This window comes from Dyadobacter sp. SRI_021, from assembly GCF_057586235.1.
Genome location: NZ_JBYCZM010000001.1, coordinates 921,297 through 978,967 on the forward strand (window position 1 = coordinate 921,297; position 57,671 = coordinate 978,967).

The window sequence follows — 57,671 nt, forward strand, 5'->3', positions numbered from 1 at the left end:
GAAAATGTTAAATTATCTTAAAAGTTACGCGGAACACCGGTTCGCGTCCCATGCCCGTTCTTTCTGATCACTTGCAGAATAGCGGCGGACACAATCACCGAAGCCGCAATAAGCGTCAACGGCATCGATTTTGCCTCCTCAATATTGATCTCTACTAAACCCACATTATGTAAGTACATCATTACCAGCACAAAACCATTATTAACGAAATGCGCCAGGACAGCCACCCACAAATTGCTGGTCCAATAATACAGATAGCCGAACAATGCACCAAGCATCATACGCGGCAGAAAGCCATAAAATTGAAAGTGAATAGCACTAAAAATAGCCGCCGACACCCAGATCGCGACGTGAATATTGCGCAATTCCTGAGAAAGCTTCGTCTGGATCACTCCTCTGAAAAGGGTTTCCTCACCCACCGCCGGGAGCACGGTTACCACGAACAATGCGATCAGCAGCTGACCAAAACTGGTATAACTCGTAAGAAACTCGGTCATCACCGAAAGTTGGTCTTCCTTGTCGCGCATCCATTTTTCGAGCCCCGATAATGCATCCGGCAAATCCATTGCCTGGTTCCATTCTATAAACTTGCTATTGGCCGGGATAAATGCCAGTACCAGCACAAATGCCAATATCCAGATGTACGGTGCAGGTTTTTTGTCTGCACTCAGGTCGCCGATGCTGCGGCGTTCGATATAGAACCAATAAATGAGCGTAGGAAGCAAATAGGAAAAGAAATGGACCACTCCCTGCATGATCATCAGCGCATTCCATCCATTTGGTATTTTTTCGGGTTCGGCGAATAGCTGGGTAAGCAGGGCTGTAACGCTTTCAGTGTCCGCACCGAGGTAAACCGCAAGCACCATTACAGCCAGTACATTGCCTACGGCCATGCCGATAAGCATGAAGCCGACCAGTACCAACAAACTGCCCCAGGTGCCGGGTACGCGCGAAACAACCAGATTCGGGTTACTATTTTGCATAATTGGTGTAAATTTACAGTTTATTATCATATTACTGCGAAGTGGTATTGAAGGATTATGGTTAAGATTGGAAATATAGAACTGAGTGATTTTCCGTTGCTGCTCGCGCCGATGGAGGACGTAAGCGACCCGCCGTTCCGTGCGGTGTGCAAGGAAAACGGCGCCGATTTGATGTACACCGAATTTGTGTCGTCGGAAGGGCTTATTCGCGATGCTGCCAAAAGCGTTCAGAAACTGGATATTTTTGAGTACGAAAGACCGGTGGGTATCCAGCTTTTCGGTAGCGACGTAGAAACCATGGGCTCATGCGCAGAGATTGCCTCACGCGTGAATCCCGACCTGATCGATATCAACTATGGCTGCCCCGTAAAGAATGTCGCTTGCCGCGGGGCGGGCGCTGCATTGTTGCAGGACATTCCCAAAATGGTGAAGATGACGGAATCGGTTATCAAATCGACGCATTTGCCCGTGACGGTCAAAACACGTCTGGGTTGGGATGAGAACACCAAGAATGTTGAGGAAGTCGCCGAACGTTTGCAGGATATCGGCATCAAAGCATTGTCCGTGCATGGCCGCACGCGCGTGCAGATGTATAAAGGCTCCGCCGACTGGTCGCTCATCGCCAAAATCAAAGAAAACCCACGCATTACCATCCCTATTTTTGGCAATGGCGATATCGATACGCCCGAGAAGGCATTGGAATACAAAAATACCTACGGCGTGGACGGTATTATGATCGGCCGTGCCACCATAGGTAATCCCTGGATCTTCAATGAGATCAAGCATTACCTCAAAACCGGTGAAAAACTGCCGCCGCCCACCATGGAGCAGCGCGTGGATGTTTGCCGCAGGCACCTCGAATTCTCTATCCGCTGGAAAGGCCCGGTAGCGGGTGTTTTTGAAATGAGAAGGCATTATACCAACTATTTCAAAGGGCTGGAACACTTCAAACCTTACAGAATGCGCCTCGTGGAAGCGCCTACATTTGACGAACTCGACAGCATACTCAAAGAAATCTCGAACGATTACAGTGAAATGGTATGCTGAAAGTAAATGTGGGCAACAAGCCGCAGGCCGAGCAGCCTGAAAACGGTCATGCATTTGAAATAGATCAACGGAAAGAAGGCTGGTTCATTAATGGGAATATTTTCGACGGCGACATTGCGTCGCTCGGCGGCGACCGTTTCCACGTAATCTGGCAAAACAAATCCTACAATATCGAGGTAATCGACCGTAACCCGGCTGAGAAAACGACGCATTTGCTCATCAACGGCCAGCATTACCACACCACAGCAAAGGACGACCTGGACCTTTTGCTCGAAAAAATGGGGATGCAGAACGGCTCCGCTCAAAAAATCAACAATGTAAAGGCTCCCATGCCGGGCCTGATCCAGTCCATCGCCGTAGCCGAAGGCGACAGTATTGCCAAGGGCGACAACCTGCTCGTGCTCGTGGCGATGAAAATGGAAAATGTGATCAAATCGTCGGGCAGCGGGGTCATTAAAACGCTGAAAGTGACGCCAGGACAGATTGTGGAAAAAAACCAGGTATTATTGGAGTTTCACTAAATTACTTGTGATTCTGAACTTCGTCCGCTTATTTTTACGGATCAAAACACCACTCACAACCATGCCGGAACCAAAATATAAACGTTTATTACTGAAACTCAGCGGAGAAGCACTCAACGGGGGCGACAAAGCCCAGGTCATCGACTTTAACATTCTCGACAATTATGCCAAGGAAATCAAAAGGATTACCGAGGTCGGCGTACAGGTTGCAATCGTAATTGGTGGTGGAAACATATTCCGCGGGGCTTCTGTGGAAAAATCAGGGATCGACCGCGTGCAGGGCGATCATATGGGCATGCTCGCGACTGTGATCAACGGGATGGCCATCCAGAGTTCGCTGGAAAAACATGGAATGAACACACGCCTGATGTCGGCGATCAAAATGGAGCAAGTTTGCGAGCCATTGATCCGCCGCCGCGCAGTGCGCCACCTCGAAAAAGGACGTGTGGTGATTTTCGGAGCAGGAACCGGCAACCCTTATTTTACAACCGACACAACCGCAGGCCTTCGCGCCATCGAGTCGGAATCGGAAGTGGTTTTGAAGGGTACGCGTGTAGACGGCGTTTATACGGCCGATCCGGAGAAAGACCCATCTGCAACGAAGTATGACCAGCTTTCATTCGACGAAGCCCTGGCTAAAAATCTCAAGATCATGGATCTCACCGCATTCACGTTGTGTAAGGAAAATGATCTGCCGATCATCGTATTCGACATGAACAAGCCTGGTAACCTGTACGACCTCGTAATGGGCGGCAATGTCGGAACCCTGATCTCGAATCAATAGAAAAATACAGCTTACTATAAAACAATGGAAGAAATAGAATTATATCTGGACGACGCCAAGGATACAATGGAAGGCGCAATCAAACACCTTATTATTGAATTGGGTAAAATCCGCGCCGGAAAAGCATCCCCACAAATGCTGGAAGGTCTTCAGATCGAATACTATGGTTCAATGACGCCGATCCAGAACGTGGCGACGATCAACACGCCCGATGCACGGACGCTCGCTATCAAACCTTTCGAGAAGAAGATTATCAACGATATCGAAAAGGCGATCCGCAATAGTAACCTGGGCTTCTCCCCTTCGAACGATGGCGAGCTGATCCGGATTTCTGTTCCCCCATTGAATGAAGAGCGCCGCCGCGAGCTTGTAAAACGCGCGAAAAACGAGATTGAAACCGCGAAGATCAACGTTCGTAACATTCGTCAGGACGCGAACAACTCGCTGAGAAAACTGACTAAGGAAGGTGTTTCCGAGGATTTGGTAAAATCTAGCGAGGAACGCGTTCAGAAACTGACCGACAGCTTTGTGGCCAAAATCGAACAGATATTCTCCGTGAAGGAAAAGGAGATCATGGAAGTATAAGACGACTGATTCTAACCTTGACCAACTTCGGCTGTCGGCTATCGGCAGTCGATTTTTTTTGAAAAACTTCGGCTTTCGGCAATCAGCTGTCGGCTTTTTTAAAAGAACTTCGGCCGTCGGCTATCGCCTATCAGACTTTAAAAAAGCCGATTGCCGACAGCCGACAGCCGAGGTAAACCAACTACCGAAGTAAAACTTACTTTTTCGCGCTGAAACCTTCGAACCCCCTGTGGTTCGACTCTTCGTACAGGCGCTCTTTCGGCAGGCTGCGGAAATAATCGTATGTGATGCGAAGACCTTCTTCGCGGGACACTTTTGGCTCCCAGCCCAGGATTTCCTTCGCTTTCGAGATATCCGGCTGGCGTTGCTTAGGATCGTCTTGCGGAAGCGGCTTGTACACCACTTTCTGGTCAGTACCGGTCAGCTTGATGATCTCTTCTGCAAACTGCCCGATGGTGATCTCCTTAGGGTTACCGATGTTGACAGGCAGCGAGTAGTCGCTCATGAGCAAGCGATAGATACCTTCCACCAAATCATCCACATAGCAGAATGAGCGGGTTTGGGTACCATCACCGAACACGGTAATATCCTCGCCGCGCAATGCCTGGCCCATGAATGCCGGCAACACACGTCCGTCGTTGAGGCGCATTCTAGGTCCGTAAGTATTGAAAATACGTACAATGCGTGTTTCCAGGCCGTGGTAACGGTGGTAAGCCATCGTGATCGCCTCCTGGTAACGTTTCGCCTCGTCGTAGCAGCCACGCGGCCCGATCGGGTTCACGTGGCCCCAGTAATCTTCTGTTTGCGGGTGCACGAGCGGGTCTCCGTATACCTCCGAAGTAGAGGCAATAATGAAACGTGATTTTTTGGCACGGGCCAATCCCAACAGGTTATGCGTTCCCATTGCCCCTACTTTGAGCGTCTGGATAGGGATTTTCAGATAGTCGATCGGACTGGCGGGAGATGCGAAGTGCATAATGTAGTCGAGCTCGCCCGGTACGTGCACGTATTTCGTCACATCATGATGGTAAAACTCGAAATTCGGGTTGGGCATCAGGTGTTCGATATTGCGCATATCGCCGGTAATCAGGTTGTCCATCCCGATCACGTACATTCCCTCCTTTAAAAAACGCTCGCAGAGGTGCGAACCCAGGAAACCTGCTGCTCCCGTAATTAAAACACGTTTCATTAAGATGAGTAAGTTAGAGTATTTACTAGTTTATGATCAGGCCGGCACTACCTTCTCACGACCGATGCTGTAATAGGTATACCCCATTTCGCGCATCTGATCGAGTTCGTACAGGTTCCTGCCGTCGAAAATCACTTTGTTTTTCAGCAGTTTACCCATTTTCTCAAATTCCGGCGTGCGGAACTGAGGCCATTCTGTAAAGATCATTAGCGCATCGGCATCATCAAGTGCCGCGTAAGGTGTGTGGCAGAACGTCACTTTATCGCCCAGAACTCCCTTTACATTTGGCATCGCCTCAGGGTCGTAGGCAGTCACTTTTGCGCCGGCTGCGAGCAATGCTTCGATATTTTCCAACGCTGGCGCTTCGCGGATATCGTCGGTATAAGGTTTGAATGCCAATCCCCAAACCGCGATCGTTTTGCCTTTCAATCCATCCGGAAAGTACCCTTCTACCATCGGAAGCAGTTTCTTCTTTTGGTCGTAGTTCACATCCATTACGGATTTCAGAATGCGGAAATCATAATTGTAATCCAGGGAAGTTTTGGCCAATGCCTGGACGTCTTTCGGGAAACAGCTACCACCGTATCCGATACCCGCGAAAAGGAAACGTTTGCCGATACGGCTGTCCGTTCCGATACCACGACGAATATCATCTACATTGGCACCTACTTTCTCACAAAGGTTTGCGATTTCGTTCATGAACGTGATCTTCATCGCCAGGAACGAGTTTGCCGCGTATTTGGTCATTTCCGCCGAACGCTCATCCATGAAGATCACCGGGTTACCCTGGCGTACCAAGGGAGCATACAACTTCTCCATTACCTTTTTGGCTTTTTCCGAGGTCGTACCCACCACTACACGATCGGGCTTCATAAAATCTTCCACGGCCACGCCTTCCCGAAGGAACTCGGGATTCGATACCACGTCAAATTCTACTTTGGCGTTTTTTGCGATTGCTGCACGTACTTTTTCAGCCGTTCCAACCGGTACCGTGCTTTTGTCGATGATCACTGCATATTGATCCAGGATCGGTCCGAGATCATCGGCAACTTTGAGAATATATTTTAAGTCGGCCGAGCCGTCCTCACCCGGAGGGGTTGGTAATGCAAGGAATATCACCTGCGCATCCTTCACACCTTCCGCCAGACTAGTCGTAAACAACAAGCGCCCCTCGGCCACATTGCGGTCGAATAACACGTCGAGGCCCGGCTCGTAAATGGGTATTTCTCCTTTTTGAAGGCGTTCAACCTTTCTGACGTCGATGTCGACGCAAGTAACCTGGTTGCCGGTCTCGGCAAAGCAGGTACCTGTCACCAAACCCACGTATCCTGTTCCTACTACTGCAATTTTCATAAACGGTTAATTATTATATAGCTGTTTTGGCACTTGTTTAATAAAATCCGGGAATTGTACTTAACTAAGTCCAGTGCGTAAGGACGGATGCAAAAGTAATTTTTTTAAGTGAATGTTCACCTCCGCGATTTGGATTTGTTCGTTACTGGCTAGCGATTTTGTCGCATTCTCACTATCATTGGGTAATCACACAAATATAATCATCAACACCCATGGACACACGAGAAAAGGACCTGACTAATAACCCCTCCGGCGAAATATGTAACCTCATCCAACAAACCGTCAGGGATTTCGCAGCGCTGCATATCAAGCCGCATATCCGTACCTGGGACGAGCAACAGCACTTTCCGAAGGAAGTTTTCAGAGCCATGGGCGAGCTGGGCCTCATGGGCATGCTCATTCCCGAAAGCCTCGGCGGCGCAGGCCTCGGCTACCGCGAATATGTGACGGCGATCGTCGAACTGGCGAAAGTTGACCCGTCGGTAGCCTTGTCGATGGCGGCGCACAATTCGCTTTGTACCAATCATATATACATGTTCGGCACCGATGAGCAGAAGCAAAAATACCTCCCCGGCCTCGCCTCGGGCACGCTTGTGGGTGCGTGGGGCCTTACCGAACCCAATACCGGTTCCGACGCTGGCAATATGCGCACGGTGGCCGTGCGGGACGGCAATGACTGGGTGATCAATGGTTCCAAAAACTTCATTACCAACGGCAAAAGCGCCGATGTACTGGTAGTGATGACCCGTACCGGTGAGCCCGGCGACAAGCATGGTGCTACCGCATTCGTACTCGACACCACAACCCCGGGCTTCACCGCAGGCCGTAAGGAGGATAAGTTAGGCATGCGTGCCTCCGAAACCGTCGAGTTGCTATTTCAGGATTGCCGCATTCCCGACGGCCAGCGGCTGGGCGAAATCGGTGACGGGTTTATCCAGTCGCTTAAAGTGCTCGACGGGGGCCGCATTTCCATTGCAGCGTTGGGTGTAGGCACGGCCTGGGGTGCATACGAGGCCGCATTGGCTTATTCCAAAGAACGCAAGCAGTTCGGTAAAGCGATCTGCGATTTCCAGGCCATCGCATTCAAACTCGCTGATATGTACACCGACGTCCAGGCGTCGTCTCTACTCACCTTCCACGCGGCAGCATTGAAAGACGCCGGTGAAAAAGTGACACTGGCGAGCTCAGTGGCCAAATACCACTCCTCTGAGACCGCCGTGCGCGTAGCTAATGACGCAGTGCAAATATTTGGTGGATATGGCTTTGTGAAGGATTATCCCGTCGAGAAATTCTACCGCGACAGCAAGCTCTGTACCATCGGAGAGGGCACGAGTGAGATACAGAAGATAGTTATATCAAAAGAAATATTGAAATAATCATATTTTATTTCAAACCGCCTATCCTATGGCACAACCGATAAGCAAGTTTCCATGTATGTTGGTCCCGGAACAATAGGAAGCAAGTCAGGTTATGGCTATTTTCGCCATAGACCTTAAACCGACTTGTTATGACCCCTTTCATTGTTCTGCTCGTCCTGGTGGTGCTCACCATTCTGATGACCGTCAAGGTTGTCCCTCAGCAAAGCGCTTACATTCTGGAACGTCTGGGAAAGTTTTATGCCGTCCTGCAACCGGGCGTCAATTTCATCATTCCCTTTTTCGACCGGATCGCCTACAAGTACACGCTCAAAGAAGCGGCTGTGGATATTCCCGAGCAGATCTGTATCACCCGCGATAACGTGCAGGTACGCATGGACGGGGTCATTTTCATCCAAGTAATAGATCCGCGAAAAGCCGCTTACGGTATTTCTGACTATACATTTGCAGTAATTCAATTAGCACAGACCACCATGCGGAGCGAGATCGGTAAGCTGGACCTTGACAAGACTTTCGAGGAACGTATGACGATCAACCGTGCTGTGGTTGAATCCATCGACGAGGCGGCCACGGGCTGGGGTGTGAAAGTGCTCCGCTACGAAATCAAGAACATTACCCCGCCGCAAAGCGTGTTGAATGCGATGGAGAAACAAATGCAGGCGGAGCGGGAACGCCGTGCGGTGATCCTGCAATCGGATGGTGAAAAGCAGGCTGCGATCAACGTGGCCGAGGGACAAAAGCAGAAGGTGGTACTGGAGTCGGAAGGTATCCGTCTACGACAAATCAACGAGGCTGAAGGTGAGGCTTCGGCCTTGAAATCGGTGGCAGAAGCTACGGCCGAAAGTATCCGGTTGGTAGCACAGGCCATCCGCGAGGAAGGCGGTGCCGAGGCAGTGCAATTGAAAGTGGCTGAAAACTACGTGGAGCAGTTTGGTAAAATAGCCAAGGCCGGCAATACGCTCATCCTCCCTGCCAACCTGGCCGACATGGGCTCGCTCATCGCGACGGCTTTAACCGTAGTCAAATCGTCGGAACACAAGCAATAGTATCATGGATTTGACCTTACCGCAGATTTGGCTCATCGTAGGGCTGGTAATGCTTTTGGCAGAACTGGTCAGCGTCCTGCTCGTGTTCGTTTTCTTCGCGGCCGGCGCATTGCTCACATCCCTCCTTACGTCTATCGGGCTACTGCCAAGCACCGAAAGCCAGATACTGGCATTTTCGGCGATATCATTGATTTCACTGCTCGTACTTCGAAAACATGCCCGCAGGTTGCTCGAACGCCGTTCCGCGGCAGAGTACAGTGAATTTGCCGGCGAAACCGCCATGGTGATCCGCGACATTCCCGGTAACGGCGAAGGCCGAATTTATTACCGCGGCGCCGAATGGAAAGCCATTTCAGAAAATCATCAGAATATTCCGGCCGGCAGCAAAGTGGTGATTAAAAAAACAGAAGGCATTGTCCTGATCGTGGAAGAATCCTGATTTTCAATATTAATCCAAACAAAAAGCCGTGAGCATGATCGATTCGTACTCACGGCTTTTTGCTTATCCTAAAAAATTCACTTTTTCAACGCTTCCTCCACCGGATGCCCGATATTACCACTGGCTGGCAAAATGTGCAGCAAAGAAGCAATGGTAGGCGCGATGTCGCAAACGGAAGTCCTTTTTACAGTCTCACCTTTGTTGATGCCCCAGCCAAACATCACGAACGGAACCTGGGTGTCGTAATTGTAAGGTGTACCGTGGGATGTTCCCGTGGAAGTTCCGTAGAACCAGCCCGGCTGCGATATTACCTGCAAATCCCCGCTGCGTTTCGCGTTCACATTGTTTTTATACAGTTCCAGCTGATAAGTATTCAGTGGAGCCTTGCCCATGTCGGTCAGGTCGATCACGTCGGCAATGCCCGGCACAGTCAATGCTGCATCGCGTACCACGCTGTGTGCGGCTGCAATAGTGATATTCTTTTTTCTCAAAAGGCTGTGATCCAAATAGAGCTGATTATTGTCCGTAGCTATCACATACTTATCTTGTCCAAAAGCCTCATTCAGCGCATCGGTAACGGAATTGGTCAACAACTTACGATCCACCAGGCCTGCTGGCAGCTTGTGCTCTTTCGCGAAGCCGGGAACATCCACAACCCCGTGGTCGGCGGTCAGGAACACGGTGTATTGCCCTTTTCCTACCCAGCTATCGAGGAAGTTGAACAAATCGGCAAACTCGCGGTCCAGGCGCAGGAAATCATCCTGCTGCTCCACGGAGTTCGGGCCTACACGGTGGCCAATTTTATCGGTCGATGAAAAGCTGATCGCCAGGAAATCGGTATCCGTTCCTTTTCCAAGCTGCTCGCCTTTGATCGCCTCAATAGCCATTTCCTTCGTGATGGTGTTACCCCACGGCGTGTCGGTCACAATCCCAAATGCATCGCCCGCCATTCCAACGAGTTCATAAGGGAATACCGGCTTTTTCGCTCCGGGCAGCTTGCCTTCCCAGGGCACATCGTCGGGAGAGCTCTGGGTGTACGCGTCCGCTGTCAGCAGGAGGTCCCAGCCCTTTTGCGCATAAACGGCCGGCATTTTCTTTGCATTGTAATCTTTGGCCCATTGCGGTAAATCGTCCATATAATAGGTACTACTCACCCAGTTACCGGTTTTGGAATCAAACCAGTAGGCAGCGTTCGCGGCATGGCCTGCGGGCAGGATCGAGCCGCGGTCCTTAATAGCTACGCCAATGGTTTTAGAACGGAAGTTGGTCGCAATGCGAAGTTGATCGGTCACCGTGCTCACGAGCAGATTTCGCGGTGACATTTTACCGACCGCCACATTGCTGCTTCCTACGGTTTTTACGGTACTGTCTTCCACGCAATACACGTCCTGTTTCGCAATGGGATCATACCATTCGTTACCAACAATCCCGTTGATCGCCGGTACCGAGCCCGTGTACGCCGATGCGTGACCCGCGGCCGTTACCGTGAGCGCGTAGCTGTAATGATTGTTGCGGCAGTTGAAGCCCTCGTTCATCATTCTTTTGAAACCGCCCTCGGTATACTGGTCGTAATAGCGGTACAGGTAATCGTAACGCATCTGATCTACTACAATGCCTACCACCAGTTTGGGTCGGGCAAGCGCAGTTGACTTTGTGCCCTCAGCCTTCGGGGCTGCGGCCTTCTTGGGGGTTTGCGCGGAAACGGCCGTTGTAGCCATTGCAGCAAACACCCAGCAAGCTAGTTTTTTCACAGTTAAGGGATTTAGATAAAACAAAAAAACTGCGGAGCCCGGTACCGTCTGAACCCGGTATGGCCCGCAGCAAATACACTTTTCAGTTTACTTTTTCAATGCTTCCTGCACTGGATTACCTACGTTGCCGCTTGGGGGCAGAATGTGCAGCAATGCTGAAATGGTAGGAGCAATGTCAGCAATAGAGGTACGACGAAGCGTTTCCCCCTTGTTGATACCCCAGCCATACAGCAGGAAAGGCACGTGTGTATCGTAATTGTAAGGCGTGCCGTGGTCGGTACCGGTGCTCATGGTCGAAGCAAACCAGCCCGGTTGCAGCAACACCTGCAAATCGCCGCTGCGCTTGGCATTGATGTTGTTCTTAAACAGCTCCAATTGATAGGTATTCAATGGTGCTTTACCCATGTCGCGCAGGTTAATCACGTCGGCTACGCCATCCACAGCCAGCAATGCATCCCGCAATGTCTGGTACACATCAGCCACGGTGATCTTCTTCTCTTTCAGGATCGCTTTGTTGAGGTAAAGCTGGTAGTTTTCAAATGCAGAAACATATTCCGCCTCGCCGTAGGCATCGTTCAGCGTTTTCACGATGGTGCGTGTCAGGGTGGTGGCACTTAGCAGGCCCGCAGGCAGCTTATGCTCCTGCCAGAATGCGGGCACATCCATGGCCCCGTGGTCGGCGGTGAGGAATACGGTGTAATTGCCCTTGCCTGCCCAGCTATCGAGGAAGTTGAAGAAATCAGCGAACTCGCGATCCAGTTTCAGGTAGTCGTCCTCCTGCTCTACCGAGTTCGGCCCAAACATATGGCCGATACGATCGGGCGAAGAAAAGCTAACGGCGAGGAAGTCAGTGTCGGCACCTTTGCCTAGGTTTTCGCCCTTGATTGCGGCGATAGCCATTTCTTTGGTAATCGTGTTGCCCCATGGCGAAGTTGTCATCGGGCCGTATGCATCGCCTGCATTGCCTGTTAGGTCATGCGGGAATACCGGCTTGGTAGCCGTCGAGAGTTTCCCTTCCCAGGGCACATCGTCCGGTGAGCTTTGGGTATATTCTCCAATAGGCAACAATGTATTCCAGCCTTTGCCCATGTACTCGGCAGGCTTTTTCAGGCCGTTATAATCGGCAACCCATTGTGGCAATTTGTCCATGTAATAAGTACTTGTCACGAAATTCCCGGTTTTGGAATCAAACCAGTAGGCACCTGATGCCGCGTGACCGGCCGGCAGAATGGAGGCGCGGTCTTTGATCGCTACGCCAATGGTTTTCGAACGAAAGTTGGTGGCGATACGAAGCTGATCGGTAACGGTTGTAACGAGCAGGTTCCGCGGTGACATTTTGCCTACCGTCACATTACTGCTGCCTACCGTTGCTACTGTGTTGTCATCTGTACAATATACGTTTTTAGCTTGCGCAACGTCATACCAGTCATTACCCACAATGCCATTCATAGCCGGCATCGAGCCCGTATACACAGCCGAATGCCCTGCCGCTGTTACGGTCAATGCGTAATGGTAATGGTTGTTACGGCAGTTGAAACCCTCATTGATGAGCCTTTTCAAACCGCCTTCTTTATATTTGTCGTAATAGCGGTACAGGTAATCGTAACGCATCTGGTCGACGACCATGCCGACTACCAGCTTGGGCCTTTCCAGCCTGGTTGCAGCCGGGGAAGCCGCCCCGCCCGTTTTACTTTTGGTTTGGGCCAAAACAGGTTGAATAATGACGAGTCCCGCGAACAAAACTCGGAGAAGCGGATGATGGATCAATTTCATTGTGATGCTATTGACAGCGTGAGGTTCCGTGTAAATATTACTCGGCAAAGATAAAGATGTACTACGTTTAAAAGCAGAAAACCGGCGTGCTTTTCACGACCGGCTCTCTGAATCTTAATTTTATTTTAATCTTATTTTTTATCGCTTCCACCAAGTTGCGCAGGGGCTCCCCCCGTTTGAACGCCTTTTTTGGCCTTCTCAAAATCACCGGCTTTGATGATCACGAGCTTGTTGTAGTCAATATGCTTGTTAAATGCAGCTTTGATCTGTTCCGGTGTCAATGCGTCTATTTTCTTCTCAAAATCGGCATCCCATTGCATGGTACGGTTTAGATAAAGGTTGCTGCTAAGCGTGGTGGTGAGGGACGCATCCTGCGAGCGCGCCACCTGCCGCGACTGCAGATATCCCGATTTGGCAGCCTTCAACTCATCCGCTGTAAACCCTTCCTTCATGACCTTTTCGATTTCCTCTTTGAACGCCGCTTCCAGTTTCTCCGCATTTTGAGGAGCATAAATGGCATACGACATGAATGTCCCGTTCTTATCCAGCGGGCTGGCCGAGAATTGCGAGCCCACGCCGTAGCTCAACCCCTCCTTCTGACGAATGCGGGTAGCGAGGCGCGAGTTCAGGAAGCCTCCGCCGAGCATATAATTACCCATAATCAATGCCGGGTAATCAGGATCGGTGTCCTGCAAGGGCATATTCAATCCGGCGACAAACATCGCATTGGCCTTGTCCGGCGTTTCGATCGCCTTGTTTTCGGCTTTTACAGGCTGATAAGGCGAGCTTATGCGGGTGAATGGCTTGGCGCTTTTCCAGTTTCCGAATTCGTCGTTCAGGATTTTCTGGATCACATCCTTATCGAAATCGCCCACCACGGTCGCCGAAGCATTATTAGCTCCATAAAACTCCTTGTGAAACTGCCGGATCTGATCGATGGTCGTGGCCTTAATACTCTCGACGTCCTCATCGAATGTACCGACGTAGCGCACATCGCTTTTCGGATAGGGCGAGGTAATGCGGCGGTATTGATTAAACGCGATGGCCTGTGGTTCACTGCGTTGCGATTCGATGCCCGCGAGCTCCTCCTGTTTCAGTTTTTCAAACTCGTTTTCGTCGAATGCAGGGGTTTTCAATACTTCTGCTACCAGTTTCATCACGGCAGGCAGGTTCTCTTTGGTGGTTTCGATACTCGCCCCCGCCTGGTTTGTATTACCGAAGAAGCTGACACGTGCTTTCAGGCGGTCAAATTCATCTTTCACTTGCTGGCGCGTTTTGGTTTTGGTGCCCTTGTCAAGCATCGAGCCGGTCAGGTCGGAGATTGTGGCCTTGTTTTGCAGGCTCTTCTCGTCACCGAAGCGGAGGAAAATGCGCGCCGCTACTACATTCCCGCGGGTCTTTTTAGGAAGCAATGCAGTTTCAATGGTGTTTGGCTTCTCTACCCGCGTTGTACGGCTTTCTACATTCGCTGGCGAAGGATCGAATGCCTCACCTTCCGCTACCACGGCCTCGCCTTTGTAATCTTTTACGAGGTCGGCTACTTTCGGCGCTTCGGGAATTTCGGCCCGCACCGGATTAGCTTCCGGCATGAACGTTCCCAGTGTGCGGTTGGATGGTTTGAAATAATATTGTGCAACCCGGGCTACGTCCTCAGGTGTTACTTTGCGGATATTGTCACGGAAAAGGAATGCCAGCCGCCAGTCGCCGGTGGCGATGGACTCGCTGATACTCAACCCTACCCTTTCCGAGTTCCGGAATTCGAGGTCCCAGTTTTTGAGAATCGTTGTTTTGGCCCGTTCTACATCTTCTTTCGACGGTTTGAAAGTGGCGGTAGAATCCAGCGTAGCAATAAATGCCTTTTTCGCTTCGTCAAGAGATTTCTCTTTCAGGATCTCAGCCCCGAACAACACGAAACCGGGATCGTATAGCTGGAATGTGTATCCAAATTGCGACGAAGCTTTCTTCGTGTCCACGAGGTTTTTATACAATCTGCCGTTCGGCTCGGTGGTAAGTACTTCGGTGAGTACCTCCATTGCCGGGTAGTCGGCGTGCGAGCCGGGCATGATATGGTACATCGCCATCAGCATTTGCACATCGCCGGTTCTCTTCAGCTCTACAAAGCGCTCGCCGTCCTGGGTAGGCTCGACGGTGTAGGACTGCGGGAGAACGCGAGTCGGTTTGGGTATTTTGCCAAAATAATCGTTGATCAACGCCAGTGTTTTAGGCTCGTCGATCTTTCCGGCGACGGTCAGCACTGCATTATCGGGCTGGTAATATCTTTTGTAGAACGCTTGCAGATTTTCAATGGGTACACGCTCGATGTCGGAGCGATTACCGATCGTCGATTTGCCATAATTGTGCCACAGGTAGCCGCCCGAAATAACCCGCTGCATTAGCACGCGGAACGGACTGTTTTCGCCCGATTCGAACTCATTGCGCACTACGCTGAATTCACTATCAAGGTCCTTTTTAGCGATAAATGAGTTTACCATCCGGTCGGATTCGAGGTCGAGCGCCCATTTGAGGTTCTCGTCGGAAGCCGCGAAGGTTTCAAAATAATTGGTACGGTCGTACCACGTGGTGCCATTCGGTCGTGCACCATGCTCGGTGAGCTCCTGTGGAATGTTAATATGCCTCGGAGAGCCCTTGAACACCAGGTGTTCGAGCAAGTGCGCCATCCCTGTTTCTCCATAACCCTCATGGCGCGAGCCTACCAGGTAGGTAACATTCACCGTGATGGTCGGCTTTGACGGATCGGGGAACATCAGTACTTTCAGGCCGTTCTCGAGATTGTATTCTGTAATCCCTTCGACCGACGTCACTTTTGTAACGCCTTTGGGCAGCTGCTGTGCCTCGGAAGGCATTGCCAGCATTACGGCGAGCATCATTCCGACCAGCGAGCCGTGCCTGAACAAATTTGTTCTTTTAGATTTCATGACCATATTAAAAACCATTAGTTTAGATTTATAATCCTTGAAAATAGTGCAGAATATCACATTTACCAATGGATTGGTGACAAATGGCAAAATATATACGTTGCAACATAATGTCGTATGAGGCGTGTATGGGTTGCATATGAATTTTCAAACATGTCCCTCATTTCAAAATAATGAATACGAGTAAAAGTGCCCCGTACCTGTGTTCCTTCTTTGCGGCAATAATGCTTTCGGCCTGCGCAGGAAATGGAATACCTATTTCATCCAATACCAAGTATCCGATCGAGGTCCTGTACGATAACCAGCCGCTGGAACGCCCCTATTCCGAACTGGCGGTGGTGGAAATCAGCAGCGAGGATTCCCTCACGGCCGACCAAACCAAGGACAAAAGAATGATGTTCCGCGGAAACGATGCGAAGACGAAAGAGCTCCTGACCGCGCGACTGGTAATGAAGGCCCAGAAAATCGGCGCCGATGCGATTATCAACGTCAAATACAAATACTACACGAGCGTGAACAAGGAAGGCTATATACTGAGCGGGCTGGCCGTGCGGTACCGCGGAGAATGACACTTCTAACAAGAAAAATTAAAAACCATGCTGTTTACCGCCAAACTATCCGACATGCCCGTCGAAGCGGAATCGAGGGTGATCATCCGTTTTCAGGATTGCGACCCGCTGATGCATCTGAACAATTCCAAATACTTCGATTACTTCTTCAATGCACGGGAAGATCAGGTTTCCAAACTGTATGGTTTCAGTTTCGAGGCAATGTTCCGTGAGCTACGCACGAGCTGGGTCGTGTACCAGCACCAGATCGCGTACGTAAGGCCTGCGCGTATCAGCGAGTGGGTGCGCATTACCTCGCGCGTGATCTACTATAATGAAGATACGATGGTAACGGAGTATTTCATGACAAACGACCTCCGTAACGAGCTCAAAACAGTGCTTTGGACCACTTCCAAGCATATCAGCATTGCCTCCGGGCAACGCGTACCGCATCCGAAGGAGGTAATGGATTACCTGGGCGCCACCTGCGTACCCGGCCTCGATTTTCCCGGTCTGCATTTCAACGACCGCATTCATGCGATCAAGCAGGAACTGGCGGCTGGTGCTAGCGTGTAGTGTCTTTTTCTGAAATCAGTTTTCTTGTTGTATCCTGCTTGGCATCCTGCGGGGCATCCTGCGGGGCATTCTGGCGAACAGAGTCCGCAGGCAGAAAAGGTATCTGCACGCCAGGCTTCGGCGAACGGGTAAAGCGGTTGAAGCTATGGGTAAACTGCATACTCACACCGCCGGTTGTAAAGGTGCCGCTGTTGAACACCAGGTTGTTCTGTATGTTACGGTTATAGGCTTTCACCCGCACCGTACCTTTAGCATTCAGCCAGTATTCTAATGTCCATTCGCCAAGCAGACTCGCCGCATCGTATTGCGAGGCGCCCGTCTGCGATTGCGTCCCGGAGGTAAAGCGGCCATCGCGCGTGACACGAAAGCGGTCGTTCAGGAACCGGTATGAGAAGCGTAACTGCAAATTATTCAATGCATTCTGATCCAGTGAAAGGCCCGAAACACCTACTTCCAGATTTTCGTTAATGCCCGAGGCCCAGCGGCTGATCTGGTTCGATACGAGTTCACTGATACTGCTTCCGAGGAAGTTCTGACTGCCTACTGTGGCCAGGCTGCTTTCAGGCAAAAGCTGGTTCACTACCAGCAAGCTACTTACCTGCCGGCTCAGCTCCTGTTCGTCGGATTTCAGCTTGTTTTGAAATGCTTCCAGCTGACCACGGTAAGCGCTTAAAGAGGGATTATCCAGGATTTTGAGGTCATACCGGATCGTGGGCGACATCAACCGCTCGGACAGCCCGATCGTCACTTCTACGGGATACCTTCTCGACAATGCATCCCCGCTGTTGTTACCCAGATTCCCGGTGTTAGGCAACACGCCTGCCAGCGAAACCATTTGGGTATAGCCTGCTTTTACATCGAGCTGCGCGCCGTAGGGATCGCCCGCCCAGACGATCCTGCTGCCCGGTTTGATATTGAATTTCTTGTTGATAACATTCTGCAACGTAAAATTATACTCGCCCTTTTCGATCTCGTACGTCCCCGCCATCGTGAAATCGCCCTGGGTATCAATATTCAGGTTGAGACGCCCGCTTCCGTTTCCGCGCAGCACGTCGCCGGTTTGCCGGTCGAAGATAATCTCACAGGTCGCGTCGGGGGTAAGGTTGAAATTGAAATCCATTTTGATCCCGCCGGCAATCTGGCTCCTGGCGATGGAGTCGGCTGCGGGCGCGCCTGCCGTACTGTCGGAGGGCACCATTTTACTCACAAACTGAATATAATCCTGCGTCGCCACCTCGGTAGCCCCATCCAGCGGTATGTGAATGCGCGTACCCTTGTTACTGGTCACATTGGCTTCGATATTCAGCTTGTCGATCGGGCCGTACACTGCCACCGGGCCGGTTACGTAGGCCGTTCCGTAGAACATGTCGTTGTCCTTCGCTGTGGTATTCAAAATTTTGAAATTGCGAAGATCCGCATTGAAGCCGAGGGAGAAGTATTTGAAACCGTCATGAAAGACCCCGCCGCGCAATGTCGCCGTATTGCCGTCGGAATCGGTGACGAGAATATTGTTGCCCGTGATCTCACTTTCTGAAAAATTGATTTTATCGCTGAATGTAAAGACCGATTGCAGGTAATCGAACTTCATCCGGCCCTTGTCCACGGTAAGCGAGCCTTCCAAAATGGGGGCATCCACCACGCCCCTGATCGATACCACTCCCTGCGCCGTTCCACTGATGTCGGATACGAGCCCCTCGGCGAAAGGTTCAAGCGCTTTGAAATCGGCCTGATTGAAAATGGCTTTCAAGTTCAGCGTATTTGCTTCGAGTTTCGGACGGTATGATCCCACCAGGCTGAAAACCCGCCGCGCGTTTTTGCTCAGTTGGGCGTCGATCTGCAACTCGCTCGTGGTTTGGTCCCAATCGCCGGTGCCAAGCAGGTTCCCGAACTCGTACTGACCGTACCCAAGGCCTTCGATCGCAAAATTAGCATCCAGAATGACGCTGTTATAAATGTCTTTCACCTTCGCCGAGCCATCCATGATCCCCGATAATTTGGTATTGAACACGGGGTTCAAACTGGCCAGTTTGAAGTTTTTAATATCCAGCAAAAGGCTCTTTTCCGGATCTTCGGACGCAGTTCCGCTAAGGAAAATGCGCTGCTTACCACTCACCAGGCCAAGGTTCGACATCGTAATATCGTCGCCCACAATCGAGATCAGGCTTTCCGAAGGCACGTTCCATTCTTCATCCAGCAGATTGAGTTTTGAATTTTTGAAACCAATATCCAAACCCGCCGGCAGGAACCGTATTTCCCCCGCCAGATTGGCCCGGTTGGTACTTTTGACCTGATGAACTGCACCATTGAAGTCGATGTGGTCCACATCCCAGGTGCCTTCGAGCTCCATTTTCTCAGTAGGCACCATTTTGCTGATCTGCTGCTTGCCGGAAATCACGAGAATGGACGCGAGCACCTCAGCACTGTTGACAAATTTTGAGGTAGTAACATCCACTTCTGCATTCATGAAATGGTTTTTACCATAACTCACCGTATCCGACACTGCATTGAATGTCAGCACCGCCGTATTATCCATCTTAAAGATACCTTCCGCTTTTGCCCCACGTGAAATGTAAATGTCCGGACTCAGGAAGGCCAGGAATTTCGAGAGGTTGTGCGTCTGGACCGAGTAGTCGATATCGTACCTCCGCGACAGCATCTTCAACGGCTTCCGGGCGTAGTATTCGTTCCGGCTGGCCTCGTTTTCAAAGAAATACAATTTATACTCTTCCAAAACCTGGCTCACATCCTTCCAGGCCTGAGTGGGTAGGAAATTTCCTTCCACCTTCGCTGTCAGAAACTCGCTGTCAAGCTGCAAGCGGCGCTTGCCGAGGTGATTCCTGGAAGACAACACGAGCGTATCCACGACGAGGTTACGCTCCTTATTGGTCATCACGAGGTAGGTATTCAGCAATTTGGCATTACCTACGAGCTCATCTACTGTATTACCCGTCACATTCACATTCAATTGCGTGCGGAGGGTAATCGGATCTTCGCTGAGACCCAGTTCCTTCAAATTGGCCCTTTCAATGAGGCCTCTTACGTCGAACAAGTTCTGTTGTTTCGAAAGGTCGAATTCCCCATCGAGGTTTACGATCAAGTTACTGTCTCGGGCACTTACCAATCCATTGAAATACTGATTTTGCAGATTGCCCCTCAGCCGGATGTTCTTATAATCATAATTCCGGAAACCCACCCGGTGCACCAGCGCGTTCATATCAGCGGAAGCCACCGATAGCTCAAGTCCCTTCCCGTAAACCTTTCCTTCAAAATCCAGCTCCTGCCAGTTATCTTCGTCTTCCAGCAAAGTACCCAGATTGAAAGCCGCTGTTTTCACTTCACCCGAATAGGTGGTCGTTCTGGCATCTGCAATATGGAACACCAGGTCGCCGGACAACTCGCCCAGCTCCGACGAAGCCGAAGCATTCACCGCAAAGTCTTCCAGTGTTCCTTTGAATGTTCCATCCAGCAGCGTGTAACCAAATTTTTGCAGCTCGGGGTGCATGTCCCAATCCGGGTAATATTGAACCAGGTCGACGGGGTCGATTTTGGAGACCGACAGCCGGATGTCCATCAGCACGCCTTCAATTGTAGGAAGTCCTTTGAAACCGATATCACCGATGAGCCTGCTGTTTTTGCCAAAATGCAGGTCGGTGTTGGAGAGCACAAAATCATCGACCTTTCCATTGAAATCGCCCGATATCAGCCAGGTTTCGTTCAAGCCATCGATATAGCTCGAAAATAGCCCGAGATCCCGCGAATCCACCCGGCTGCCTACCAGGTGCCCTTTCATGTGGATCTTGTGATTGAAATCGCCCAACTCACCCGAGCGGTTATAATAGAATATCACCTCGTCTTTCAAATGCGAATTGCCGATGTGTGCGTCGAGCTCCTTCAACTCCATTTTCTTCTGGCAGAAAAGGAATTTCGTATCAAGGTCGTGCATTTCCAGGCCGGTCTGCTTATCGACGGTTTTCAGGTTTTTGGCACGAAAAGCAATGGTATCTCCCTGAACAAGGAAATCGCTGAGTTCTCCGTAAAGGTGTTTGAGGCTGAAATGCGAGTAGTCAAATACCCGTGAACCCCGATCGCGGGGCTGGCGGGGGTCGTCATAACCAAACGTACCGTCGATCACCTTGGCTTTGCCGATGATAAAAGGCGTGTTGTTCTCAGGCGCGTTCGGTGGCCGGGGCACCGCCGGGGCGGTGAGCTCATTAATGCGTGCAATGAACCCGTCGATATTGAGATCGCCCGATTTCGGCACGATTACCAGGTGTACGTTAGGGCGGTATACATTGACTTCGTCGAGAAATATCTCCTTCGACGAGTCGCGGATAATGTTGTTGACATTCAGATTGACATCCAGCCGGCCGACATCGATCATGTCTGCGCCCGAAGAATCCTTCACGGAAACTCCCTCGAGCGAAACCACGTCGAACCATTTGATATTGACCCTTTCAATGGAAATGGGATACCCGAGCTTGCCGGAGACCTCGGCCGTTATGTGCCGCACCGCCCAGGTTTGCACGGAAGGAAGCTGTAATGCGGTAGTAGCAATCCCAAGCGCCAGCAGCACGAAGATGATAACCACGATCAGACCATTACCAAGCGCCTTCAGGAATTTTAACATATATAGCTTCGCAGCGGCATACTGCTTATCTTATTGTTAATGCTTAATTTTGCGAATATTTTCCACAGTATGAATATCCTCGCCATTGAATCGTCTTGTGACGAAACCTCCGCAGCTGTTATAACAAACGGGAATATCCGCTCCAATGTTGTTGCTACACAACTCATCCATACCCAGTACGGCGGCGTCGTCCCGGAGCTGGCTTCGAGAGCGCATCAGCAACACATTCTACCGGTAGTGGACAAAGCATTGAATGATGCAAAAATAGCAAAAAAAGACCTGGATGCCATTGCTTTTACCAAGGGGCCGGGTTTACTGGGGGCTTTGCTGGTAGGGACTTCGTTCGCCAAGTCGATGGCGCTCGGATTGGATATTCCGTTGATCGAGATCAATCACATGCAGGCGCACGTGCTGGCGCACTTCATCGACGAGCCCAAACCCGCATTCCCGTTCCTGTGCCTTACTGTGAGCGGCGGGCATACGCAGATCGTGAAAGTTACCGGCCCGCTCGACATGGAAATCATTGGTGAAACGCGTGATGACGCCGTGGGAGAGGCTTTTGATAAAACGGCCAAGCTGCTCGACCTGCCCTATCCGGGCGGTCCGCTGATCGACAAATATGCCGCGCAGGGAAATCCGCAAGCCTTTCCATTCCCGCTTCCGGAAATGCCCGGGCTGGATTTTTCATTCAGCGGAATCAAAACTTCGTTTCTGTATTTCCTCCAAAAACAGGTCCGCCAGAACCCTGATTTCATCCAGGAAAATATCGCCGACATTTGCGCGAGCATTCAGTTTACATTGATTGATATTCTCCTCAAAAAATTAAAAAAAGCATCCCGCGAAACGGGGATTAAGGAGATTGCGATTGCCGGCGGCGTGTCCGCTAACTCAGGTTTGCGCAAATCGCTGCGGGAACTCGGCGACCAGTTAGGCTGGAATGTGTATATTCCTGCTTTCGAATATTGTACCGATAATGCAGCCATGATCGCGATCGCGGCGCATTACAAATTTGAAGCAGGCGATTTCAGTGATCAGACGGTTAGCCCGCTTGCGAGGATGGAGTTTTAGAAACACCGGTGACGAAAACGATTGTATGAGACACTTTTGCCCGGGCATTCTTTTTCCCGCAATCCTGTTGGTGGACAAAGACGGAAATCTTTTTGTTACAGATTCAGCAAATCAACGTAATCGTAAGCCGACCATCGAATACTCATGGCCATGACATTGTCAGAAATCTGGGTCTATCCCGTCAAATCCCTCGGCGGGATCAGGCTCACCAAAGCATTAACCGAAGAAAGAGGGCTGCAGTACGATCGCCGCTGGATGATCATTGATGAAGGAAATGTGTTCATTACACAGCGCGCCCATTCAAAAATGGCGTTAATAGACGTCGCATTGGAAGATAAGGGATTGAAAATATACCTTCGGACGGATCCGGCGGATTCTGTACTCGTGCCCTACGAACCGGCAACGGCATTTCCCGTCACCGTGCAAGTATGGGACGATACTGCGGAAGCACTCACTGTTTCTGACGAAGCCGACGCCTGGCTCAGCCGGCAACTTGGCATGAAACTCCGGCTGGTAACAATGCCTGATTCGACCGAAAGAAAGGCGGATCCACGCTATGCACGGCACAACGAGAATGTAAGCTTTGCCGACGGCTTTCCCTACCTGGTCATTTCACAAGCTTCCCTCGATGATTTGAACAGCCGCCTCGCGGAGCCGATCGAAATGCGGCGTTTCCGCCCTAATTTCGTGATCAGCGGCACCGAGCCATTTGCCGAAGACCAATGGAAGCACATTACCATCGGCGGCCTGCGTTTCGAAGTGGTTAAGCCTTGCGCGCGCTGCGTACTCACGACCATTAATCCGGAAACGGCAGAAAAAGGCGCAGAACCGCTCAAAACCCTCGCAACTTACCGGCGCAATGGCAACAAGATATTGTTTGGACAGAATGTGACGGTGCAGGATTTTGGAGAACTGAAGATAGGCGACCGGCTCACGGTCATTGAATAGCAAAAAAGCTCCAAATGGAGCTCTTTTGCATTATAAATTAATTGAGTCAAAACCACCAGCCATGCCCGGCTTACAGCCCATTGCTTATACTTAAAGCCTATTGCCCCAGGAAACCTCCATCAAGACTGAGCTTCCGTTTCGCTTGCTCCGGTTGTCTGGAACGGGCTTTTCATAATACCCCTTTCCGAATTGCGGATAAAATTGATGATTTCGTCGCGTTCGTCCGAAGGCGCCATTTCCAGTTCGATCTTTTGAAGCGCTTCCGCGTTGTTGAGGCCCTTCATGTACACGAAGCGATAAATATTCTGAATATCGATGATCTGCTCGTTGGTAAATCCTCTTCTGCGTAAGCCGACGGAGTTGATACCCACGTAGGAAATAGGCTCGCGTGCGGCTTTGGTAAACGGAGGCACGTCTTTACGCACCAGCGAAGCACCCGATACAAATGCGTGGATACCGATTTTAACAAATTGATGCACAGCACTCAATGCACTCACAATAGCCCAGTCTCCCACATGGACGTGCCCGGCCATTTGCACATTATTACCGATGATGACATTGTTACCAACCCGGCAGTCGTGCGCTACGTGCGCATAAGCCATGATCAGGCAGTCGGAACCTACCACCGTTTTCCAGTGCTCCTCGGTACCACGACTGATCGTCGCATACTCGCGAATCGTCGTATTATCGCCAATCACCGTCAGAGTGTATTCATTGTTGTATTTCAAATCCTGCGGCGTTGCCGAAACAACGGCACCAGGATATATCTTACAGTTTTTACCAATACGCGCACCGGAGTTGATTACAGCGTGTGATCCTATCCAAGATCCTTCCCCGATCTCAACATCGGCGTGAATCATTGCAAAAGGTTCAATCTCTACATTCTGAGCAATCTTAGCGTCAGGATGGATATATGCTAATGATTGAGTCATTTTTTCTTTACCAGGCTTGCTATCATATCCGCTTCACACACCAGCTGTCCGGCTACGTATCCCCGGCCACTCATTTTGACTATTCCCCGCTTCATCGGGGAAGTGAATTCGCATTTAAAAATAACTGTATCCCCCGGGAAAACATTGCGGCGGAAGCGGCATGCGTCGATTCCGATGAGGTATGGCCAGTAGTTGTCCGGATCAGGAACGCTGGAAAGCACGAGGATTCCTCCTGTTTGCGCCATGGCTTCCAACTGCAAGACACCGGGCATTACCGGATTACCCGGAAAGTGCCCCAGAAAAAACTGTTCGTTGATTGTCACGTTTTTCACCCCTACGACGCTGTTTTCGTCGAGAGCGATGATCTTATCGATCATCTGAAACGGATAGCGGTGCGCCAGCAACTGGCCTATCTGGTTGATATCGAATATGGGAGCCTTGTTCGGATCGTATTGCGGGATGTCGCCTTTTCCGGATTTGATCAGTTTTTTGATCTTTTTAGCCAAAGCCACATTCGCCGCGTGGCCAGGACGTGCAGCGAGGATCTGCGCCTTGATCGGCCGGCCTACCAGCGCCAAGTCACCAATGAGATCGAGCAACTTGTGGCGCGCCATTTCATTGGAATAATGCAGATCCACATTGTTGAGGATCCCCTTGGACTTGTCGACACTCACTTTCGGCTTATTCAAAAGTTGCGACAGGTGGTCCAGTTCACCATCTTTCACCTCACGGTCCACGATCACGATCGCATTCGTCAGGTCCCCGCCTTTGATCAGGTTCTGCTTGTACAATGCTTCCAGCTCGTGCAGGAACACGAATGTACGGCACGATGCGATATCGTCTTTAAACAGTGTGATATCATTCAGTGAAGCGTGCTGGCTGCTGATGACTGTGGAATTATAATCCACCATCACCGTAAGGCGATAGTCCGAAAGCGGCAGTGCCACCAGTTCGGTATCCTTATCCTTGTTCTTATAATGAACGTATTCCGGAACTTCGAAATAATTGCGGTAGGCATTTTGCTCTTCGATACCCGCGTCCAGCAATGCATCCACGAATTTGATGGAGCTGCCGTCCATGATCGGCGGCTCAGGGCCATCGAGTTGGATCAGCACGTTATCGATCTGCAAACCTACCAGCGCGGCAAGTGTGTGTTCAACCGTGTGGATTCTCGCGCCGTTCTGTTCGATGGTAGTGCCACGGGAAAGATCCACTACATTATCGACATCTGCATCAACAATGGGCTGGTCGGGTAAGTCAACACGTTGAAACTTGTACCCGTGGTTGGCTGGTGCCGGCACGAATGTCATCGTAGCGACAACACCGGTATGTAAACCCACTCCAGTTACGGATACAGACTTAGAAATGGTTTGTTGTTTTTCGTTCATTATATCTATTTCCTTTTCTAAATAAGGTGCGTACGGGTGCTGTGACTACTGAAAATCAGACGTTTCCTGCTTCCGTTCCAGGTCTTTCAGTCGTTCCTCCAGCTCAGGCAGCCTCCGCACCAACGCCATGGACCGCAAATGTTCGTTCAGCTCCCTGGCGGGGGAGCCCGATAGCGACAGGCCTTCCTTTTTAATGGATTTGCCAAGCCCGCTCTGAGCCCCGATCTTAGTATTGTTTGCTACCGTAATATGTCCAACCAAACCAACCTGACCGGCAATCACACATTGATCACCCACAGTGGTAGAACCGGACACACCCGACTGGGCCGCAATTACGGTATTTTTTCCAATCTCTACATTATGTGCAATCTGAACCAGGTTATCTATTTTCGCTCCCTGGCGGATAATGGTCGAGCCCATCGTCGCACAGTCGATTGTCGCATTCGCGCCGATGCTTACATTATCCTCTATCACCACATTTCCGAGCTGCGGGATTGTCTTATAGCTGCCATCAGCCTGCGGCGCGAAACCGAAGCCGTCGCTACCGATCACCGTATTAGCAAAAATCGTCACATTCTTGCCGATCACCGTGTTGTCATAAATTTTCACGCCAGGATGGATCACCGAATAATCGCCTACCTCGACTCCGTCACCCAACCAGGCCTGCGGGTAAATCTTCACCTCTTTTCCAATCACGCAATTTTTCCCGATATAGGAAAATGCCCCGCGGTAGCAGTTATCCCCTGTCTGGCTGTTCTCTCCAATGAAACTAGGCTGCTCTACCCCGGACTTGACGCCGGCGAGGCGTTTCTGATATTCTTCCAGCAGGATTGTGAAGGCGGTATAGGCATTTTCGACGTAGATCAACGTCGCTGCAACATCTTTTTTGGGAGTAAAATCTTTATTGACAATTACTGCCGAAGACTGTGTGGAGTAGATATAATGCTCATATTTGCTATTGGCCAGAAAAGAAATACAACCCGGCAGGCCCTCTTCAATTTTTGCAGCCGAACTAATTGTAATCTGATCATTTCCAACAACAGTTCCATTCAGCATCTGAGCAATCTCGCTGACAGTAAATTTCATATTTTATCGGCTAATTTCGGGTAATGGTATTCGAGTACGTTGTAAAAATTATTAATTCCACCTTCTTTTTAGGGTCCTGATTAACCACGCAAAGATACATTTTTACCCCAACATACATAGTACTTGCGTACAATCTTAGTGAGGGCTTCGATGGTCGGAATGTCGGATGCATCGGCGATATCCAGCAAATTCCCCTTTTTCATTTTAACGCGAATCGGGTCCTGCTCTTTTGCATAGGCCCAATTGGTGGTTTCACCGCTGATCAGGAAATATTTCATATCCGTTTCGGAAATTCCCCGGGCTATCAGACGTGCACGAAGCGGCCCAAGTACCTCCTCGCCCGGCGGCTCATTGAAAAAGCTGATTTTGAACAGATTCCTATCCAGAAGCATTTGACACAGCGTCGATAAAACGGAATCTGGGTGCGTTTTCCAGCCTTTTACAGATGCCCATACGTCGTTATCGTCCAATCCGTTGAATGCCGCCAGCAAATCGGGCTCATTATCGAAATCAGCGAGGGTAAAACGGTTATAAAGAAAGCGTGCAAAATCGGGCGTCGCGAATAGCTGCTCTCCTGCCGCCGCCAGTTCACGGGCGCGGTGCATGATCTGCGTGAGCATCGCCTGCGCGCTCAGGAGCGTCTTGTGCAGGTACACCTGCCAGTACATGAGCCTGCGGGCATGCAGGAAGTTTTCGATACTCAAGAGCCCCTTCTCTTCGACAACCAGCTGATCATGACTGATATCCAGCATCTTAATCAGGCGATCGGCACCAATGGACCCTTCGATGACTCCTGTGTAGAAGCTATCCCGGTTCAGGTAATCCATCCGGTCCATATCCAGCTGACTGGAAATCATCTGGTGGTAAAATTTGCGCGGGTACTTCCCTTCGAACATCTGGATCGCGATGTCGAGCCGACCATTCAACTGACGATTGAGATCCTTCATCATCACCAGCGTAATCGCCTCATGCGGGACACCAGGGAGCACCACACTTTCCAGCACATGGGAAAACGGCCCGTGCCCAAGGTCATGCAGCAGGATCGCCGCCTGCGCCCCTTCCGATTCAGGCTCCCAGATCATATGACCTTTTTCCTGTAAAGTCCGTAATGCCTGGCTCATGAGGTGCATAGCGCCGAGGGCGTGATGAAAACGTGTGTGCAGTGCGCCGGGATAAACGATATCGGCCAGGCCGAGCTGCCTTATCCTCCTAAGCCGCTGAAAATAAGGATGATCTACCAGATCATAGAGCAGATCCGATGCGATGGAGATAAACCCGTAGACCGGATCGTTAATGATTTTCCTCTTATTCAAAATCGATTTTTTGGCAAAAGTAATAAACAACCAACGGACAAAAGAAGCTAATCTTGTCGTATTCATTTGGAGAATTGAACCGATTCGCTAATTTTGCACTCCAAACGAAGGTTTAAAAAAGGGCCTATAGCTCATTCGGTTAGAGCAACTGACTCATAATCAGTAGGTGCCTGGTTCGATCCCAGGTGGGCCCACGTTGAAAGTCAAGGACTTAGCGCAGAAAGCTAAGTCTTTTTTGTTTCTTTTCACGGTGAATGTTTACTTAATTATTGTTTCAAGGAGGAATATATTGGAAACACATGGCCTTGTAAATGACCTAACTAAACCCCTTATGCCAAATTCTATGGATTTTGTGTTCGCCCCTGCGTACGAGTGAAGGGATGATCGACTACTTTGTGTTACTGCCGAATAGAAATTGAAGCACCTTTGGGTAGGCCAACTCGAATCGGGCTGTTTTATAGTTCATTTGGATTATGTCCATATAATCGTTACCCTGATTTTCGATCGCTAACTTCATATTGTTCATAAAATTTTCAAATTTCTCTCCTACCAGTTCATGCACAATTTGATGCATGCTACTTACAACGTAGGCCTCATCTATCCAAAAACCCAAAGAGTTAATTTTGGTGGTCAAGCGGGAGCAATAGTTGACAATCCTATATGCAGGGCATGGATGGGCGCCGGTAAGTTCGTAGACTTCAAAATCGCCACCCGACAACTCATTATGAACCAAAAAGATACCGACCATTGCACAAGCTACAAGATCATTTAAAACCGAAATTTGCCGGCATTCTACTGGAAATGACTGGTAGGTAAAGAGGATAAAGTTCACATTGAGCGCAGATGAAAAGTTGTCGGCATCCCATTCCATCACATGAGATTCAATTTTTTCTTCGTCGGATAGTTCACGCTGATCAACGTCATCTTCATCGTCTATAAAATCTCTAACCTGACTTGGAAATTGCGTCGCATGTCCAATCTCATGGAAAATGATTGAAGACATTCCAAACAAAAAGGCATAAGAATCTGGAGAAAGTACCGTCTTATTGTTTACACAGAGTGGTAAATCTGGCAGAAGTCGATACATATAAGCAGTTAGGTCAGAAACCTTCAAGATTTTTTCACAAAAGCCAGTGCTCATTCGAATGAAACAGTAGTCTGGCCAGCCTTTATACCTTGCGCGTAAACGGGGCGTTTTGACGTAATAGAAAAAAGTCGGACGAAGGCCGAGCGGCCCTTCTAAGTCATTTAAGACTTCATCAATGAATTCGTAAAGAATATGGTAGATCCATTTGTTCCCTTCCTCCTTATGCCAATATTCGTAGATATCACGATGGTCTTTCTGACGTTCAAGCCTCTTTTTCATTAATGCATAGTTTGAAGCATCAATACTATCCTGAATTTCATCAAGAGGGGTCTTTTCGTCTTCATCCATGGGCAGCGGAGCAGTAAATGGGTTGCTAGTTCTTTTCCGTCGTGAAAGCAATCGTCACGTTATCAAGTATTGGTTTCATTGTTTCGCGAGCTTGTACATGAGCTAAATGCGACGACAGGAACAGCGAAATCCTTGCCTTTTCCGTAATAGGGCTTAAAACAGTGTCCGTACTTCTAGAATCTCCTCGGATTATGACTTGCCCGTCAATCGCTGTGATATTCAGTGAAATTCAAAATCGAAGTTGTCTCGCAGGTCCCATTCGATAAGTATGTTTAAAAAATCGGCGTTTGCATTTCGAATTTTGTCCCCATTTTTCAATAGCACTACTCTCCGTAATCCATCATTATCAGACAGATATAATCAGCACTCTGGAACAAATAATGGAGGCTGCGGTTACATGATATTATTGGTCAGTTTACGCGGAATGGCGTCGCTCATATTTATCATTCCGCTATTTTGAGTACTCGGCACCTCGATTCGGAATGCCATTTGAGACTCGGACCATTTCTCGGAAAGTATAGACATACATATCTCCGAGGCTCCCCTTGTTTTCAATATCATACGCCGAGTTATTTGCAAGCTCAATAATGGCCTTGCCTTTTATCCGCAGTTTGTTATTGCTGAGGAGAAAGGTAAAGCGCGCGCTCCATGCAAACTTTATGTTTTTCTCTTTGGTTTGAATCATCCCGAGATCTGAATTCATGTTGTCCACTTCATAGCCCTTATCTATAATGTGCGCAACAAGGTCCGCAAGTAAGTCCTTTGGCGATTTAGTACTATCAAGTGTCAAAATGATTGTCTTGGTCCCTCGCGGAATTTTCGAAACTTGGTCTTTAATCTCTTTGTCGGACTGAGCAAAACAAAATGCTGTCGCAAGGGAAAGTGCGATTGCGAGGATGAATTTCATTAGTCGAGGGGTTCGGTTCTGGCCTTAACATAATATATCTCCCGAACATCAGCAAGTGACAGTTCGAAATCCGGGTACCTTTCTTTGTCAGGATTTAGCGAATGGCAAACGATAATCCCTTCATCAACCCTGTGATCAGTTATTTCTTTGATCTAGATGCCGTCGACGGTTACGAGGACAGAGTATTTTATATTTGTGAATATATAGCTTCCCCCTCCAATATTTGTATTGTGGCTTGCGGGCTGTTAAAATGTCTCTCTTCGCGAAAGCCCTCCTTAGACCGCTGTCCATACTATCACCTCGGAGCGTAAACGCCCGGTATATTCCAATTGAAGGTTTGCTCAATACCATTGAATGTCATGGTAACTCTTTCCGATACACAGGATCGGCGCATTACGCTTCAGGCAAAAGGAGGAGGGATAAAACGACTTGCGGCGCTAATTTTAGGCACTCATTATCCCCAAACGGCAATCTTGTATATGCTGATGGCGGTCGTCAAACAGGATCAGTGAAGCGTGTACATATCAAGGGGAGAAATATGATTTTCCCTGTGGAAGAAAGTACTTTCGCACTTAACGAGCCAAAACTCGCTAAGTGCTTTTTATTATTGAAGGTTCAATTGCCACGTAACTCCGAATTTATCCCCAACCCATCCGAATTTCCGGCTAAATCCGTAGTTATTTAATGGCATATATACATTTCCATTTTGGGATAGGTTATTAAATAGTCTTTCAAGCTCGTCTTCTGTCCTGCATTCGACATACAAGGAAATTGCCGGAGAAAAAGTCCAAGCGTGCTTTACAAAACTGTCGCTGCAAATAAATTGCTTTCCATTCAGCTCAAAGCTGGCCATCATAATTGTCCCTTCTTTGGCGGGGCCGCCACTTCCATGGCGGCGCAGATCGATAATCCTGGAATTTTCAAATAATCCCACGTAAAAATTCATAGCCTCTTCTGCATTGTTTTCCTGGAATGTAAGAAATGTCGTGATTTGCTTTTCCATATCGACTTCTGCTCTTGTTTTTTGATATGTGATTTAAAGTATAACTGCGACAAATCTAGCAGCGGCCAACAAAACATCCGTCATACTTTAGTACCAAAATGACGCTATTAGCCATATATTAACTGCTAATATTGAGCCACCTGGTCACTCATGCATATCCTATTGCAATGAACTGATTTTTCAATGTACTACTTCCCCGCAGCTACCGGCTATGCCAAACCCCTCTAAATAGTAGATCAAAACGCATATCGCAACATCCCTGAACTATCAGGCCTTCCGCACCGCACCGATACGCATTGGCGCCAGCTCATAGGTACATATTCCCGCAGCAATGACAGGATCTTTCTGCGCAAGCTCATTGGCCTCCTCCTGTGAAGCAACCTCCATAATGGCCATTCCAAAGGCGCCTTTCGGGTCGAGGACCGGGCCGAACAAAAGGGAAGTGCCCGCGTCGGTGAGCATGGTCCAGTAGTCGATGTGCTGCAACATGATCGTCCGCTCAGTTTCGGACATATCAAGATGGTAAGTAGGGCGTGGGGGAATGAGTCGGAAGAAAAAATACATAGCAGAATAGATAAGGTGGTTCGGTGAAGTAACTTTCCTCCCTAAAACTACTCAAAAACCTCCGTTCACTAACTGTTTCTTGCCATTGCGCCTTAGCTGCCGCAATTTCGTGAGTCTTTACACTATCTCAAGAAATGGGAATGCTCACACTTTACACGATCGCTTCACTCGCTTTTGCAACAGTTACGCTCGTCGGTAGTAGCAAATGGATGCTGGTACGCGAAAACAGGAAATTGAAACGTGTGCTGAAAACCGGGAGAGAATATGAGGCGCTGATCCTCGACGCCCGGCCTATCAGACCTTCCATCTTCAATACAGAAAACATCCGGTTGAAAGTGCAGATATTGGCGGAGAAGCCACTGGTCGTGGAGTTTGATTACGATGCATCCTATCCCGAATGGCGCGAATTGGTGGCAGGAAAGGTGATCACGGTGGATATCGACCCGGCCGATCCGCGTAATGTCCTGATCATCCGCAAATCTTCGCGGCCATCGAAACCATCTTCTACCAGCAATAGCGCGTTACTGGCTCTCTAAAGAATGATCATAATATCCGGATTGGGCCGGTCGTTTTTGTCGAGGTATTCCCAGGATACAATGTCTTCTTCCGGGTAAATATTGCCGGTATCCTCCGGCCCTTCGTCTCCAATGGCCTCAACAAATGCCTTCGAAGCCTTTTTGTAAGTTCCTTCACGGGGAACGCCATTCATATCGGTAAACAAAACCAGCGATTGGTCTTCGGGGAGTTTTCTCTCTTTCATTATGCCATTTTTTAATGTTAAAAGAAGGCATTTCTACCTTCTTTTACCTGTTCACCGGCAAATTTTATGCCTGCGGCCGGTTAATGGCCAAAGACCAACCCGAGCGTCAACTCCAGTCTGGCCAGACTTTCATACTCGCCTTTTTCCAATTGCACCGTTTCTTTCCGGCCTCCGCTATTTACATTTACCTTCGAAATGGTCCCGCTCAGCACCGAAAAGTTCAGGTATAGTTTCGAGGCATCGCTCATTCTCATGCCATACCCAATTTCCAGCCCCACACCCACAGTTCCGCCGGTAATGCTTACCGGCGCACCGTTGCTATTCACCTGATCTTTATATGATTGGTAACCCATATTCGCGCCTATGTATACGTCGCTTCCCGACCGCAGGACCAACCTGTTCAGTGCCGACACGGCGAAATAGTTGAGATTAACCTTATCCTGAAAACCGGCGCTTTTGAACTGGTAATGATTGTAACTGTACTTCGCCCCTAATCCGAACGGCTCGGAAATGAAGTAATGAATATCCCCGCCTAGTGTATAGCCCGACCTCATTTTCTTCAAATAGCTCATCGCGCCCGGGGATACCTGATCGCTGACCCTTGCGACACGACGTGAATAGCCTCCCTGAAAACGGTACTGCCAGCGATTGAACACCGGCTTTGAAACGATTTCGACAGGCTCATGATAAAAATTTGTGCGCTTATCCGCGATGTCGCTCGTGGCCATGAGTGTTTTTGCCGGCACTCCGAATTTATTGTAGGTGAAATACACAAAATTGCCCTGCTCACGCGTGATTTTGCACCGAATCGAATCACCCGACGTTGTTATAATAAGGTCCTGGGCACGTGCGGCCGCAATCCCGATCAGACAGACCAGGAATGTGAAAAGGAAGTTCTTCATCGGAGGGCTTATTTACGTTTTTTACTAAAGTATTCGGCTTTACCTGTCCGGCTATCGACCAGGTCGAGGGTCGGACGGCCGACGACCACGCCCATTCCTACTCCGCACCGGAGATAGTAGGTGCGCCCTTTTCTGATATCGATGGGTACATAGGCCTTCGACTCCGTTTTAGCCCAAAGCTCCTGCGCTCCCTCCGTCCGGATTTCAATTTTCTGGCGGAATTTGTTCGTAACCCGGCATATGACCGAATCCCCAAGGCTCAGATTATAACTAACCAACGCCCCGGCTCCTCCATTACGATAAACATAGAGAATAGCATGGTCGATCAACGAATCGGCTTCGGTTTCGACCTGTTTCAATACCGCGATCTGATCGGGGCTAATCCGTAAAACTTCTGCGGTGATGCGGTGGCAGGAACTCATAAAATCCGGAGTCTTGTGTTCGATAACCCGCACCGCATTACCACCCGCTTTGCGGGCCTCCTCTTGGGCTTTTTCGAGTACCACGGTGTAACTGCAATTGGTTGTCATACCGGCATCACCAACCTTCACAGTCCCCAGCACTTCCGCCAGGCCTATACCCACCGAGTCTTTGGGAAGCACCCAAACCTCTTCATTGTAATTAAGCGGCTGATATTTTTGAGAGACATTCGTCCGGATTTTTGGAGCGCACCCGGCGATGAGCAGCAACGCGAAAAGCGACGCGATCGTAAACTTTTGAAACATAAATACTGATAGGAAATAGAGGTAAATAGGGATGTTCGGTTACTTAGAGCCAAATCTAATTTAAACCGTTGCACGTCTCAAAACTTCCTGGCAAACCGGACAAAATTGCCCCAATCATAGGCCGTCATGTTATGCTCGCCCTCACGATTGTGATAACCAAAATGCGAACCGATGACTGGCTTATCGATTCCCGGCGGGTCTTTGGGCAATCCCGATTGGATCTTGTACAATGCATACACCGGCTCAGCAGCCTTCAACGCGAGAAACGTCCCTTTGGGATCGGCCCAGAGGTCTTTGGACGCATTGGTGGCGTATACGGGCCGGGGTGCGATGAGCGCGATCAGCATGTGCTGGTCTACCGGCAGCGCATTTTCCCTGTCATTGTATTTTTTGTAATTGTTGTTAAACCAATGTGGGAAAGTAGTGTTGATCCGGCTGATCCGCTCGCCAAATTGGCGCCGCGCCAAAGCTGCACCGGTATTGCCTGAGCAGTTGGTAATGCAAGCCGCAAAGCGCTGGTCCTGCGCAGCCGCCCACAACGATGTTTTACCACCCCGCGAATGCCCTACTACTATCACCTTTTTAGCATCGATATCTTTGTCGGTTTCAAAATAATCCATCACGCGGCTCGCGCCCCAGGCCCAGGCCCCTATCGCCTTCATGCCATTATCCTTTTTCAGCTGTTCGGGGTAAAGTTTTTGCAGAACGCCATTCATGTAAGTGTCTTTATTATCGGGCGCGAGGTCGCTCACATGGAATGCGGCGATCGCGAAACCGCTGTCTATGACCATTTCGGCAGGCCAGAACTCGCTCTTTTTCGCCCTTGTCGGATCGGTATTCTCTTTTCCGCGGTTGTTAATCAGCAAAAACACCGGCACCGGCTTCTTGGCCTGGACAGGTACAAAAAGGACCACGTTGATCTGCACCGAGTTCCCTTTTCTGAAAACGGTGATACCTACCTGTTTCAAAACCGCCTTGCCAGCCATTTCCGCACCGTCGTCTTCTGTCAGTGCATAGCGGATGCTATCGTAGTCCGTAGGCATTTGCCCGTAAATATGGTCTTCAAACAGTTTCAGGACTTCCGGCCTTCTCAGCTTCTCCCATTTTTCTTCGTTACGGATTGTTTTCCCCGAGGTGGTTTTCAGTACATCCGGTAAGATGTAATGCGGAACTTTCGCTTCATCGTAATTCTGGGAAAAAACCGGAGAACCAGCCAGCAGGATCAAGAAAAGGGCTATTCGTTTCATGTGAATTAGTTAGGCATCCATTTCAAAATAAAACGCGCAATTAACTGGTATTTACTGACAAAGCACATCTTAATCGAATTCTCTGAACATTTTTTTAAAAGAGACCCAACCTTCCGCCCTCCCTCCGTAGTTTATTTTATTGACAGGGTGGCCACCTCATTTATATTTTCTAAATTTTAAACACTGATGGTCATGAGAACAGAAAAATGGCTGGTATTATGCGTTGCATTGTTGTTAATCCAGCTGGTCGCCTGCGAACGGGGCAAATTGGAGGAGAATGCTCCGGTACCGGTTTCGGCGAGGATGGGGAGTGATAGTGCGAAGCTCGACAGTATTCCCTTGGATACTATCAGAACAGACAGCATTTGGAATGACAGTATTAGAAATGACAGTATCCACAAGGACACAACCCTCCGGGATAGCATTATCGTCGACAGCTCTTTCTCCGATACCCTTGGAGCCCGACGCCGATCCATTGCTTCAGGAGCTTTGGCACGTCTCAAAACTGTTCGTTGAAGGCAGGTATGAGCGATTTCCGTAAATGTCGTTTTTAACGTTTCAATGAAACAAAACAAGTGTAGCCGGCGTCAAACATCGCTGGCTACGCATCTCGATACTCATTGGATACATTACATCATACACTGGCGGGTTGCAGGCGACGGGAGCGCCAGAGTCAGGAAAAATTGTACCGGCAATTTTACCCTGTCCTGTTTGCGCTTTGCAAGAACTTTTTTGAAGACAAACATGACATCGTCACGGCGATCAACAATGGTATGCTGAAAGTATTCGCAAATATCGACCAGTACGACTCGGCCAAAGGCGAGTTTTTCAGCTGGATGTACACCACCGTCCGCAATGCTGCACTCACCATGCTCCGCGACCGGAGAACACAGGCGTTTGATTATGTGGAAATCGAGGATAAGATGGGGTTTGTTGCGCACGAAAACCCTTTTGAACAGCTTTCGGGAAGAGATATTCGCATATACCTCATGCAGCTGCCGGTGGCGACACGCCGTATTTGCAGCTTGTACTACATGGATGGCTTTTCGGTGAAAGAAATAGCCGGCTCACTGGCCATCAGCGAAGGCACCGTCAAATGGCATTTAAGTGAGAGCAGGAGCAGGTTGAAAATCATTTTTGAAAACCTTCTGTGATGAAAAGGAACGACAAACATATCGACAAGTTTCTCCGTGACCCGCTGCCGGAACCCGAAATTCGGGCGGACGACGCGTGGGCAGGCATGAGCGATATGCTGGACGCCACGGCAAACGACGAAATGAATAGCGTAAAATGGCCGGCACAGTTCTGGAAATCTTTGGGAAGTTTCAAAGGATTATTCATAGCGTTCTCTGCAGTAGTGACTGTTTCGGCGGTAATTGCATTAATTGTTTTTAATAGCAATAAAGCTGAATACCGGCAAATCGCACCATCAGGGATTCCTTCTGAACATAGAAATACCACAGATATTGGAAACGCTAATCCTGTCACCGAACAAACAAAAACCGCTAAATATCGTGCGAACACCGCCGTCGACAGAGATGCTAGCTCTGAAACCGACCGGGCAAAAATCGGAACCGGCAGCAGCGAAAGCACTGTAAATGGCAATCACCCCGAGCAAAAAGCCTCGGAACTGATCACGGCGAGGCGTATCGAATCGAAGCTGAAAACTCCCGATCATGCAGGGCCCGCTCATGTCTCCTCGTATACGCGCAGGCGTAACGCACATTCATCCGCTGCGCCCGAACGCAACGCGCGAATTCACAAGGTCGACGATCAACCCGATATCTCATCACCGAATACTCTTGCCCGATCCGAAAACGCCGGTAGTGCCCAAAAACCAACCGAATTTTCCGTTGTCAATCGGGCCAATACGACCTCTGTTAGCCATGAAAAAACATCGTCTGCTCCGCCCGCAGGAAGTTTGCTCAATAGCCTCGAACCACTTCGCGGGCATTTCATGGGTTCTCCAAGCGATTTAGGCAAACTTGTTCGGAAACCGGTACTGAATGAAGCCCAACCGAAACCAAAAGAGCAAAAGTCTATCTTTACAAATCTGCATTTCGGCCCTGAATGGAACCTCACGCGGTCGGTTGTCTCGACCAATTATATGCTCACCGGAGCCGACAGCGCGAAGCATCCGTTGCGACTAGCGATCCCTGGTGTATTCGTTTCCAAAAGTTGGGACAGGCATACTGCCACGTTTATTTTCAACCCCTTACATTCCTATTTCGGCGACAAAGAGCGCGTCGGCCAGCGGGTTGACTCGATTGCAACGGTGGACTCAACCTACCGAGAGATTTATCGCAATACCAACTTCATTAAAGCATTCGGGCTGAATTTTTCCCTTCAATACCAATTTCAGGTGACCCGCGGATTATCACTGGTAGGCGGCCTTTCGTATGCCCGGTACTCGTCGGCACTGTTTCGAAAAGAAACCGACTACGCTAACGGCACAATCCTCGACGGGTCGTATTTGACAGCAAGAGGACAGGACGCATTGAGGTCGTATATCAACCCGGAGCAATGGAGCCTTCGTGTAGGAATATTATTCTACTCCAGAACAGTCTTCAACAACCGCTTGCAAACTGGCTTAACAACTATCATACCTCTTTCAAATTTGTCATTAGGTGGGTTCAAGAGCGTCAAATCCCCTAATTTTCAGATGTCGATAAGATTTTTGATAAGATGATTGACGCCCCGTGGACCGGAATCATTTCGCGGTTATTTCACTAGCGCTATGCTTCCGGATGTCACAGCAGCGGCCGCGAAAACACTCATAGCCGGTACCGAACTTAGTACTGTTCGGTACTGGGGTGGAAGGTGCGCCAACTATGCCAGAATTCCTGGTAAGCGTTGAGGCGTTTCAGATCGTTGCCAGTGCCGGTGAGGCGTTTGCCGAGTAGATTGTAAGTACTGGTTGGAGTGATAATGGTGTCGTTTCTTAGGGTGAACGGCTCGTTAATTCCCTTATCAAATGCGAAAAAGCTGTTGTTGTCGGCGCCGAGCACCAATGCTACCGGCACATTACCGACCTGGTTATTGATGATCCGCTCTTTTTTGAGACGGTTCCAATCAAATGCCTTGGCCTTGCCACCCGCCTGAATACCTACTATCCAGGATTTGTCTTTCCAGGATAATGTATCGGTCTTGGTGAGCGCGGATTTTCCGCGGCCGGATTCGTAACGGCTCATGGAGTCGTATTTGGCCTGGTACACAGGATCCGGCTGCATGACTTTACTATTTGGGTGCAGTTTCAGCCATTGGCTCAATGAAGTTTGCGTGCTGGCGAGTTCGGGAAGCATTTTGCCTTTCAGCGGACCCGCAATCGCTTGGCCATTAGCTTGCCGCCACCAGCTGCCTGTTTGACTATCTTCGAACATCGCATTGAAGTGGTCCATTCCTACCAGGCGGAACACCTCCGGTTTGCCATCCACCGTGGGCTCGAAAACCCGACCTGTGCGGCATACCGTACAATAAGTAACCATAATAGGTTTTCCCCCAAGGACATCCCGCACCTGGTGGTGATAACCAATATATTGGATCGGATACGCTTTGGCTTCACCATTGGCCTCCACGCCGATCACCAACCGATCCATAGCCACTTTGTTGGTAGCGGCATTGTGCTGGATTACCTGCGAGGGCTGGTAAAACATCGTATCTGCGGCCATTTCAAAGTTGGTTGCGTAGACAATACCTGCGGCAAGCAGCACCACAATGGCAGGCAGCCATTTCCTTTTACCTGAAAACACCGCGAACCCACCGGCGACGATCATCGCCCAGAACAATATCCGCAACGGCCAGCGCCAGGTATGCAGGATATAAGCGGCGTCGATACTGTTCATCCGCTGGCTGCCCGGCATAGGCATGATAAAATATACCTTCGCTATCTCATAAAGGATAATGCCAACAATACCTAAATAGAAAAGCTTCTTCATATATAATACCCCAAATAATAGTCAGATCACAAAAAGGTGCAGCGCACCGCAAGATTTGTAGGTGCAGCGCACCGAAAGATTTGTAGGTGCAGCGCACCGAAAGATTTGTAGGTGCAGAGCACCGAAAGATTGAAGAAATGGGTTCGCCAGGCGGCGAACCCGTTTGCCTAATATATTAACCTATGATAATACGCATAATCCAACTCATTTGCTTCTGAATGTGACAAACAAGGCCACCAGAAAAGGCAGTGAGAACACCAGCAACGCATTCCCAAAACCTCCGAGTACCGTCACAAGAGAGCCAATGAAAAACACCGCCGTAGCGGTAAAAAACCGGCCGACGTTAAAACAAAAACCGGTAGCCGTGCCACGCACCGCAAATGGGAACAGCTCGGGAATATAGCTCGACAAAGCTCCCTGGCTGATCCCGAAACAGAATGCGAGCATAGCCGTTTCAATGTAAATGATATTCGAAAAGGTACGGTTAGTGATAAACAGCACTCCGCACATCACCACGCAGGTGGCAAATGTGGCCAGCAAGGTATTTTTCTTACCGAACTGGTTCATCAGAATCCCCGAAAACACCCCGCCGGTAATACCGCCCATTCCGAGCAGGATCATCAGCATGCCCCGCTCTTTCTGCCCGTCCTCCCCGCTTGCGAGCAACGACTGTGCCCACGTAGGAAGCCAGGAGAATATCCCCCAAAGCCCGATCAGTACAGCACCGAAAATCAGCGACCCGCGGATCACATTCGGTAGATTTTGAGCATCGAAGATTCCTTCCTGACCATTTCTGACTGTCCTGACACCTTTCCACCGGTCCGACTCCGGCAAAAGCAGGAAGATCAGCAATGCAGCGGCAACCGGGATGAAGCCAATGCCGAATGCCGTGCGCCAGTTTGAAAACAAGAGATTAAGGCTCCCGGTAGTAACAATACCGATGGGAAAACAAACGGCCAGAACGCCCAGGACCACCGCGCGGCTGCGGTCCTCCCATATTTCGGAAATGTAAACCGTCGTGATCAGCAGAACGCCGCCCACGCCCATGCCGGCAGTGAAACGGATAGCCAACAATGAGTACCAGTCGGGAACAATGGTAACGAGGCAGGTCGAAATGCCATACAGCGCAGTAACAAGCGTCAGGGATTTCTTTCGGCCGATGCGGTCGCTTACCACACCGAACAGCAACCCGCCGCACATCCAGCCGTAGAGGTAAACTGCATTCACATAAGCACCTATTTCGCCCAGCTCCGCCTCGCTCACTGCCGAACCTTTCAGCTCCGGAATAGCCACCGGCAGGTACACCGACATCAGCGTCGATACCGTGCCGCTCAGCGTGTAGGCCACCACGCACAGGATGAACGCAAGCCATTTCTGGCTGACGCTGATCGGTTCCACACGTTGTATTTCCAAAGTTTCCATAGCCATTAGCGGAATAGTTCGTCGAAATTCAGACTTACATAATACAGTCCACCCACTGCCGGCGAGCCGTAAGCTTGCACGATGTATTTGTTGGTAATATTGGAACCACCCAGTTTTACAATCGTTTTCAGGCTGGGAATGCGGTAGCTTACCTGTGCATCGAGTAAATTATAGGCATTCACACGACCCGGACGCATTTCGGTAAACGTGCCGTACCAATCGAAAGCCTCCTGCCAGTGCCACGCCACATTGAAACCGAGCCGGTCGGTCAGGCGCGCATTGCCGAACATGACGTTGGTTTTCCATTTCGGCGTATTAAAAGCCGGGATATTGTTCGGATCGGCATCGCCCATGTTGAAATCGATCCAGGTCGCATTGGCCGATACTTTGTAATTTTTAGGTAAAGAGTAAGTCAAACCGGCGCTGACACCCTGAATGGAGACTTTATCTTTGGCATTAGTATACAACTGGTACAACTGCCTCCCCGCCCCCAGCAATTCCATCGCAGCCGCCTGGTTCACCGAGCCGTCCGCCGCCAGGATATTCGAAGGGGCTGCCGCAACTACGGTATTGATAATGAAGTCGGTATACTGGCTGTAATAGTAATTGACATCGAATAGTAATTGCTTAGCGATCAAACCCTTGTAACCTACTTCATAACTTTTCACCTTTTCGGATTTGATATAAGGCACATCCGATTTTACCAGTTTGCTTTTGTTGTTGACCACGGCCTGCGGGAACGGAATACCCTTTGCCATATCCGCTCCGAATGCCGAAGCAAATTGCGAAAACGAAGCGATCGTCACCGAATTGGTATACGCATTCATACCCTCCGAATTCACGGGCGCGCCGCCGAGGATGATGATCGGGCCGACATTCAGCTTAATATACTGATCGCCGATGGTCGGGTTACGGAACCCTGTCTGGTAAGATGCACGGAAATGGTGGTTTTCATTGGGTGAGAAAACAGCGGATGCGCGCGGCGTGAACCGCCCGTCGAAGTTCTCATTCTTGTCGTAACGGCCCGAAACGGTCAGTTTCAAACGATCTTTCCAAAGGGATTTCGAAGCTTGGGCAAATACGCCGTACTCCTCGTTGGTGAGGTTTTTATCCTTATCGTCGAAAAGAGTCCCGCCCGTGTTGAGGAAATACTTCCGGTAGTTACCGCCGACCTGCAAATTGATCACCTTCAGCAGCGAGCTGAAATCATACATTCCTTCTATGTGATTCAGGCTGCATTGGCTGAGAATGCCAGCACCAGCCAATCCGCGTGTTTTGATCAACTGATCCTTGGCCGAATCGAAAGCTTCGGCCCCTGGAACGATACGCCCCTCGTCGGCGAATGCGCGCGCTGCAGCGTGGTTCTGTTGCGTCACTCCGCCGACCGCGCCGGTGTAAGCAGCCGCATACCTTGCAAACCAGGTCGAATCGGCCTTGTTCGGCGCCACGGTGTTACCCGCCAAATCCTTCACCCACGTGCGGTTGATCTGTTGCCCCAATGCACGGGTGTTGTAAGAATTGGTCGAATACTCATGGTTCGTGTAGGCACGCACGTAGAAATTACTTCCGCGGAGTTCCAACCGGTGCTGCACGAATTTGAAATCGTTGATCACAAACCGGTTCGAGCCGGTGTATTGTGCCGTACCCTGATTGAAGTTACCCTGATAAATGGCTTCCAGCTTGTCGGTAATGCGGTAATGCAATGCGCCGCTCAGTTTCAGGCTGTAAACGCCATAAGTAGCCAGGTCCTTTTCCTCATAACCCGTGCGCGACACACGACCGATGTTCGGCAACGTCTGCGCTACCTCGTCGCCGTAAATGTTCAATGCGTTGCGACCAGGGTTGTTCGGACCGCGGTTTTCAGGATTGGTGTTAGGGTCAATGTCGGTGTAATCGTTGGCATACCAGTCGGTGCCTTTGAGGTACGATGCATTGACTTTGAATGCGAGTTTGTTGTTGAAGGCTTTCGCGTATCGGATGGCCAGGTCATAAAGCGGTTTCGCGCCAAGGCCGGTACCATCGCCGATGTGGTTGATGCCAAACTTGGTCTGTACGCTCAATCCCTGGTATTCAAATGTATTTTTGGTGCGTGTATTGAGCATTCCGTTGAATGCGATCGGGCCATATAATGCGGAGGCCGCGCCGGGGATCAGTTCCGCACTTTCGACCTCGATGTCGTGCGGACCGAACAGGTTACCCATCGCGAAGCCCAAACCGGAAGGTTGGTTATCCACGCCGTCCACCAATTGCAAAAAGCGGCTGTTGCCCGTCGTGTTGAACCCGCGGGTATTGATTTGTTTGTATGTCAGACTGCTTGTCACCATATCGAGCGATTTCAGATTGACCAAACCATCGTAAAAATTTGCGGAGGGCGTCTGCTGGATAGCGCGGGAATCCATTTTTTCGATGCTCACCGGCGACCGCAGAATGCTTTCTTCCACCCTTGAAGCCGTTACCACCACCTGGTTCAGCTCTTCGATGGCCGGTACCAGATTCACCCGCAGCCCCTCCGAAGAAGCCACTTCTTTTTCCTGCCTTGCGTAGCCCACGAGCGAGATGATCAGCGTGGTTGGTGTATTGGTTTTTAGTTCAAAATAACCTTCGGCATTGGTAATGGTACCGGTATTCCTGCCCTTGACAGAAACCGACACCCCCGAAAGCGGTTTCTGCGAATCGTTGTCAAAAATATGTCCCGATACTTTCGTCGCCTGCGCCAGCGCGCTCGGTGTCGCCATGCCCGCCGCGAAACACAGGTTCATGATGAGGTAGAGGATGGGTAAAATTCTCTTCATAGGTTAGGTTTTATAGAAGTTCGATTCAATAGGTCACTAAGGTTGGGTTTGCTTTTTCAAATGATCATAGCCGTTCGGCAATCGGTTGTAACCGTGGTCCACTAAACGTTGGCCCAGGCCGGTGTAAAATTGCGGGTCGGCCGGCGCGACGGTCGCCATACCATCGACATAGCGGTTGTAAAGACAAAAAAGTCCGGCAATCAGCACTGTGTCGTGAATTTCCGTATCCGAGGCGCCTTGTGCTTTCGCATTCGCAACCGATTCCGCCGTTACCGCTTTGCCGCTCACCTGTACCTGCTTCGCGATTTTCAGTAATGCTTTCATTTTATCAGACACCGGCGCGGCGTCGATATCCTGTTTCATGATCTCGCAGGTTTCGTTTTCTCCCAACAGCAAATCGGCCGCAGCCGTGTGCGCAGCGGTACAAAACCGGCATTCATTGTTATGCGACACAATGGTAGCGATCAGCTCGCGTTCCGCGGGCGACAGCGAATTCTCGCCCCGCAAAATGAATTGCGTCAGGTGGCGTATAGGCTCAGCCGTTACGCGGCTGTATTCCAGCAAGCCCGTAATCCCGGGCAAATGCTCCGGAAGTGGTATATGTGGCATGGTACATTGCTCCTTTTGTGTAAACGATCTGGTAGTTTTTTGTCAGGGATGGTCAGGGATGGTCAAGGATGGTCATGAGTTGTCAGGAATAGTCAATACATGACTACACATGACTATACTTGACTATACTTGACTACATTTGACTACACTTGACAACGCATGACTAAAAATGACCACACGCACCTACACTTCAACTGCATCTTGCTTGACCGGAAACCGCACATACCCCGTAAACGCCATGCGTTGCCCCATTTCGCGGTACGCCTCGTTTTCTTGCGGCGCCCAGGTACCGAGCCCATCCACATAGCGGTTGAACATGCAGAACGCCGCGGCGATCAGCACCGTATCGTGAATTTCCTTGTCACCGGCGCCCTCCGCACGGGCCGCTGCGATGTCCTCGTCGGTCACAGCCTTGCCGCTTTTCTGCACTTTGGCGGCGATGTTCAGCAATGCGCGCAGTTTGGATGAAATTTCGATTTGCTGAAAGCCGTTTTTGATGTCGTCGATCAGGCTCAGATCATAACCGAGGTGTGCCATCGCTGCCGAACCATGCGAAGTATGACAGAAATGCGTATCGTTGAGCAGCGACACATAGGAAGCGATCAGTTCGCGCTCGCCGCTTGTGAGCGGCGATTCGCCGCGCAGCAGCGTTTCCGCCAGCCATTGCAGCGGGCCAGCCGTTTCGGGCCGGAAGTTAAAGAGGCCGACGATGCCGGGCAGCGATTCATCGGGTAGAGCAATATGCGCCATTAGAAAGAAGATTTCTGGGTTAGTAAATCGGTCTTTCCTCCTGGATACGGGCATTCACGTATGCAACGGCATACATACACACATCACACCGACGCGCGTAACGTACACACATGAACGTTCTGCATTTTCAGGAAGAATAAAGAAAGATGAACTAAGCCAGGTCTGGCGGCGGAGATGGTATGGAGTAATATCTTTCAGGCAAAATAGATCTGACAGGAGATTGCAGAGCCAAATGTTTCGATGGCTCCCATTCCAGCACATAAAATACATGCTGGCGACCGGCGGTCATATATTCTTTGAGGAAATTCTTCAAAATGGTCGAATGCGCATCGCTTTGCGAACCGGTTGCATGGCCCGTCACCTGATCGTTGATCTTCGAAGCGAGATCCGAAAAGCGGTCGCGGGCAGTCTGGTCGAACTCGCAATGCACGTACAATGTATCGTTGATCAGTTGCTGACTTTTCATTTGATAGAACTGCCCCTTATGCTCGATCTGCCCCTGGACGGGCTCCGGCGCGTCCCAGTTGGTCTGGTACGGCACTGCCACTGGCACTTTAATCACAATATCCGCAGAACCGGCCGCCTGCTCCACCAAGTCCTTCCCTGCCGCACTGATGGTATGCCGCTCCTCCGACAGATAGACTATCGAATAGCCCACCATGTTGTAAAGCAACAGCCCCAGCAGCAATATGGAAATGATCCTGCGCAATGTTGAAATATTAAAATTTTGTGCGGTTTGTACAAATGTAGAAAAACAAGTGAAAAAATCATCTGACCGCTATTTAAAAGTTTCAGCAATAACGGTTTCGGGCGTACCACTCATCTTCTGACGGAATTGCTGTATCCGGTTCAAGGAAGCAGGGATTACAGGAGGTCCGCAGGAAGACGAATACCTATATGCACAACCGTTACATAACACCTCATTTCCTACCACTTGATAATCAGTCATGTACCTATGATCATTTCTCCGATTTTCATATTCAATTATCCAAATATCTCCTTGATATTGTCCCAAATATCGCACTCCAACAGACCCGTCTGGGAAAAATAAACACAGGAATATGGGGCAAAAACCACTGCCTTGTACGGTCATGTTTTGTCTGATATCAATGCCCGTCCGCGGGTGCTGATATCGGTGAATAGGACGGAAGAAAAGATGCAGGTCTTCCAAGCCTTACGTTGTGCATCGCTCGAAATTTTAACCAAACACACATTAAACATGAAAAGAAACATTATTTCCTGCGCCAGTGCATTGTTCTTCCTGGCTGTTTTCAGTTGCGAGCGTGATAAGCCTGATCCGGAATGCAGGGATGCTTCGTGCTGCGGACCAACTTACAACCAATATGTGGAAAGTATAAAGGATGTTTCGGTACATCTGATAGGATCCCCAAATGGTTCATCCGGGGCACTTCGGGCAGCCATAGCATATCCGTCCGACCCCAAAAACCCGTACAGATCAAGGTACTTGCAAGTTTGTCCAAATTCGAGGGGCAAAGTGAAAGGGTTCAGCCCGGACGCCGAATTTAAGGATACCACTGCCACGGAGTACATCTACCGGGTTTCAGGAAAGGTATTCGCCGACGTCGTAAATCCAAGGTTAACAGCCACCCCGGTCTTGTCCATTTACATCGACACATTTGAAAAAATCAACTAAAACACGCCTAACTCATGAAAAGAAAAGTGATTTCCTGCGCCAGTGCATTGTTCTTCCTGGCTGTTTTCAATTGCAAGCGCGATAAACCTGATCCGGAATGTCGGGATGCTTCGTGCTGCGGATATCCCTGGGAGTATGCACGATACATTCAGGATGAGCCGGTGTCATTAACTGGCCCTCCTTATTCCCTCTTTTATTCCGCTCGATTTACAAAACAATTGCCTAGTAAGGAGGCCGGTGCACCGTTTCCTACCAGTGAAGCCAGCATTTGTCACAAGTCGCTTTACAGAATTGAAGGATTCCCATTGACACATCGAAGCAAGGCCACTCCAGATTCATTTCCTTACCGTGTGTCAGGTAAACTCCTGATACTTAACAACAGAGGACCTTTCTACAACCCAAGTTTTGCGCTGTACATAGACAGAATCGAGAAAATCAATTAAAACACACCTAACACATGAAAAGAAAAATGATTTCCTGCGCCAGCGCATTGTTCTTCCTGACTGTTTTCAATTGCCAGCGCAATAAGCCTGATCCGGAGTGTAGGGATGCTTCTTGTTGTAATCCTTATTCGTTTGATTACGTCGAATACATCGTAGATGAGCCGGTAGCATTGACAGGGCCTCCGTATTACGCCTTCTATTCATTCCGATTTACTCGAAAATTCCCTACTATAAGGCGCGAGCACTATTGGACTTACACTGCTCGCGTTTGCGAAAAATCTCTCAACAAACTCGCCGGGTTTCCGCTAACATACGGGGAAGTGAATGAATCCAATTTATCTCCATATAAGATTTCCGGCAAACTGTTGGATTGGAATAGCGAAAAACTCGTTGATCGTCCAATTCTCGCCCTCTACATAGACAAAATCGAAAAAATCAACTAAAACACATACTGAACATGAAAACATTTTTTAACACTATCCTATGCATAATGCTGGCGGCACTTGCCGGTACTACTTTGGCCCAACCCCAATACAACCCCTACTATCGGAGCAACCGGAATGCTTCATTTGACTCACTTTTTAGTAGGATGACAGATTATGGCTGGCTTTTTTTGAAAGACAACCCGGCATCACACATTGCGCCGGACACCTTCATTGTTCGTTATGCAAGCAACCTTGGCCTGTCGGAAGGATATGAACTGAGAGCGATTCAGGACGAGACAGAAACACCGGAAAGAACCACGGTGGCGATGCCACATCAGCTTTTTCAACTGTACTATAAGGACATACCTGTGGAGGGCAATGAGTTCAGCCTACATTCCATAGAAAATGTATTGAAAACTGCTCACGGAAGAATCGTGGCTGGCCTGGATATGACCTTATCGGGACTGATCGATATGGCCATTGCCCGACAAACCGCGCTGAACGAACAGAGACTTACACAGGATAATTTTGAGGGCAATATCCTACCGACCGGCTCATTGATCCTCGCACGGGAGAATGAGCATTTTTTGAAAGAAAACTACCGGCTGGCCTGGGTTTTTGACTTGGAATCGGGAAACATTCACGAGCCTTACCGGATATATGTGGATGCCCGGACCGGGGATATTCTGAAAAAGGTCCCGCTGTTCATGAACTGTTTAATAGACTCGCATAGGAAAATCCCCCAAGCGAATTTCCCCAAGGCTGGATTGACTTCCTACACTCCATTGGTAGCATCAATCATGATACCCAATTACAACCGCTACCTAAATGGTCAACCCAATATCACATTCGAAACCGAACAAGTGGGTGCTCAATATCGATTGAGTGCTTATAACAACCTGTTGAATACAAGAATCGCCACTTTTACGGTAGTGGTGAGTAATAATGCAACATTCCCTTGGCTTGTATATCCCGATGTCTTTAATCCCACGAATAACTGGAGCAATGCAAACCGAAATGCAACAACCGCACATTGGCTTGCGCAGAAAATGCACGAGATGTGCTGGCTGTTATTTCTACGTAATGGATATAACGGAAACGGCTCGCATCCGAAAGTTGTTGTTGGGACTGACGAAGTGAATGCAGGATGGATTAACGACCAAGTCCAGTTTGGAAGAGCCCCAAATTTCAATAGTCTAGTCACTATGGATGTTTTCGGGCATGAATATACCCATGGAATGATTGAGACTAGCGCAAAGCTTGTATACCAGGGCGAATCTGGCGCCTTAAATGAATCCATCTCTGATATCATGGGAGCCACACTCGAATTTCATCTCCTCGGCCCAAATGGAAATTATGGGATTGGCGAGGATGCCGATCAATTAAGGAGCATGTCGAATCCGCAGCAGCCCTTCCCAAACTGGGACAACGACCCTCAGCCGGATACCTACCTGGGCCCCAACTGGCTGCCAACAAATGATCTCTCGAATGACAACGGTGGAGTCCACACCAACAGCGGCGTCATGAACAAATGGTACTGGTTCATGCGCACAGGCGGCCCCACCGGCACGCCTCTGGATTACGCGAAACCGGCCAAGGTGGTTTACCGGGCGTTGAAGTTCTATTTGCAATCCAACTCCACGTATTATGACGCGGTGGAGGCAACCATACAAGGAGCGATCGATACGTATGGTGCCTGCTCCGATGTCGCCCGCCAGGCGGCGTATGCGTGGACGCAGGTAGGGATTTCGCAGGTTACGCCTTGTACCGACTGCAACTTTACGATCACAACCAGCGCCTCACCGGCTGCGCCTGCGTGCGGGGCTCCGGTAACGCTCGCCGCCAACTGTTCGGGCTCAGGGTGCTCACACATCAACAGCTTTCAATGGACCGGCAATGGGTTGGTGCAGACCGGGAAATCGGTCACCATCAATGCACCTGCGGCACCGGGGTCGTACACCTACAATGTGAGTACAATCAAAACCGGCTGCCTGTTGAATGTCGTCCCGCTCAATCTCACCACCCAGAACAACTGCAACTTTAATGTGTCGGCATCGAATAGCAATGGCAACCCCGCTCCCGGCCAGGGTTTGCAATTACTTTACAGCTGCACAGGCGGCGATTGCGGCGGCGTCTCCTACGCATGGAGCGGGAATGGGGTCAATGGAAGTACCTCCCCGCTTAGTATCAATGCGCCTGGTGCTACCGGAAGCTACACCTACACCGTTACCGCAACAAGAAACGGGTGTGGTTCCAAAACTGCCACAACCAGCATCAATGTCAGCAGCGGAGGTGCCCTGAATGCCTGCATCGAGTCGGAAAATGCCAATGGCAATGGCCCGGTAAGCAGCGACCCGAATGCCTCAAACGGACAGACGCGCGGCGCCGAGAATAACTACAACCATTACGTCGACTATGTGGTTACCGGTGTTCCCGCCAACGGGGTTTACGCCGTCAAACTCCGTTACTATTCATCCAGTGCACCGGTGGTGAGTGTGAGTGTCAATGGAGGTGGCGGACAAACGGTCAATCTGGCCCATTCCGGGTCCTGGAACATCGTCTGGACTGAACAGTCTTTCAATGTCAATCTCAGCGCAGGCACCAATACTATCAAGATTCAGGGTATCGGAGGCGGAAGCTGCCGGCAAGACAAGATTTGCGTAACCGGCGGAGGCGGGTGTAACCCACCGAACCCGCCTTCCGTGAGCGCCAATCCTTCGACCATTAATGCCGGGTCGTCCAGCACGCTTTCGGCATCTAATTGCAATGGGACAATTACCTGGACCAACGGCCTCGGAAACAATAGCTCCGTGAATGTAGCCCCGGCGTCAACCACCACGTATTACGCGACCTGCACCGTTAACGGCTGTACGAGCAACCAGGCGGCGGTGACGGTAACTGTGAACGGCTCTGCCAATTTCAGTCAATGTAAAGAATCCGAATTGTCGGCAGGTACGGGCGCCATCACCAGCGACCCGAATGCGTCCAACGGGCAAACACGCGGCGAGGAAAACAACAATAATCATTATGTCGATTACGCGATTACAAGTGTTCCTGCGGCTGGCACGTACTATGTGAAGCTACGCTACTACTCTTCCTCCGCTCCCACGGTAACCGTGCAGGTAAATGGAGGCAGTGCCCAGACCGTCAACTTACCCCACTCCGGTTCCTGGAACATTGTGTGGGCGGAGCAAACGATCAGCGTTAACCTGGCCGCGGGCAACAATACCATCCGCATTCAGGGGGCAGGCGGCGGAAGTTGCCGGCAGGACCGCATCTGTGTCAATAGTAATGCCAATGCGAGGGTTGGTACAGAAGATCAGGAAGCCACACCAGCAACTGGTCTTTTTATTTCGCCCAATCCAAACTCGGGACAGTTCGAAGTTTCCTGTTATCTGAAAAAAGGAGAAAAGACCGAGCTCTCGGTACTGGATATGCGCGGTAATGTGCATTTCCGGCAGACACTTTCCGGCGAAGGTATTTACCATCAAAAGGTTTCGTTGTCCAATATCCCCTCCGGCACCTACCTCGTGCAATTAAAAGGAGAAAGCGGCAGCACGTCAACCAGGACGGTTATTCTAAAATAATAAGGCTGTCTGATTTGAACGGTTGGGGCACTTGCGCCAGCCGTTCAAACCTGCTATTCAAGCCGAATAAATTACATCAAAGTTCTAATCTGCAATCTTCCATTTTAAATCGATAAGCTATGAAAACGCTACTGACAATCATTACAACTATTTATATTTCCTGCCTATCCGAAAAGCTGGCCGCACAGAGCATTCCCAAATGGGAATTTGGAATATCGGCTGATCTTGGACGCACTTATTATCACCGAAATTACTATGAAGATTCCCGAAAATTTAAAGACGACGGCGGCGGTTATATTTCCCACTTCAAGTCCAATTACGTATGGGGTGCGGGTGTTTGGCTCGAAAGGCATATCAATCCGAGATTTTCCGGGCTCGCGCAGCTAGCCTATCACCAAACGGACATTTTACCGGATCTTTTCAGCCAGTGGTACAGCTCAGGCTTTTGGTATGCGCGCGAAACCCATCACCATGTACGGGCAGAGGGCGGAATAAGGTGGTACATCAATCCACGGTCAAGATTCTTATTTTTTATAGAAGCAAGAGCAGGAGTTGAAAAGTTTTTATCCATCACGGAACATCCTTTCAATGAAGAAAAACTAGTAATCCACGACGCATTCGGCTATGATCGCATTTTGCCGGTTGCTTCGGCAACGGCTGGAATCAAATGGCGGAGGTTTGCACTCATGGCAGACTATGGGCGTGACCTTCTGGGCGCTCGTCGCGACGTTCCTGAAAAACTGGGTTTCATGCCAGAAAAAGCAAAAATTACGGCACAACGTATTGCTGCAAAAGCTACTTTTACCATTTTCAAATAGCATTCAAATTCATTTCACAATGCCTTTCGTCAATTTCAAAACCAATAAAGTAGTCAAAATCTGGGACGGTATTTATGGCACGCTGGCCCATTCGGAGCAGCAGACGTTCGGGCATTTTACGATCGTTGCCGGTACCGTGCTGCCAGAGCACAGCCATTTCCATGAGCAATGGTGCCACGTGCTGGAAGGAGAGCTGGAATTCACCGTCGATGGCGAGACAATGCTGCTCACACCGGGTATGACGGCCCACATTCCCCCGCATGCGCCGCATTCCGCAATCGCGCACACGCAATGCAGGGTAATCGACTGTTTCACTCCTGCGCGGCAGGATTTTATCGAACTCGAAAAGGAGTCCTGATTCAAAGCCTTACGCCCGTTGTACCTCCTTTTTCCATGGAAATGTCAATGGGCGCATTGGTTTTCCAGCTACCGCGGGTGAAATCGGGGACATCGATGGAATTGGAACGGTGCGCTACCGACCACTCGCTGAGCGGGCCGATGGAACTCCACAACGCGGCATCATACACATCCTGATCGAGGGGCAGGCCGTTACGGAGGCAGTCGATGGTACGCCAGTCCATGAGGAAATCCATGCCGCCGTGCCCGCCGACCTGTTTGGCCGCCTCTCCAATTTTCTTTACAATAGGCGGCGTATGCTCGATTTCGAGTGCCTTGTATTCTTCCGGTGAAAGCCATTCGTGCCCTTTCGCAATGCGGGCCGGCTCGGGATATTTCAATGCGGCGCCTTTGGTACCGCTCACCAACTGAATACGAGAGTACGGGCGTGGCGACGCGACGTCGAACTGCACCATGATCGTCTTACCCTTTTTGGTACGGATAGTGGACGTGTTCATCATCCCGTTGAACGGCTTCCCAACAAACGGCTTAAAATCAGGATCACTAACGGCCAGATTCCTGGCGGTAGCAGCCATGACAAAATCATTGTTCGACATCGATACCAGGTAATCCATCGCGTCCCCGCGGTTGATATTCATTACCTGGCAAATGGGCCCGAGGCCGTGCGTCGGATAGAGATTACCGGTCCGCTGCGAGAGCTCTTTCAGCTCCCACATCTGGTAAAAGCGCTCTTTATCAAACACATATTCCTGTAAATTGTGGATATAGGCGCCTTCCGCGTGGGTGATTTCGCCGAAGAAACCTTGTCGTGCCAAGTTTAACGTAAGCAGTTCCGTGAAGTCATAGCAGCAGTTTTCGGTCATCATGCAATGCTTCCGCGTCTTTTCCGATGTTTCTACAAGCTCCCAGCATTCATCGATGGTTTTGGCCGCAGGTACTTCCACGCACACGTGCTTGCCGTGGTTCATCGAGAATACCGCCATCGGCGTGTGCAATGCCCAGGGCGTCACGATGTACACCAGGTCTAGGTCGCCGCGTTCGCACAGTTTCTTCCACGCGTCGGGATGGGTATGGTACCCTTGCGGCTTATGCCCGTTGCCTGCCACCAGTTGAACGGCCTCGTTAACTTTTCCCTCCCGTAAATCGCATACCGCCTTGATTTCCACGCCCGCGATCTTGTTCATGCGTTCCACGGCCGCCATGCCGCGGTTCCCCAGCCCGATAAAGCCTATACGCACCGTTTCCAGCTTTGGCGCGGCGTAATTGCACATATTGAATTGCTGCGGACCGGCCGCGCGTACTGGCGGCACGCCGGAAGTGCCCTGTGGTAATGCCGCCGAAGCGAGCCCCAGGCCCGCTATTTTGATAAAATCCCTGCGGTACTGATCCATTGGAGGAGCGGGTTATGCATTTGATACAGATTCACTCAAAAACTGCGGCGTATAGCCATTCTCGCCCGCCCATTGCACGGCTGCGCGGATCTTGTCCCGGAAATCGGGCTGGTAGTTGAAATAGGACGGATAGAAATATTGCTCGTGCACCAACAGATCGAGGTAGGGCGGTTTGAGGCCGTTCTTTTCGTGCGAATCGAGGTGCGGTTTAATGTCTTCCAGTTTTTTAGTGTCTATGACAATGCTGGCCCTTACAAACGTGATATCCTGGGCTGTATCCCGCCATACGAAGCGCTTTTTGAGGTGCCTCCGCTGCGGCACGGTGAGGTAATAGGAAGCCGAAGGCAGGTTATCATCCACATTGAAATAGCCTACCTGTGTCACGTAACCCGCATCGCGCATCGCACGCGAGCCCTCGGAAGTAGCCTCTCCCCAATGTATCGTGGTGACCGAATGCATCACTTCCTCTCCGGCAAACCGCCGGATCTCGTTCATAATAAGATCGCAATCTCGCTTCACTTCGTCATAACCGGCATTCACATACGGCATATCGGGGAACTCCTGCAATGCATGAAAACTCAGCCGGAGCCAGTCCGCATTGGCTTTCCACTCATTTTTGTATTGATCCGTGAAATCGGAAAGATTGAAACCGTCGGTTTGGTAAAACAGGTTCAGGTGGATTTTGGTACCGTATTCGGCATTGATTTGTTTCAAAAAACCGAGGTAAGGGTTATCGAAAAGCGAGGTATAACGGTCCCTATTTTGCTGAATATCCCTCAAGAACCAGATATTATCGTCGATCGACAGCCTGTAATGCCCGGCGAAATTTTTAAGCAGGAAGACACGGATGGCGGTCTTTTCGCCTGTTTTCGTATTTACCGCTTCCAGTTTGTTTTCGTATCCTTCGAGTAAAACCTCTGCCTCGAAATGATCGCCCACGCGCTTGGCCGACACACCATTTACTGCTATTTGAGCGCCTTCCGGCGCTGCTATTCTCACGATAATTTTCAATTTATCCTCCGCAAAAACGCCGTCATAAGCATGGTGGACGTCCCCTTCAATAGGATTAAGAAAGTTGATATTCATGATAATTAAGATTTTTTGACAACAAATCATTGCCAAAAGTTAAGAGCGCCATTCAGCAGTCCGGCCGCTCGTGGCCTAATACGTCGCCCTACCCCCCGAAAGGTCAAATGTAAACCCGGTAGTAAAGCTACTCTCAGGAGACACGATAAATGCAGCCATATTGGCGGCTTCTTCGAGCGTGCCGCAGCGCTTCATGGGGATTTTGTCGGTCATGTACTTCACTTGTGCTTCGGGCATCGCGTCCACGAGCGGCGTCTGGATCACCGCGGGCGCCAGTGCATTCACGGTAATGCCGGTCTCGGCATACTCTTTCCCCTGCACTTTGGCCATCCCGATCACGGCTGCTTTCGAAGCCGAATAGGCCAGCATACCCGCATTTCCTTCCTTTCCGGCAATAGATGCAACGTGCAAAATCCGGCCATAGTTGTTCTGGAGCATATAAGGCAGCACTGCCTTGGCCGTATAAAAGCTCGCCATAAAATTGATATTGAACACTTTCTGCAAATTGGCCGTATCCACCTCGTGGCTTTTGATATTGGTGGCACCCGTAATTCCTGCGCAGTTAATCAGGATATCGATTTTACCAAAACGCTCCACCACGCGTGCTACCGCTTGTGCCACCCGCTGTTCGTCCGTGACATCCACGCCGATGAGCTCTTCACGCTCAGGATTCCCGACAAATTCGTCGTTCAGGGCCTGCTCATTCAGATCGAGTAACCCAATTCTGGCGCCTTCGTTCAGCAGTTTATGGGCGATCACCAGCCCCAAACCCGAAGCGGCACCAGTTATAATGGCAACCTGATTCTCGAAAGTGTTCATTTTACCAGCGCGTTTTAGATTGTATTTAGATTTGCCGGTTTTAAAAATACTTTTTTCTCCGTTCTTACTCACGCTTTCGAGAAGGTTGTTTCCAGTGACTTTATTTCCCAAGTTTCATCATTAATTACATCCAAAACCCTTTGATTCAATTCCTTAATATAGGCAACAGACGAAGGATCCGGAATATAGGCGGCCTTGCGGGCAATGCTGTTTTTGAGGATTCCCCGGGCCATCAGCAGCTCTTTTTCGGCATAATGGAATAGCTCCATGTTTTGCAGCGAGAAGAATATCTGCGGCATCACTTTTTCGAATAAATCGAATGCCTTTTGATGCGCCCCCTGATTACGGAGGGTGAATACTTTCTGCAAAATATCCGACACTGCCAGCCCCGGCATAACGCCACGAATGCCCAGCGGGATGAGTTCCAGCATATACAAGCCTCCCCATCCTTCGAACAGCCCGATTTCCCCGCCAGTTTCTTTGATGATGCTTTCAAACTTCGGCGCACAAAGCGGCTCTTCGAGTTTGAGGTATTTGAAATTCGGATGGAGCCCCATCAGCTCGCGAATGAAGCTGACGCTGATCGACGGGCCGCCCGGGTTGAAGTCCTGGATCAGGACCGGTGTGTCGGGAACCGATTCCAAAAACCCCGACAGGTAAGCCTTCAGCGAATCTTCCGGCAGGCTAAAAATCCGGGGCACCGCCAGCGACACCACATCCGCGCCCGCAGCCACATTGGCTTGTGCCAGCCGGATCGCCTGCTTCAGCGACGGGTGGTTGGATTGCGCGACGATCTTCACGCGCCCGGCCGCCTGCGACACGGCCACCCGCACGACCTGCAACTTCTCGTCGTCGGTCAGTTTGTAAAATTCGCTGGCGTAAGCGGGGAGGCAAACCGCCTCGATGCCGCTCGCCACGGCAAAATCGATCAGGTCGCGAAGGGCTGCTTCGTCAATCTCCTCATCTTCTGTGAATGGCGTCGGAATAATAGGCACGACGCCCGACAGTTCGTTTTCTGCATTCATACTCTCAGGGTTTTATGGATTAGCATTCACCAGTTCTTCCGGTTTCTTTTCCCGCGCCGCCTTGCTGTCTACGATCGTGAGTATCAGCGTCGACGCGAGTACCAGGACGCCACCGATAATGGCTTGTGTTTTCAAAGTTTCGCCCAGAACGAAAGCCGCAATAGGCAATCCCATGAACGTAATGAGGTAGTTGGACAAGGCAACCTGTGTGGCGTCGAGGTATTTGAGTACCTTGAAAAACAGCAGCATTGACAGGAAGTTGTGAAAAAGCGTCAGCGCGATCATTCCAGTCCAGGTCTGGGTGGTATAATGCGGTATTACCGAAAACATTTCCGGCTCATAATACCACACCAGCGGCGCAAGCAGGATCACCATGACCAGGTAGGTGTAAAAAACCATTTCCATCTCGGTATATTGTTCGGCGACTTTCTTACAGCCGACATTGTAATAGCCGTTACCGAGTATTGCCAGGAAAATCAGCAGGTTACCGATCGCATATTGTGAGCCCATATCCATGTTCCGGATATCGTCGGTGGAGCAGAGCAGCACGCCCACGATCGCGATTCCGAAGCTGATCCAGCGGATGCGGTTCATTTTTTCTTTTAATATAAAAAAGGCAAAAACCGCTGTCACGACCGGCAATGCAAGGATCAGAATGGCCGCATTGCTCGCCAGGGAATATTGGGTACCCCAGGTCATGAATACCTGCGACGGGAAGGCGCCAATGGCCGCCAGTTGCACAAAGA

51 protein-coding genes and 1 tRNA gene (1 of these 52 only partly in view) are annotated in these 57,671 nt (G+C 50.0%); 22 read left to right on the forward strand and 30 right to left on the reverse strand.

Translation table 11 applies throughout. The features are described 5' to 3' along the window. Nucleotides 1-17: 17 nt before the first annotated feature. The gene (locus AC2YIT_RS03845; RefSeq protein ID WP_487278277.1) at nt 18-983 is read right to left on the reverse strand and encodes a CPBP family intramembrane glutamic endopeptidase; all 966 of its coding nucleotides are present in this window, start codon (nt 981-983) and stop codon (nt 18-20) included. A gap of 57 nt (nt 984-1,040) precedes the next feature. On the opposite strand from AC2YIT_RS03845, the gene dusB reads away from it, so the two are divergent. The 4 genes from dusB (at nt 1,041) to frr (ending at nt 3,920) form a co-directional block, all read left to right on the forward strand. Continuing rightward, a complete protein-coding gene (gene dusB / locus AC2YIT_RS03850; protein WP_430842270.1) occupies nt 1,041-2,030 on the forward strand; it encodes a tRNA dihydrouridine synthase DusB in 990 nt (329 codons plus the stop codon). Then, nucleotides 2,024-2,551: an acyl-CoA carboxylase biotin carboxyl carrier protein subunit gene (locus tag AC2YIT_RS03855; RefSeq protein ID WP_430842268.1), complete on the forward strand. Its 528-nt coding sequence runs from the start codon at nt 2,024-2,026 to the stop codon at nt 2,549-2,551. Before dusB ends, AC2YIT_RS03855 begins: the two co-directional genes overlap by 7 nt. A 61-nt stretch (nt 2,552-2,612) precedes the next feature. After that, entirely contained in the window at nt 2,613-3,335 is a 723-nt protein-coding gene (gene pyrH, locus AC2YIT_RS03860; protein WP_487278278.1) for a UMP kinase, read from the forward strand. A gap of 24 nt (nt 3,336-3,359) precedes the next feature. Continuing rightward, nucleotides 3,360-3,920 carry a ribosome recycling factor gene (gene frr, locus AC2YIT_RS03865; RefSeq protein ID WP_487278279.1) on the forward strand — a complete coding sequence of 187 codons (561 nt, stop codon included), beginning with the start codon at nt 3,360-3,362 and terminating at the stop codon, nt 3,918-3,920. Between the two features lie 196 nt (nt 3,921-4,116). Here frr and AC2YIT_RS03870 read toward each other — a convergent pair whose 3' ends face one another. Together AC2YIT_RS03870 and AC2YIT_RS03875 are read right to left on the reverse strand one after the other, a co-directional pair. After that, the gene (locus AC2YIT_RS03870; protein WP_430842262.1) at nt 4,117-5,109 is read right to left on the reverse strand and encodes a UDP-glucuronic acid decarboxylase family protein; all 993 of its coding nucleotides are present in this window, start codon (nt 5,107-5,109) and stop codon (nt 4,117-4,119) included. A 36-nt stretch (nt 5,110-5,145) separates the two neighbouring features. Continuing rightward, on the reverse strand, nt 5,146-6,462 hold the full coding sequence (locus AC2YIT_RS03875; RefSeq protein ID WP_487278280.1) for a UDP-glucose dehydrogenase family protein: 1,317 nt from the start codon (nt 6,460-6,462) through the stop codon (nt 5,146-5,148). A 212-nt stretch (nt 6,463-6,674) separates the two neighbouring features. Here AC2YIT_RS03875 and AC2YIT_RS03880 point away from each other — a divergent pair, with 212 nt between their 5' ends. From AC2YIT_RS03880 to AC2YIT_RS03890, 3 genes are all read left to right on the forward strand, one after another. Beyond that, a complete protein-coding gene (locus AC2YIT_RS03880; RefSeq protein WP_487278281.1) occupies nt 6,675-7,838 on the forward strand; it encodes an acyl-CoA dehydrogenase family protein in 1,164 nt (387 codons plus the stop codon). Nucleotides 7,839-7,969: 131 nt separating this feature from the next. Continuing rightward, nucleotides 7,970-8,884, forward strand: a complete 915-nt coding sequence (locus tag AC2YIT_RS03885) for an SPFH domain-containing protein (RefSeq protein WP_106596933.1) — start codon at nt 7,970-7,972, stop codon at nt 8,882-8,884. Nucleotides 8,885-8,888: 4 nt separating this feature from the next. Beyond that, the gene (locus tag AC2YIT_RS03890) at nt 8,889-9,323 is read left to right on the forward strand and encodes an NfeD family protein (RefSeq protein WP_430842255.1); all 435 of its coding nucleotides are present in this window, start codon (nt 8,889-8,891) and stop codon (nt 9,321-9,323) included. Nucleotides 9,324-9,400: 77 nt separating this feature from the next. On the opposite strand, the gene pafA (AC2YIT_RS03895) is transcribed toward AC2YIT_RS03890, so the two are convergent. The 3 genes from pafA (AC2YIT_RS03895) to AC2YIT_RS03905 all read right to left on the reverse strand — a co-directional run bounded on the left by pafA (AC2YIT_RS03895) (nt 9,401) and on the right by AC2YIT_RS03905 (nt 15,789). Beyond that, the gene (gene pafA / locus AC2YIT_RS03895) at nt 9,401-11,041 is read right to left on the reverse strand and encodes an alkaline phosphatase PafA (RefSeq protein ID WP_430843795.1); all 1,641 of its coding nucleotides are present in this window, start codon (nt 11,039-11,041) and stop codon (nt 9,401-9,403) included. A 120-nt stretch (nt 11,042-11,161) separates the two neighbouring features. Further along, nucleotides 11,162-12,847, reverse strand: a complete 1,686-nt coding sequence (pafA, locus tag AC2YIT_RS03900; protein WP_487278282.1) for an alkaline phosphatase PafA — start codon at nt 12,845-12,847, stop codon at nt 11,162-11,164. 131 nt (nt 12,848-12,978) lie between these two features. Then, the gene (locus AC2YIT_RS03905; protein ID WP_487278283.1) at nt 12,979-15,789 is read right to left on the reverse strand and encodes a M16 family metallopeptidase; all 2,811 of its coding nucleotides are present in this window, start codon (nt 15,787-15,789) and stop codon (nt 12,979-12,981) included. Nucleotides 15,790-15,956: 167 nt separating this feature from the next. Between AC2YIT_RS03905 and AC2YIT_RS03910 the strand changes: the two genes are divergently transcribed. After that, nucleotides 15,957-16,352: a hypothetical protein gene (locus AC2YIT_RS03910; RefSeq protein ID WP_430842249.1), complete on the forward strand. Its 396-nt coding sequence runs from the start codon at nt 15,957-15,959 to the stop codon at nt 16,350-16,352. 27 nt (nt 16,353-16,379) lie between these two features. Continuing rightward, nucleotides 16,380-16,907, forward strand: a complete 528-nt coding sequence (locus tag AC2YIT_RS03915; RefSeq protein WP_487278284.1) for an acyl-CoA thioesterase — start codon at nt 16,380-16,382, stop codon at nt 16,905-16,907. Here the strand turns inward: AC2YIT_RS03915 and AC2YIT_RS03920 are convergent. Further along, entirely contained in the window at nt 16,897-21,534 is a 4,638-nt protein-coding gene (locus tag AC2YIT_RS03920) for a translocation/assembly module TamB domain-containing protein (protein WP_487278285.1), read from the reverse strand. The genes AC2YIT_RS03915 and AC2YIT_RS03920 overlap by 11 nt on opposite strands. 69 nt (nt 21,535-21,603) lie before the next feature. Between AC2YIT_RS03920 and tsaD the strand changes: the two genes are divergently transcribed. Further along, nucleotides 21,604-22,602, forward strand: coding sequence for a tRNA (adenosine(37)-N6)-threonylcarbamoyltransferase complex transferase subunit TsaD (tsaD, locus tag AC2YIT_RS03925; protein WP_430842244.1), 999 nt, complete (start codon nt 21,604-21,606; stop codon nt 22,600-22,602). Between the two features lie 144 nt (nt 22,603-22,746). Then, nucleotides 22,747-23,550 carry an MOSC domain-containing protein gene (locus AC2YIT_RS03930; protein ID WP_487278286.1) on the forward strand — a complete coding sequence of 268 codons (804 nt, stop codon included), beginning with the start codon at nt 22,747-22,749 and terminating at the stop codon, nt 23,548-23,550. A 119-nt stretch (nt 23,551-23,669) separates the two neighbouring features. Here the strand turns inward: AC2YIT_RS03930 and lpxA are convergent, their stop codons facing one another. From lpxA to AC2YIT_RS03950, 4 genes are all read right to left on the reverse strand, one after another. Then, nucleotides 23,670-24,482, reverse strand: coding sequence for an acyl-ACP--UDP-N-acetylglucosamine O-acyltransferase (gene lpxA / locus AC2YIT_RS03935; protein WP_430842240.1), 813 nt, complete (start codon nt 24,480-24,482; stop codon nt 23,670-23,672). Next, a complete protein-coding gene (locus AC2YIT_RS03940) occupies nt 24,479-25,870 on the reverse strand; it encodes a bifunctional UDP-3-O-[3-hydroxymyristoyl] N-acetylglucosamine deacetylase/3-hydroxyacyl-ACP dehydratase (protein ID WP_430842238.1) in 1,392 nt (463 codons plus the stop codon). Before AC2YIT_RS03940 ends, lpxA begins: the two co-directional genes overlap by 4 nt. Before the next feature lie 45 nt (nt 25,871-25,915). Then, nucleotides 25,916-26,956 carry a UDP-3-O-(3-hydroxymyristoyl)glucosamine N-acyltransferase gene (gene lpxD, locus AC2YIT_RS03945; protein WP_487278287.1) on the reverse strand — a complete coding sequence of 347 codons (1,041 nt, stop codon included), beginning with the start codon at nt 26,954-26,956 and terminating at the stop codon, nt 25,916-25,918. 80 nt (nt 26,957-27,036) lie between these two features. After that, nucleotides 27,037-28,272 (reverse strand): HD domain-containing protein, encoded by a 1,236-nt coding sequence (locus AC2YIT_RS03950; protein WP_487278488.1) that lies wholly within the window; start codon nt 28,270-28,272, stop codon nt 27,037-27,039. 117 nt (nt 28,273-28,389) lie between these two features. On the opposite strand from AC2YIT_RS03950, the gene AC2YIT_RS03955 reads away from it, so the two are divergent. Beyond that, nucleotides 28,390-28,463, forward strand: a tRNA-Ile gene (locus tag AC2YIT_RS03955). A 194-nt stretch (nt 28,464-28,657) separates the two neighbouring features. Here AC2YIT_RS03955 and AC2YIT_RS03960 read toward each other — a convergent pair. From AC2YIT_RS03960 to AC2YIT_RS03975, 4 genes are all read right to left on the reverse strand, one after another. Continuing rightward, the gene (locus AC2YIT_RS03960; protein ID WP_487278288.1) at nt 28,658-29,704 is read right to left on the reverse strand and encodes a hypothetical protein; all 1,047 of its coding nucleotides are present in this window, start codon (nt 29,702-29,704) and stop codon (nt 28,658-28,660) included. A 451-nt stretch (nt 29,705-30,155) separates the two neighbouring features. Beyond that, nucleotides 30,156-30,611: a hypothetical protein gene (locus AC2YIT_RS03965; RefSeq protein WP_487278289.1), complete on the reverse strand. Its 456-nt coding sequence runs from the start codon at nt 30,609-30,611 to the stop codon at nt 30,156-30,158. A gap of 604 nt (nt 30,612-31,215) precedes the next feature. Then, nucleotides 31,216-31,614 (reverse strand): VOC family protein, encoded by a 399-nt coding sequence (locus AC2YIT_RS03970; protein ID WP_430842218.1) that lies wholly within the window; start codon nt 31,612-31,614, stop codon nt 31,216-31,218. A 267-nt stretch (nt 31,615-31,881) separates the two neighbouring features. Next, nucleotides 31,882-32,178, reverse strand: a complete 297-nt coding sequence (locus tag AC2YIT_RS03975; RefSeq protein WP_487278290.1) for a YciI family protein — start codon at nt 32,176-32,178, stop codon at nt 31,882-31,884. 140 nt (nt 32,179-32,318) lie between these two features. Here AC2YIT_RS03975 and AC2YIT_RS03980 point away from each other — a divergent pair, with 140 nt between their 5' ends. Further along, nucleotides 32,319-32,714 carry a hypothetical protein gene (locus AC2YIT_RS03980; RefSeq protein WP_487278291.1) on the forward strand — a complete coding sequence of 132 codons (396 nt, stop codon included), beginning with the start codon at nt 32,319-32,321 and terminating at the stop codon, nt 32,712-32,714. Here AC2YIT_RS03980 and AC2YIT_RS03985 read toward each other — a convergent pair. From AC2YIT_RS03985 to AC2YIT_RS04000, 4 genes are all read right to left on the reverse strand, one after another. Beyond that, a complete protein-coding gene (locus AC2YIT_RS03985) occupies nt 32,711-32,938 on the reverse strand; it encodes a hypothetical protein (protein ID WP_430842212.1) in 228 nt (75 codons plus the stop codon). The genes AC2YIT_RS03980 and AC2YIT_RS03985 overlap by 4 nt on opposite strands. An 80-nt stretch (nt 32,939-33,018) precedes the next feature. Further along, the gene (locus tag AC2YIT_RS03990) at nt 33,019-33,840 is read right to left on the reverse strand and encodes an outer membrane beta-barrel protein (protein WP_487278292.1); all 822 of its coding nucleotides are present in this window, start codon (nt 33,838-33,840) and stop codon (nt 33,019-33,021) included. Nucleotides 33,841-33,848: 8 nt separating this feature from the next. Next, complete coding sequence (locus tag AC2YIT_RS03995; RefSeq protein WP_487278293.1) at nt 33,849-34,565, reverse strand: hypothetical protein; 717 nt, start codon at nt 34,563-34,565, stop codon at nt 33,849-33,851. Between the two features lie 77 nt (nt 34,566-34,642). Beyond that, nucleotides 34,643-35,812, reverse strand: coding sequence for a glucuronyl esterase domain-containing protein (locus tag AC2YIT_RS04000; RefSeq protein WP_430842206.1), 1,170 nt, complete (start codon nt 35,810-35,812; stop codon nt 34,643-34,645). 192 nt (nt 35,813-36,004) lie between these two features. On the opposite strand from AC2YIT_RS04000, the gene AC2YIT_RS04005 reads away from it, so the two are divergent. The 3 genes from AC2YIT_RS04005 (at nt 36,005) to AC2YIT_RS04015 (ending at nt 38,501) form a co-directional block, all read left to right on the forward strand. Beyond that, nucleotides 36,005-36,328 (forward strand): hypothetical protein, encoded by a 324-nt coding sequence (locus AC2YIT_RS04005; protein WP_487278294.1) that lies wholly within the window; start codon nt 36,005-36,007, stop codon nt 36,326-36,328. Between the two features lie 104 nt (nt 36,329-36,432). Then, entirely contained in the window at nt 36,433-36,966 is a 534-nt protein-coding gene (locus tag AC2YIT_RS04010; protein ID WP_487278295.1) for an RNA polymerase sigma factor, read from the forward strand. Continuing rightward, nucleotides 36,966-38,501 (forward strand): hypothetical protein, encoded by a 1,536-nt coding sequence (locus AC2YIT_RS04015; RefSeq protein ID WP_487278296.1) that lies wholly within the window; start codon nt 36,966-36,968, stop codon nt 38,499-38,501. The genes AC2YIT_RS04010 and AC2YIT_RS04015 overlap by 1 nt, the downstream gene beginning before the upstream one ends. 103 nt (nt 38,502-38,604) lie before the next feature. Here AC2YIT_RS04015 and AC2YIT_RS04020 read toward each other — a convergent pair whose 3' ends face one another. The 6 genes from AC2YIT_RS04020 to AC2YIT_RS04045 all read right to left on the reverse strand — a co-directional run bounded on the left by AC2YIT_RS04020 (nt 38,605) and on the right by AC2YIT_RS04045 (nt 46,029). Then, nucleotides 38,605-39,747: a DUF3179 domain-containing (seleno)protein gene (locus AC2YIT_RS04020; protein ID WP_487278297.1), complete on the reverse strand. Its 1,143-nt coding sequence runs from the start codon at nt 39,745-39,747 to the stop codon at nt 38,605-38,607. A gap of 204 nt (nt 39,748-39,951) precedes the next feature. Next, nucleotides 39,952-41,169 carry an MFS transporter gene (locus AC2YIT_RS04025; protein ID WP_487278298.1) on the reverse strand — a complete coding sequence of 406 codons (1,218 nt, stop codon included), beginning with the start codon at nt 41,167-41,169 and terminating at the stop codon, nt 39,952-39,954. A 5-nt stretch (nt 41,170-41,174) separates the two neighbouring features. Then, nucleotides 41,175-43,961, reverse strand: a complete 2,787-nt coding sequence (locus tag AC2YIT_RS04030; protein WP_487278299.1) for a TonB-dependent receptor — start codon at nt 43,959-43,961, stop codon at nt 41,175-41,177. Nucleotides 43,962-43,997: 36 nt separating this feature from the next. Continuing rightward, entirely contained in the window at nt 43,998-44,570 is a 573-nt protein-coding gene (locus AC2YIT_RS04035) for a carboxymuconolactone decarboxylase family protein (RefSeq protein WP_430842192.1), read from the reverse strand. Between the two features lie 183 nt (nt 44,571-44,753). Further along, the gene (locus AC2YIT_RS04040; RefSeq protein WP_430842190.1) at nt 44,754-45,374 is read right to left on the reverse strand and encodes a carboxymuconolactone decarboxylase family protein; all 621 of its coding nucleotides are present in this window, start codon (nt 45,372-45,374) and stop codon (nt 44,754-44,756) included. Nucleotides 45,375-45,471: 97 nt separating this feature from the next. Beyond that, nucleotides 45,472-46,029, reverse strand: coding sequence for a hypothetical protein (locus AC2YIT_RS04045; protein WP_487278300.1), 558 nt, complete (start codon nt 46,027-46,029; stop codon nt 45,472-45,474). 510 nt (nt 46,030-46,539) lie between these two features. On the opposite strand from AC2YIT_RS04045, the gene AC2YIT_RS04050 reads away from it, so the two are divergent. The 6 genes from AC2YIT_RS04050 to AC2YIT_RS04075 all read left to right on the forward strand — a co-directional run bounded on the left by AC2YIT_RS04050 (nt 46,540) and on the right by AC2YIT_RS04075 (nt 52,605). Continuing rightward, nucleotides 46,540-46,974 carry a hypothetical protein gene (locus tag AC2YIT_RS04050; protein WP_430842186.1) on the forward strand — a complete coding sequence of 145 codons (435 nt, stop codon included), beginning with the start codon at nt 46,540-46,542 and terminating at the stop codon, nt 46,972-46,974. Nucleotides 46,975-46,988: 14 nt separating this feature from the next. After that, nucleotides 46,989-47,417, forward strand: coding sequence for a hypothetical protein (locus AC2YIT_RS04055; RefSeq protein WP_487278301.1), 429 nt, complete (start codon nt 46,989-46,991; stop codon nt 47,415-47,417). Between the two features lie 14 nt (nt 47,418-47,431). After that, nucleotides 47,432-47,860, forward strand: coding sequence for a hypothetical protein (locus AC2YIT_RS04060; protein WP_487278302.1), 429 nt, complete (start codon nt 47,432-47,434; stop codon nt 47,858-47,860). A 14-nt stretch (nt 47,861-47,874) separates the two neighbouring features. Beyond that, a complete protein-coding gene (locus AC2YIT_RS04065; protein ID WP_487278303.1) occupies nt 47,875-51,429 on the forward strand; it encodes a M4 family metallopeptidase in 3,555 nt (1,184 codons plus the stop codon). A gap of 119 nt (nt 51,430-51,548) precedes the next feature. Then, nucleotides 51,549-52,247, forward strand: a complete 699-nt coding sequence (locus tag AC2YIT_RS04070) for a hypothetical protein (RefSeq protein WP_487278304.1) — start codon at nt 51,549-51,551, stop codon at nt 52,245-52,247. Between the two features lie 19 nt (nt 52,248-52,266). Further along, nucleotides 52,267-52,605 (forward strand): cupin domain-containing protein, encoded by a 339-nt coding sequence (locus AC2YIT_RS04075; protein ID WP_487278305.1) that lies wholly within the window; start codon nt 52,267-52,269, stop codon nt 52,603-52,605. Between the two features lies 1 nt (nt 52,606). On the opposite strand, the gene AC2YIT_RS04080 is transcribed toward AC2YIT_RS04075, so the two are convergent. The 5 genes from AC2YIT_RS04080 to AC2YIT_RS04100 all read right to left on the reverse strand — a co-directional run. After that, nucleotides 52,607-53,995, reverse strand: coding sequence for a Gfo/Idh/MocA family protein (locus tag AC2YIT_RS04080; protein ID WP_487278306.1), 1,389 nt, complete (start codon nt 53,993-53,995; stop codon nt 52,607-52,609). Nucleotides 53,996-54,007: 12 nt separating this feature from the next. Then, entirely contained in the window at nt 54,008-55,081 is a 1,074-nt protein-coding gene (locus AC2YIT_RS04085) for a hypothetical protein (protein ID WP_487278307.1), read from the reverse strand. Nucleotides 55,082-55,156: 75 nt separating this feature from the next. Continuing rightward, nucleotides 55,157-55,900, reverse strand: a complete 744-nt coding sequence (locus tag AC2YIT_RS04090) for an SDR family NAD(P)-dependent oxidoreductase (protein ID WP_487278308.1) — start codon at nt 55,898-55,900, stop codon at nt 55,157-55,159. A 68-nt stretch (nt 55,901-55,968) separates the two neighbouring features. Further along, the gene (locus AC2YIT_RS04095) at nt 55,969-56,925 is read right to left on the reverse strand and encodes a dihydrodipicolinate synthase family protein (protein ID WP_430842168.1); all 957 of its coding nucleotides are present in this window, start codon (nt 56,923-56,925) and stop codon (nt 55,969-55,971) included. Nucleotides 56,926-56,937: 12 nt separating this feature from the next. Further along, nucleotides 56,938-57,671, reverse strand: the 3' portion of a protein-coding gene (locus tag AC2YIT_RS04100) for a DMT family transporter (RefSeq protein ID WP_487278309.1). It continues 205 nt past the right edge of the window; 734 of the gene's 939 nt are visible here — the last part of the coding sequence; the start codon falls outside the window, past its right edge; its stop codon occupies nt 56,938-56,940.

What these genes read in the sequence shown, in the direction of transcription:
- AC2YIT_RS04085 (WP_487278307.1), bottom strand. Translation starts at nt 55,081, where the DNA reads ATGAATATCAACTTTCTTAATCCTATTGAAGGGGACGTCCACCATGCT.
- AC2YIT_RS04035 (WP_430842192.1), bottom strand. Translation starts at nt 44,570, where the DNA reads ATGCCACATATACCACTTCCGGAGCATTTGCCCGGGATTACGGGCTTG.
- AC2YIT_RS03930 (WP_487278286.1), top strand. Translation starts at nt 22,747, where the DNA reads ATGGCCATGACATTGTCAGAAATCTGGGTCTATCCCGTCAAATCCCTC.
- AC2YIT_RS03870 (WP_430842262.1), bottom strand. Translation starts at nt 5,109, where the DNA reads ATGAAACGTGTTTTAATTACGGGAGCAGCAGGTTTCCTGGGTTCGCAC.
- AC2YIT_RS03890 (WP_430842255.1), top strand. Translation starts at nt 8,889, where the DNA reads ATGGATTTGACCTTACCGCAGATTTGGCTCATCGTAGGGCTGGTAATG.
- AC2YIT_RS04055 (WP_487278301.1), top strand. Translation starts at nt 46,989, where the DNA reads ATGAAAAGAAAAGTGATTTCCTGCGCCAGTGCATTGTTCTTCCTGGCT.
- AC2YIT_RS04075 (WP_487278305.1), top strand. Translation starts at nt 52,267, where the DNA reads ATGCCTTTCGTCAATTTCAAAACCAATAAAGTAGTCAAAATCTGGGAC.
- AC2YIT_RS04020 (WP_487278297.1), bottom strand. Translation starts at nt 39,747, where the DNA reads ATGAAGAAGCTTTTCTATTTAGGTATTGTTGGCATTATCCTTTATGAG.
- AC2YIT_RS03920 (WP_487278285.1), bottom strand. Translation starts at nt 21,534, where the DNA reads ATGTTAAAATTCCTGAAGGCGCTTGGTAATGGTCTGATCGTGGTTATC.
- AC2YIT_RS04090 (WP_487278308.1), bottom strand. Translation starts at nt 55,900, where the DNA reads ATGAACACTTTCGAGAATCAGGTTGCCATTATAACTGGTGCCGCTTCG.
- frr (WP_487278279.1), top strand. Translation starts at nt 3,360, where the DNA reads ATGGAAGAAATAGAATTATATCTGGACGACGCCAAGGATACAATGGAA.
- AC2YIT_RS03995 (WP_487278293.1), bottom strand. Translation starts at nt 34,565, where the DNA reads ATGTTTCAAAAGTTTACGATCGCGTCGCTTTTCGCGTTGCTGCTCATC.
- AC2YIT_RS04005 (WP_487278294.1), top strand. Translation starts at nt 36,005, where the DNA reads ATGAGAACAGAAAAATGGCTGGTATTATGCGTTGCATTGTTGTTAATC.
- tsaD (WP_430842244.1), top strand. Translation starts at nt 21,604, where the DNA reads ATGAATATCCTCGCCATTGAATCGTCTTGTGACGAAACCTCCGCAGCT.
- AC2YIT_RS04000 (WP_430842206.1), bottom strand. Translation starts at nt 35,812, where the DNA reads ATGAAACGAATAGCCCTTTTCTTGATCCTGCTGGCTGGTTCTCCGGTT.
- AC2YIT_RS03845 (WP_487278277.1), bottom strand. Translation starts at nt 983, where the DNA reads ATGCAAAATAGTAACCCGAATCTGGTTGTTTCGCGCGTACCCGGCACC.
- pyrH (WP_487278278.1), top strand. Translation starts at nt 2,613, where the DNA reads ATGCCGGAACCAAAATATAAACGTTTATTACTGAAACTCAGCGGAGAA.
- AC2YIT_RS04065 (WP_487278303.1), top strand. Translation starts at nt 47,875, where the DNA reads ATGAAAACATTTTTTAACACTATCCTATGCATAATGCTGGCGGCACTT.
- AC2YIT_RS03965 (WP_487278289.1), bottom strand. Translation starts at nt 30,611, where the DNA reads ATGAAATTCATCCTCGCAATCGCACTTTCCCTTGCGACAGCATTTTGT.
- pafA (WP_430843795.1), bottom strand. Translation starts at nt 11,041, where the DNA reads ATGGCTACAACGGCCGTTTCCGCGCAAACCCCCAAGAAGGCCGCAGCC.
- lpxA (WP_430842240.1), bottom strand. Translation starts at nt 24,482, where the DNA reads ATGACTCAATCATTAGCATATATCCATCCTGACGCTAAGATTGCTCAG.
- AC2YIT_RS03910 (WP_430842249.1), top strand. Translation starts at nt 15,957, where the DNA reads ATGAATACGAGTAAAAGTGCCCCGTACCTGTGTTCCTTCTTTGCGGCA.
- AC2YIT_RS03985 (WP_430842212.1), bottom strand. Translation starts at nt 32,938, where the DNA reads ATGAAAGAGAGAAAACTCCCCGAAGACCAATCGCTGGTTTTGTTTACC.
- AC2YIT_RS04070 (WP_487278304.1), top strand. Translation starts at nt 51,549, where the DNA reads ATGAAAACGCTACTGACAATCATTACAACTATTTATATTTCCTGCCTA.
- lpxD (WP_487278287.1), bottom strand. Translation starts at nt 26,956, where the DNA reads ATGAAATTTACTGTCAGCGAGATTGCTCAGATGCTGAATGGAACTGTT.
- AC2YIT_RS04080 (WP_487278306.1), bottom strand. Translation starts at nt 53,995, where the DNA reads ATGGATCAGTACCGCAGGGATTTTATCAAAATAGCGGGCCTGGGGCTC.
- AC2YIT_RS04025 (WP_487278298.1), bottom strand. Translation starts at nt 41,169, where the DNA reads ATGGAAACTTTGGAAATACAACGTGTGGAACCGATCAGCGTCAGCCAG.
- AC2YIT_RS03970 (WP_430842218.1), bottom strand. Translation starts at nt 31,614, where the DNA reads ATGGAAAAGCAAATCACGACATTTCTTACATTCCAGGAAAACAATGCA.
- AC2YIT_RS04050 (WP_430842186.1), top strand. Translation starts at nt 46,540, where the DNA reads ATGAAAAGAAACATTATTTCCTGCGCCAGTGCATTGTTCTTCCTGGCT.
- AC2YIT_RS03915 (WP_487278284.1), top strand. Translation starts at nt 16,380, where the DNA reads ATGCTGTTTACCGCCAAACTATCCGACATGCCCGTCGAAGCGGAATCG.
- AC2YIT_RS03975 (WP_487278290.1), bottom strand. Translation starts at nt 32,178, where the DNA reads ATGTATTTTTTCTTCCGACTCATTCCCCCACGCCCTACTTACCATCTT.
- AC2YIT_RS04095 (WP_430842168.1), bottom strand. Translation starts at nt 56,925, where the DNA reads ATGAATGCAGAAAACGAACTGTCGGGCGTCGTGCCTATTATTCCGACG.
- AC2YIT_RS04060 (WP_487278302.1), top strand. Translation starts at nt 47,432, where the DNA reads ATGAAAAGAAAAATGATTTCCTGCGCCAGCGCATTGTTCTTCCTGACT.
- AC2YIT_RS03905 (WP_487278283.1), bottom strand. Translation starts at nt 15,789, where the DNA reads ATGGTCATGAAATCTAAAAGAACAAATTTGTTCAGGCACGGCTCGCTG.
- AC2YIT_RS03885 (WP_106596933.1), top strand. Translation starts at nt 7,970, where the DNA reads ATGACCCCTTTCATTGTTCTGCTCGTCCTGGTGGTGCTCACCATTCTG.
- dusB (WP_430842270.1), top strand. Translation starts at nt 1,041, where the DNA reads ATGGTTAAGATTGGAAATATAGAACTGAGTGATTTTCCGTTGCTGCTC.
- AC2YIT_RS03990 (WP_487278292.1), bottom strand. Translation starts at nt 33,840, where the DNA reads ATGAAGAACTTCCTTTTCACATTCCTGGTCTGTCTGATCGGGATTGCG.
- pafA (WP_487278282.1), bottom strand. Translation starts at nt 12,847, where the DNA reads ATGAAATTGATCCATCATCCGCTTCTCCGAGTTTTGTTCGCGGGACTC.
- AC2YIT_RS04030 (WP_487278299.1), bottom strand. Translation starts at nt 43,961, where the DNA reads ATGAAGAGAATTTTACCCATCCTCTACCTCATCATGAACCTGTGTTTC.
- AC2YIT_RS03940 (WP_430842238.1), bottom strand. Translation starts at nt 25,870, where the DNA reads ATGAACGAAAAACAACAAACCATTTCTAAGTCTGTATCCGTAACTGGA.
- AC2YIT_RS04040 (WP_430842190.1), bottom strand. Translation starts at nt 45,374, where the DNA reads ATGCCCGTATCCAGGAGGAAAGACCGATTTACTAACCCAGAAATCTTC.
- AC2YIT_RS04015 (WP_487278296.1), top strand. Translation starts at nt 36,966, where the DNA reads ATGAAAAGGAACGACAAACATATCGACAAGTTTCTCCGTGACCCGCTG.
- AC2YIT_RS03980 (WP_487278291.1), top strand. Translation starts at nt 32,319, where the DNA reads ATGCTCACACTTTACACGATCGCTTCACTCGCTTTTGCAACAGTTACG.
- AC2YIT_RS03875 (WP_487278280.1), bottom strand. Translation starts at nt 6,462, where the DNA reads ATGAAAATTGCAGTAGTAGGAACAGGATACGTGGGTTTGGTGACAGGT.
- AC2YIT_RS03960 (WP_487278288.1), bottom strand. Translation starts at nt 29,704, where the DNA reads ATGGATGAAGACGAAAAGACCCCTCTTGATGAAATTCAGGATAGTATT.
- AC2YIT_RS03880 (WP_487278281.1), top strand. Translation starts at nt 6,675, where the DNA reads ATGGACACACGAGAAAAGGACCTGACTAATAACCCCTCCGGCGAAATA.
- AC2YIT_RS03855 (WP_430842268.1), top strand. Translation starts at nt 2,024, where the DNA reads ATGCTGAAAGTAAATGTGGGCAACAAGCCGCAGGCCGAGCAGCCTGAA.